Origin of the sequence: Anaerococcus sp. NML200574 (assembly GCF_026131665.1) — a bacterium.
Taxonomy (GTDB): domain Bacteria; phylum Bacillota; class Clostridia; order Tissierellales; family Peptoniphilaceae; genus Anaerococcus; species Anaerococcus kampingae.
This window is the reverse complement of sequence record NZ_JAMXSM010000012.1, coordinates 1-50,379: the sequence shown is the minus strand read 5'-3', so window position 1 is coordinate 50,379 and position 50,379 is coordinate 1. Positions and strand designations below refer to the sequence as shown.

The following is a 50,379-nucleotide window of genomic DNA, read 5'->3' as shown; positions in this document are numbered from 1 at the left end:
CAATTAACATTTTTGCTATTTTGCTTCTTTTTGTTTCTGTTCTTTTTCTTGGCATTAAAAATCCTCCTGATTAGTTTTTTCTTACCCTAATCAGGAGGTCTCTATACACAAAATTTTACACAGTCTCAAATAATTATTAAAAATTAACTTACTAACAATATATTGATAATTATAGGTTTACTATTATAGAGTTTATTAAATACTAAAATGGAGGTATTAGTAAAAATGATAAGTAAATTAATAGAAGAACTAAAAAAATTAGAATGGGTTGATTTAACTCACAGTTTTGATGAAAATAGCCCTAGATGGAAAGGGTTTAAACCCTTAAAAAAAGAAGTAATATTGGATTTTAACGAGTATCCAGTAAAAGCACATGAATATACTTTCCCTGGTCAATATGGCACCCATATTGATGTACCAGCTCATGCAGATCCTGATGGTATGACGCTAGATAAAATAGAATTAAAAAGATGTTTAAATCCTTTATGTGTAATTGATTGTAGTAAGCAAGTACGATTAAATAATGACTATGCACTAAATATAAAAGATATTTTGGATTATGAAGAAAAATATGGGAAAATTCCAGAAGGTGCTTTTGTTGCAATGCGATCTGACTGGTATTTAAGATGGAATGAAAATGAAGCATTTTTAAATTATGACGAAATGGGAAATCCTAGATACCCAGGATGGGATATAGAAGCACTAAAATTTTTAATTGAGGAAAGGAAAATAAATTGCATAGGTCATGAAACTATAGACACAGATCCACCACAGAAAGAAGACCAAAAATATTTTAAAGGAGAGTGCTATGTTTTAAAAAAACAGTTATTTCAGATTGAAGTTATGGCTAATTTAGACAAAGTGCCACCCTGTGGAGCAATTATTATGAGCTTTTTTCCAAAACAAAAAGGCGCTACAGGCTTTCCGGTTAGATGTTTTGCAATGTTTTAGATAAATTAAGTGTACATGATACATTATAATAATATTTGAAGGAGGTTTTTAATGAAAAGATTTGGATTGATTGGTGGAATGAGCTGGGAAAGCACTAAAGAATATTATAGGTTAATTAATGAAAGGATAAGATATCTAAAAGGAAAGCACTATTCTGCAGATTGTGTATTGTGTAGCATAAATTTCAATGAGATTGAGTCAACTATAAAAAAAGGAGAATGGGAACGTTCTAATGAACTACTATTAGAAGCAGCTACTATTCTAAAAAATTCAAAAGCTGAGTTTATTGCAATTTGTTCAAATACCATGCATAAATGTATTCCATTCATAGAGGAAAAAATTAATATACCTATAGTTCATATAGTTGATTCAACTTCGAACGAAATTAAAAGAAAAGGCATAAGAAAAGCCTTACTTTTAGGAACGAAATTTACTATGAATGAAGATTTCAATAAAAAAAGATTTGAAATGAATGGTATTAACATAATAATACCTAATGAAAAAGAACAAGAAATTATAGATGCTGTTATTTTTGATGAATTATGTAAGGGTATAATAAATGAAGAATCAAAAAAAAGGTATTTAGATATAATTATGAAATATTGTGATTTAAACACAGGAGTGATTTTAGGCTGTACAGAAATAGGTCTATTAATAAAAAAAACAGATATTAATATTCCAGTATTTGATACTACAGAGATTCACGCTAAAGAGATAGCTGAACGAGGAATATTATAATGCATTATAATAATGAATTTAAGCCATATAGAGTTGTAGTTCTAGGTGGGAATGGGACTATTGGATCTCTTGTATGTGAGAAAATACTTTTATGTAAGGACATTGTTTTATCAATTGGATTTAGAAGAACAAGTGATTGTCTAAAATATTTTACAAATAATAAAGATATAAATAAGTTTACCTATGATTTCACGAATATTAATTTAATAAATGAAATTGTTATGAATAATGATGTTGTAGTCAATTGTACAGGAATTGCGGACAACAATTTGATTGAGCAATGTAATTTAAAAAATACGCACTATATAGATCCCTCATCATCAAAAGGAATAAAAAAGATTATAAATAACAACTCAATAAATTCTAATTCAAATTTATTAATCCATTCTAGTGGATGTAACCCTGGATTAACGGAGATGGTTCTTAAATACATTTATGAAAAGTATAACCCAGATAAAGTATCCATTTATTTTTTTGGAAATGGCTCAATGTCTCATTCTTCCATTAGAGAATTATTAGAAAGCTCAAAAAAAAATAATAGTTACTCTTTATCATATATTAATTATAAAAAAATTGATAATTTATCAAAATTTGAAATAAATAAAGAATTGCCAGAACCCATAGGAAAGGTTTTATGTGTGCCTACAATAAGTAATAGTATTTTTGATGTTGTTAAAAATATGAATATTAAACAATGTTTTTTCTATAATACTTTTAAGGATGAAAAGATGCTAATTACTTTATTAAATGCTTTAGGAAATGAAAGTGAAAATGGATGTGAATTATCTAAAATAGAAGAAATCAAAAAGGTCTATGAAAAAAGATTTAAATCAGAAAAGGAAAAGTACACTATTTATTATTGTGAAATTAAAATAAAGAAAAAATCTAAATCTATTATATTTAATTATAGTTGTGATTGGAATGAGTTAACTGCCATAACAATCGTCAATGTTATAAATTTAATAAAAAAAGGTAAATATAAAAAGAATTGTGAAGGAGTAATTTGGGATTTATTTAATCCAAGTGAATTTCTTTTTAAGGCTTCAAACAAGCTGAATTATGACATTGAAGTTTGAAGTTAAAAATAAATATTCATATCTTACTTTGTAATATTTTGTGTATCTTGTATTCTTGATTAGCGTAAAGATAGAAAGGTTATAATATATAAGTATGTTAGAACTTTGTTAGACTCATATGTAAAAATTTAATCTTATAAATTTCTTAGGATTGAAATTGAATGAGAATCTAGAGTTATTAATACTTTCAATAGAATTTTTAGATATTAAGCAAAATGAATGTAGCCATATCTAATTTTAGAGAGATATATAGGTTCAATGGAGGTAGATATTTCAATGGAAATAAATCTAAATATAAATAAGATAATAATACCTACTTATTTTAATGAAATATTTATTTCTAAAGATTTTGCATAGACAACAAAGACAGACATATAAACAAGCAGGAATAAGCACAGGATGCTTGTATAACTATTAAAAAATAAGAATTATATTTTATCTGAATTGATTTTTGAAAGATTTAGTCTTATAAATTTTCTAGAATTGACATTGAATGAGGTAGATAGAGTTTTTAATACAAACATTAGAAAAAAATTATAGATAAGATGTTCAAATGTCATGAATTTAGGTTTATATATGCCATATTTTTAGTTGAATCTGAAGCTAATCAAAATTGAATAAACAAATAAAACTAAGGTTTATAGATTATTTTAACAAGAAAAACTTGGATAAGTTCATATGCTTGGAAGGAAATAAATTTTATGAGAATCTAGAGCTATTAACACTTTCTATAGAATTTTTAGATATGAAGCAGAATTAATGCAAATATATCTACTTTTAGTGATATATATAAATGTGATGGAGGTAGATATATCAATGAATAAAACTATAAATAAAACCACGATAAGAATACCTATCTATTTTAATATCATGTTTATGTTAACTTTTTAGGTTTAACAGAAAACAGTTTTTAGTTTTAAAACTCCTATTTTTCAGAGGACTCGACATGCCTAAATGCCGTAGTCCTCCTTTTTTATGCTCAAAAATCGAAAAACGAGTAAAAAAAGGAGGACCAAAGGATGTCAGATAATTATAAAGAAAAATACATTTATGTTAAGGGTAAAAAAATATATGTACCTGATGAAGTGTATAGAGCATATAAAAAAGAGATTAATCATGAAGCTCATTTGAAGCGACTGGATATAAAGCACGGTGTATTTCATTTTGGAGATTTTAATACAAGTGTTGTAGATATTGCGGATAAGAGTATTGATGTTGAAAAGATTATTGAAACTAAAATGCTAATAGAAGATCTGCATTGTGCATTAAACAATTTAAATGAGGAAGAAAGAAACCTAATCAAATTACTATATTTTGATGATAAAACTCTCATAGAAGTTGCAAAACAAAGAAACACAAATCCAATGAAAATTAGTAGATTAAGAAATAAGATTTTAGAGAAACTGAGAAAACTTTTGGATAGGTAAATCAAGTAGGGGACAGAGAAAAATATCTCTGTCCTCTATTTTTTTAAAATTTTTCAAAAAAATATTCAAAAAAGTGTTAAAAGTTGTCCTGAAAGTAAGGCTTATATATAGAGGGACTTTTATACCTCGTTATATATAGATTTGAACCTTGACAACTGAATAGACCAAGACAGGACATTAACCATTTGTGGAGCTTTATAATTTCTTCGCCAAGACTTTTCTGCTGATAAGGATTTCGGCTTAAATAAATACTCTAGTTAAAAGAAGGATAAAAGAAAACGAGCGACAAAAAGAAATTATATATTCAGCCTAGGAAACTGATGCATTGAAGCAAATGGGGATAATGATACTTCTACAGTTGTTGCCGGCTCATCTTGAAAAGGGGCGGTGGTGAAATTCCAATGTCGTGGCCTACACGCCTGTTAATGTCAAAAAACTTAAAAATATTGAAGATAAGGAGAAGATATTATGTGTGATGAACATAATATAAATACAGAAATGAAAACAGATAAAAAAGATAAACAGATGATAAATCAAATTGATGGTTGGAATATAGAAGTTAAATTTAATGAAAATGGATTTAGCTTAGAAAATTTAGTAGAGGAATACATCAAAGAAAAATTTTCTGTCTATTAGGGGCTGACAGAAAATATAAGGAGCGTTATAATATTTTTGTGGAAGCCTAGCCTTGGTTCGATTTATTGTATGTAAATTGAATTAAAGGAGGCTTTTTTATGTTTAAAAACAATTTAGCAAAAGAAAATTTGGCAGTTATGTATTTAAGATTATCAAAAGAAGATGGCGAAAAAACAGAAAGTAACTCTATATCCAATCAAAGAGAAATTATAAACTCTTATGCAAGAAAAAATCAAATTACAATTGTCAAAGAGTATGTGGATGATGGGTATTCAGGTGCAAATTTTGATCGTCCCAATTTTAAAGAAATGATAAAGGCTGCCTATGATAGAAAGTTCAATACAATTATTGTAAAGGACTTATCAAGATTCGGAAGAGATTATATAGAAGCTGGAAAATATATTCAAAGAATATTTCCGGAAAACGGTATAAGATTTATATCAGTAAATGACAATTACGATAGTAAAAGTGCAGATATAAACGATACACACCTTATACTTCCTATAAAAAACTTCATCAATGACAGTTATTGCCGAGATATTTCCAATAAGGTAAAAAGCTCTCAAAAGATAAAAAGAGAAAAAGGAGACTTTATCAGTGCTTTTGCACCTTATGGATATAAAAAGTCTGAGGAGAATAAAAACAAGTTAGTGATTGATAAAGAGATATCAGATATTATCAAAAATATATTTGATATGAAACTCTTGGGATATTCCTCAAAGGCAATTGCAGATGAACTAAATCATTTAGGAGTTTTAACTCCAAGAAAATATAAAGAAAGTCAAGGATTTAAGTGTAATGGATTTCAAAACACAAAAGGTGGAACCTGGTCAGCAAAGACAGTAAATAGAATTATAGAAAATGAAGTATATATTGGAAATACCTTACAAGGAAAGAGTGTTACTTTAAGTTACAAAAATAAAAAGCAGATAGAAAAAGAGAAAGAAGAATGGATAAGAGTAGAAAATACCCATGAAGCAATTATAAGTAAAGAAGTTTTTACTATTGCAAATACTATGTTAAAAAGAGATTTGAATAATTCTCGTGGAAAGGACAAAATTGATATTTTTACAGGAATGCTTTTTTGTAAAGAATGTGGAAGTTCTTTGATTAGAAGGACTGTAAAGTATAAAAAAAGAGAAGAGATATTCTATATCTGTTCAAAGTACAACAAGGAAAAATCTTGCACAAGACACAGCATAAAAGAAGAAACCTTGATAAAAGCAGTATCTAAAATAATGAAGTCCTACATTGAATTTAATGAAAATCTATATTCTAAAGTTCAGCGTATAGATATAAATAAAAATTTGAAAGACAATCAAATTCCTATACTAAAACGAGAAAAAGCGATGACAGAAGAACTCTTATCTTCTCTATACCTTGACCTAAAAGAAGATGTTATTAGTAAAGAAGAATATCAACTTTTTAGAAAAAACTATACAGAGAAATTGACTAAATTAGATGAAAGTATCGAGTATAGATTAAAAAAACAGGAAGATACTAAGGAGAAGATTGATAAAAATAAGAGTTGGATCATCGACATTAACAAGTATAAAAATTTATCTGAAATAGATAGATTGTCTGTTGTGATGCTTATTGATAAAATTTTTATTTCTGAAGATAAGACGATAGATGTTAGGTTTAATCATACTGAAGAATTGTCTTTACTTGAAGAAATGACAAAAATGGATAAGTCTGACATTAAAGCCAACACTATAAAAAAGAAAAGTATCGATAAAAGCAGGAAGTCAAAAACTATACCCACTGTTATGAATAAAAGTCTTGTAAGCGCTGAAAGTGAGGTATGCTGTGGCTAGAACAAAAAATAGGCATATATCACAATCAGGAACAGAAGTTGGAAAAGTGATTGAAAAAATATACATTGCCGGTATTTATGCTAGATTATCACAGGAAAGAAAGGAAGCTTACAGGGATAAAAGTAATTCACTTGAAATGCAGGAAGAACTCTGTATAAATGCTGCAAAAGAAAAAGATATAAAGATTTTAAGAGTATACAAGGACTATGAGTATTCTGGAACAAATTTTAAAAGACCTGCATTTATTGAAATGATGGAAGATATCCGAACAGGTAGGATAAATTGTATCATAGTAAAAGATATGTCAAGGTTTGGTAGAGAGTATTTAGAAATCGCAAACTATATCGAAAAAGTATTTCCATTTTTGGGAGTTCGATTTATTTCCGTAAATGATAATCTTGATACTAAAGACGGTATAAAATCAGATCAGAGTTATGAAATAGCAATAAAAAATATCTTCAATGATTTATACGCAAAAGATATTTCAAAGAAAATAAAAGCATCTAAAGAAATAAAAATGAAACAAGGGTCTTTTATAGGAGCGATGGCTCCGTATGGCTATAAGGTTGATAAAATTGATGGAAAAAGAGTTCTGGTGATGGACGAAAAGGCAGCAGATGTAGTAAGACTTATCTTTTATATGGCAAGTCAAGGTAAATCCAATATGCAAATAGCAAGAGAATTGACTAAAACATATACGACACCTGATGAATATAAAAGAACAGGTAAAATTTTTAAGGATAAAGAAGATACAAAACAATGGGATATTTCTTATATATCAAAAATGCTTTCTGATGAAGTATATATTGGGAATTTGATTCAAAGAGTATACTCAAATAGACATGATCCAAGTAGGAAAAGTAAGTTTCGTGATAAAGAAGAGTGGATTATAACAGAGAACACCCACGAAGGTTTAATAGACAAAACTACATTTGAAAATATCAGAGAGATAAAGGAGAAAAAACAAAACTATCTACCTTACCATTCACTGAAAAACATAATAAAAGACGGAAAAGAAAATGTTGGAGTAAAAATTCAAAGAGATCATAAAAAAGAAGGAAAGTATGACGACCTCATACAGTGCAGTGTTTGTGGCAGATATTTGAAAAAACAATATGGACCACGAGGACTGAAATATCATGATGAGATTTGCTATTGTTATTATTGTAAAGGTGGAGATAGATTAAACTTAGAAAAATCTCATGTAAGAATATACGAAACAGACCTAGATAAAATTTTAGTAGATACCTTAAAAAGACTGGTTTCAAGCTTTTATAAAAAGGATAAAAGATTACGACTAAAAATATATTTAGAAAATATAAGTACTGAAAAGATAAATCAAGTTTCTCTAAAAACAGATGTAAATAATAAAAAGATTGCTTCTCTTAGTATCAATCTACAAGAACAATATGAAAACTATGTTAAAGGAGATGTTCTTTTAAGTGATTTTAAAATAGAAAGTAAAAAAATAAATAATCAAATAAAAACCTTGAAAAATGAATTAAAAGTTTTTGATGAAAGAATAAGAAATATAAAAAAGAAAAAAAGAGAAATTATAGAATTTATAGATGTACTATTTTGCTGCTTGGATGCTAAAAGCATAGAAGTTGATAAAGAATTGGTCGATACATTAATTAGCCATATAGAAATATCAGAGTATAAGCAGGTTACCATATATTTTAAGTTTAAACTTGATAAAGATGTGGGAAAGCAGTTGGAGGTAGAGCATGAATAAGATAGCTATATATTTAAGACTTTCTGAAGAAGATTATCACAAAGTAGATGAAAGTGAAAGTATAGCAAATCAAAGAGATTATATAAAAAGCTACATTGAAAATGAAACATCTTTAAAAAGTTGTGAAATAGAAGAATATGTAGATGATGGATATTCTGCTACTAATACAAATAGACCTTCCTTTTTAAGGCTTATTGAGGATATAAAGAGTGGTAAAGTAGGAACTATAATTGTAAAAGATATGTCTAGGTTTTCAAGAGATTATATTTTACTTGGGGATTACTTAAGCAATATATTACCATTTCTAAAAATACGATTTATTGCTATTAATGACAACTATGATTCTTTAAAAGAACAAGGTAATGGCTTAGATACAGATACACAGTTTAAGACATTGTATTATGATTTGTTCAGTAAGGAATTATCTGAAAAGGTAAGAAGTTCTATTAGGCAAATTAAATCGCAGGGGAAAAATATAAATTGGGCAGCACCTTTTGGATATATTAAAGATCCTATAGATAAACATAGTATCATCATTGATGAAAAAACAGCTTTTATAGTTAAAGAAGCTTTTGATTTATTGCTAAAAGGATATTCGTGTATTCAAGTGGCTAATATATTTAATGAAAAAGGTTATATTACACGCTCTGAACGAAAAGAAGAACTGAAACTTTCTGATTATACTGGAAATTTAATTACTGGAAGTGAGGTAAAGAAAAGAGTTTGGACAAACGCAGCTATCTCACAGATTACAAGGAACGAACTATATACAGGAGATTATGTATATAATAAATTCAAAGAAACAAAAATAGGTGGAAGAAAAAGAATTTTACTTCCTGAAGAGGAGTGGAAAATACTTCCAAATACCCATGAAGCTATTATTTCCAGAGAAGTGTTTGATAAGGTTAAGAAAATAAAAGAAAAACGAAGTTTTGGGGGATATACAGGAAACAAAAATCGTTCTATTTTTTCTGATAAGATTTTTTGTAAAGAATGTGGTAGACATATGAGTTTACGATGTGACAGTAGACAAAAGAAGAATTCAGATAAAATATACAAGTATAAAAGTTATTATTGTAATTTATGTAAAGCTGAGAAAACACCAAACAATATCAAAGAGAAAGATATTATTGAACTTATAAAACCAAAATTAAAAGATTTTAAGATTCAAAATACATTAAATGAAGAGAAAGTTATAGAACACAAGAATGTAAAAGAAGAGAATCTAAAGGAAATATCCATATTAAACAGCAATTTACAAATCATCTATGAAAACTACAAAAAGAAAATTATTTCAAAAGAGGCGTATCTAAAGGAAAAATCTCTTATACAAGATAAAAAGATATTATTGGAGAGTAAATTGGAAGAATTGAAGTCAGAGAAGATTGATCCAAGGAAAGAAACGGATATTACAGTCTTAGACGAAGAAAGTTTATTGAAGGCTTATTTAGACAATAAAATTGATAAGATAATTGTATCAAGAAGTGGAGAAATAGAAATTGTAGAAATATAGATGGATAGTATTAAAAGTAACTCATAATCTCGCCAACTTTAATTTTAATACGCCAAAATGTAAATAATGACGAGAAAATTTGCGGAAATAAATAGTACTGTTTACTATGAGTTGATAGGGTAAATATTTAGGAACAAACAAAAAAATGATATAATTATAGTTAAAATGAGATATTGTGAGGTGATTTTTGTGTCTAAAATAAATGTGGAAGGATCAGAAATTAGCATTATTGCCATAGATAATAGAGATTATATTTCTTTAACCGACATGGTTAGAAATGTTGAAAATGGTGTGGCACTGATAGAAAAATGGCTAAGGAATAAAAATACAATTGAATTTTTAGGAATATGGGAAGAAATGTATAATGCGAATTTTAATTCCACCGAATTCGAGGGAATTAAAAATGAAGCAGGTTTTAATCGTTTTATTTTATCGGTTAAACAATGGGTCAATAAGACGAATTCTATCGGAATTATTGCCAAAGCAGGAAGATATGGTGGAACATATGCACATAAAGACATAGCTTTTGAATTTGCGTCGTGGGTATCACCTTATTTTAAGCTCTATCTTATTAAAGAGTTTGAGCGCTTAAAAGAAGAAGAACAAAAACAATTAGGTTGGGATATCAAGAGGAATTTAGCTAAGATAAATTACAAAATTCATACAGATGCAATTAAGAATAATCTTGTCCCTGAAAAATTATCAAAGGAAAGAATAAACTATATCTATGCAAGTGAAGCAGATATATTAAATGTAGCTTTGTTTGGAATGACAGCAAAAGAATGGCGTGAAAGTAATCCGGAGTTAAAAGGAAATATGAGAGACTATGCTGATATATCACAATTAGTGTGTTTATCAAATCTTGAGAACTTAAATGCTGTTTTTATAAATGAGGGAATGGATGCAACTGAAAGGATAGAAAAATTAAATGCAATTGCTATTGAACAAATGAGGATTCTAACAGAAAGTGAACGTATAAAAAAGTTAAAATAAAAGTTTTGTATATAAATTAGGCGATAGAAATATCGTCTAATTTTATGTAACAATTGCTTGACATTGTAGGGTAAGTCTACAATTTTTAAACTTATTACCAAAGAACTTAGCCAAAATTCTGGAGATATTTTCATTATGGATAAGAATATAATGAACCTAAGTCGTGAGGAAATATACGAGAAAATCTCCATTGTGGCTCAAAAACCGATGATATTTAGGGATACTATCCTAGCCAATATTGTTCTTTTTGAAAATGAAGATGAGATTGATCACGAAAAGCTTGATCAAGCCATCAAGAAGTCAGGACTTGAGCCTCTTATAAATAATCTTGAAAAAGGCTATATGACAATTATAAAAGATGCAGGATCTAACCTCTCAGGAGGGGAGATGCAAAGAATTGAAATAGCTAGGGCTCTTTATAAGGACAGCCCAATTATCTTGATAGATGAAGCAACATCTGCCCTTGACCTAAAAATGGCAAGTGAGATTGAAGAAATTTTTGCAAGGTTAGATAAGACTTTAATTTCAATATCTCATAGGAGAGATATTGACTATAGCAAGTATTACGATAAGATTATTGAAATTAAGGATAAAAAAACTATAGAAAGGTCTGTAAATAAAATATAAGAAATTACCACAGTTAAGGTAGGATTTTACTTTAAAACTGTGGTATTTTTTTATTTTCCTATTTTTGATATAATATTTATAGACTTATAAATAGATAAAATGCAATTTTACAATACTTATGTATAATAGAAGGTAGTAGTTAGGAGATAGATATGGCACTTAATATAAATTGGTTTCCTGGTCATATGAAAAAGACCAAGGAAGAAATAGAGAAAAATCTGAAGCTTGTCGATATAGTTCTTGAAATAATTGATGCGAGGATTCCTGAATCATCTAGAAATCCTATGCTTGATGATATACTTGCACTCAAGCCTAGACTTATGGTAATGAATAAGGCTGATTTGGCAGACCCTGTTGAAAATCAAAAGTGGATTAGGCATTTTCATGACCAGGGGATTGAGGCTATCTTGCTTAATTCTAAGGAGAAAATCAATACTAAGAGAATTTATGACCATGCAAGAGTAGTCTTGAAGGATAAGTTTGACAAGCATAAGGAAAAAAACATTGACAACCCCCTAATTAGGATGATGATTGTAGGAATTCCTAATTCTGGCAAGTCTACCTTTATAAATAATGTATCAAGGAAAAAGGGGGCAAGGGTTGGCAACCGTCCAGGTGTTACTCAAACTAAGCAATGGATAAGGACTGATGCTAATATCCAGCTTTTAGATACTCCTGGGGTTTTGTGGCCAAAATTTGACGATAGGACAGGCCTTCACTTATCTTTTACTAATGCTATTAAGGATGAAATCCTAAATATCGAAGACTTGACCCTATATTTCCTAGATGAGATGAAGGACCTATATCCAGAAAATCTTGTAGAAAGATATGGGATAGATCCAAAGGCTAAGGCCATTGAAATATATGAAGCAATTGCCAAAAAGCGTAGAGCCCTCATAGCCGGTGGAGATTTCGACTATACAAGGACTGCGACAATTATCCTAAATGATTTTAGAACTGGCAAGCTTGGAAGAATTACACTTGAAAAGATATGAAATATTCAGACTATAACGACCAAATAAAAAAAGAAATATATGAAAAATATGACTACCTGGCAGGCATAGATGAGGTGGGCAGGGGACCCTTGGCAGGTCCAGTTGTAACCTGTGCTGTGATTATGAAAAAGGATTCCCACATAGAGGGGGTCACCGATTCTAAAAAATTAAGCCGCAAGAAAATGCTAGATTTAAAGGAGAAAATCCTCAAAGACTGTCTAGCATATTCCTACGGCTATGCCAATAATCATAAGATTGACCAGCTAAATATAAAACGAGCGACCCATAGGGCCATGGAAGATGCTCTAAATGGCCTTGAAATTGTCCCAGATATAGTCTTAATCGATGCTGAAAGGATTAATACCCCTATTCCCCAATTAAACATTGTAAAGGGAGATCTAAACGAATATGCCATCTCCTGTGCCTCAATTTTAGCCAAGATAAGAAGGGATGATATCATGATTAATTTTGCAAAAATTTATCCGGGCTACCATTTTGAGACAAATTTTGGCTACGGAACAAAGGCCCACTATGAAGGCCTAGAAAGGCTTGGAGAAACACCCATCCACAGGCAGACCTTCCTAAGGAAATTTCACGAAAGGCAGTTATCTTTCATATGACACTTAAGAGAAATATTGGAGATTTTGGAGAAAATCTCACTGAAAAATATTTGCTAGAAAATGGCTATAGGATCCTTGCTAGGAATTTTTCCAAGACCTTTGGGGAAATTGATATAATTGCCTTCAAGGACCAAACCCTTTCCTTTGTTGAGGTTAAGACTAGAAAGAGTGATAACTTCGCCTATGCAGCAGAGGCTGTGGATTTTTATAAGCAACAGAGAATTATCAAGGCAAGCCAGGCCTTTTTAGCGGAAAATAAGATGTTTGACTTTATCAGTCGCTATGATGTGTGCGAAGTTTACCTTGATACAAGAAAGATAAATTATATAGAAAATGCGTTTTGATAAGAGAGAAATTTTATTATATTTAAATTTTATATACATAAATAATATGACCATCCTTGATTTATATGAGGAAAATCTACTTGAGGATTTTTTCGAAAAGGATAGGCCATATTTTTCTAATTTATCCGATAAGCTTTATGAAAAGATTTTTGACTCCAAAAACCTCGCGGCCTTTGAAAAATATTATGAAAGAATCCAGAGGCTTGGAATAAATTATGTTACAATCCTTGATGATGACTATCCAGAAAACCTCAGATATATAGACGATCGACCAGCCATCCTTTATTATAAGGGAAGGCTTGATCAGGAAAATGATAGTAAGTCTATTGCCTTTGTTGGGGCTAGAAAGTGTACGGACTATGGCAAGTGGGCCTGCAAAAACCTAGCTAGTCAGGTGTCAGCAGCAGGATTAACCACAGTATCAGGCCTTGCTTATGGGATAGATGCCATGTGCCATAAGGCAACACTTGATGTGGGAGGCAGGACAATCGGGGTGATTGGCTGTGGGATTGATGAGATTTACCCCAAGGCCAATAAGTTTTTGTACGAAAAAATTGCTGAAGAAGGCTTAATTCTTTCAGAATTTCCCCTAGGAACTCAGCCTTTAGCCTACAATTTTCCGAGGAGAAATAGGATAATATCAGGGATTTCTCTGGCAACTGTTGTTATAGAAGCTAAGGAGAAGTCAGGAACAATGATTACAACTAGGTGTGCCCTAGAACAAGGCAAGGAAGTTTTTGCCGTTCCTGGCAATATCAATTCCATTTATTCAAAGGGCACAAATATGCTAATACAGGAAGGATCAAAACTTATAACAAATGCCGATGATATCCTTGAAGAGCTTGATTATCTTTTAGATAGGAAGGCCACAAAAAGACAAATAGATTATTCTGCCCTTGATAAGGATGAAGAGGCTGTAGTAAGATATATTGAGAATAACCCAAACTCAAATCCAGATGACCTATCATTAAATTTGGATTTAGAAATAGATGTAATAAACTTTTTGCTTACGAGTTTGGAGCTTAAAGATATAATCGAAAATATTGGAAATAACGAATTTACCATAAAGGAGTGAGAATTTGGCAAAAAATCTAGTAATAGTTGAGTCGCCAACCAAGGCTAGGTCAATTTCAAAAATGCTAGGCAGAAATTATAAGGTAAAGGCCACAGTAGGCCACCTAAGAGATTTGCCTAAGTCTAAATTTGGAGTTGATATAGAAAATAACTTTGAACCTGAATACATAAAAGTAAGGGGCAGGGCGAAAACTATTAATGAATTAAAAAAAGAAGCTGATAATGCTGATAATATTTATCTGGCGACAGACCCTGATAGGGAAGGCGAGGCCATAAGCTGGCACTTGCAATTTCTTTTAGGTCTAGATCCAGAGGCGAAAAATAGGGTAGAATTTCATGAAATAACTAAAAATAACGTCCTAAATGCTATCAAAAACCCAAGGAAAATCGACAAGAACCTTGTAGATGCCCAACAGGCAAGAAGGGTCATGGATAGGATAGTAGGTTATGAAATAAGTCCAATCCTTTGGAAGAGAGTCAAGGCAGGCCTATCAGCAGGTCGTGTTCAATCCATTGCCCTAAAGCTAGTAGTAGATAGGCAAGATGAGATAGATAAATTTATCCCAGAAGAATATTGGACCATCAAGGCTAAACATAAATATGAAAATATAGACTTTGAATCTGAGTTTTATGGATCAAAGAGTAAAAAAATGAAGGTGTCAAACGAATCCGGAGCTGATAAGGTCTTAAATAAGATTGACAAGGATAGATTTGAAGTTATTAATGTAACAAAAACAAAGAAAAGACGTAAGGCTCAGGCCCCATACACAACCTCAACCCTCCAACAAGATGCATCCAATAAGCTTGGTTTTTCAACCAAATTTACCATGCAATTAGCTCAACAGCTCTACGAGGGTATAGACATTGGACATGAGGGAACTGTAGGTCTAATCTCCTACATGAGAACAGATGCCACAAGGATTTCAAGCGAGATAGTAGGCGAATCCCTCAAATATATCAAGGAAAAGTATGGAGAAAAGTATGCCTCTAAGGGTAAGACCTATGGAGCAAAGAAAAAGGGAAGCCAAGATGCCCACGAGGCTATAAGACCAACGTCTATCTACAGGGACCCAATAAGCCTAAAAGCATATCTGTCAGACCAACAATACAAGCTCTACAAGCTAATTTGGAACAGGGTAGTAGCAAGCCAGATGGCAGATTACGAATATCTATCAACACAAATTAGCTTTGATAATAATGGTTTAATCTTCAGATCAAATGGTAAAATTACAATCTTTGACGGTTTTAATAAATTGTCAGGAAATCTTGATAATGAAAACATTTTGCCAGACTTAAATGAAAGGGATGTCATAAGTGCTACAAAGATTGAAAAAGACCAGCACTTTACAAATCCACCTGCAAGATATACAGAAGCATCGTTAGTAAAGACCCTAGAAGAATTTGGAATCGGTAGGCCATCAACCTATTCAGCAACAATCAACCAAATTATGTCAAGAAATTACGTCGAGCTAGATGGTAGGTCAATATATCCTACAAAGTTAGGAAAAACTGTAAATGACTTCCTCCAAGAAAATTTTGACGATGTAATAAATGTAGAATTTACAGCTGAAATGGAAAGTCAATTGGATAAGATAGCAGAAAATGAAGTTTTCTGGAAGGATGTCCTAGGAGCTTTTTATAAGGATTTCAGCAAGGATATGGAAAATGTCAAGAAAGACACTACAGATTATAAGGTAAAAGATAAGGTCCTTGATGAAAAATGTCCAAAATGCGGCAAGCCTTTGGCCATAAAGCACGGACGCAATGGTAAATTTATTGGATGCACTGGTTTTCCAGATTGTGACTTTACCAAGTCAATAATAAAAACAACTGGAGTCAAATGTCCAAAATGTAAGGATGGAGAGATAATAGAGAAGGTATCAAAGAGGGGTAAGAGATTTTATGGTTGCAATAATTTCCCAGATTGTGACTACGCCCTATGGGATCCACCAACAGGTGAAAAATGCCCAGAATGCGGCAATCTCCTAATCCATAAGAAAAATAGAAAGACAGACGAGATAAAATGCTCAGCCTGTGACTATGTAAAAGAGAAGAAAAGATAGAAAAAGTCCCGACTTAGAAAACTAAGATCGGGACTTTTAAATTATTCTAATTCGTTTGAATAGTTTTCAAGCTTAGATGTACAGTGTGGACATCTACTAGCCTTGATATCAATTTCACTTTGGCAGTAAGGACAATCTTTTGTAGTCACTTCTTTCTCTTCTTTTTTGTGTAGAGAATTTATGGCTTTAACTATCAAGAACATTACAAAGGCAATGATTAAAAATGAAATAATAGCATTTATAAAGTTGCCGATTTTAAGGCTAGCCCCACCAATATTTATTACAAGATCTTCATAATTAACACCAGCAGTTAGGCCGGCTATAATTGGCATTAGTAAGTCATCAACCATACTCTTTACAATAGCTGTAAAGGCAGAACCCATGATGATACCTATAGCCATATCAATCACATTTCCACGTGATATAAATTCTTTAAATTCTTTAAACATAAAATCTCCTTTCATGACAATTTATTATACTATTAAACTTGACTTTATCACTCAATTTATATATGATTTTATTAGAGGTTTATATGAAATATTTAAAAGTAGATGATGACTTTTATGAAAAATTATCTTTTTATGCAGTCTTCATTCCTATAATAGAAGTAAATGGCAAAGACCATATACTATTTGAAAAAAGAAGCAAACTAGTTAGACAGCCTGGCGAGGTATCATTTCCGGGTGGTGGTCTTGAAGAAGGTGAAAATTTTAAGGATGCAGCCATAAGAGAGACTATGGAAGAACTCCTCTTAGATGAGGATGATATTGAGTATTTGGGATATTCATCGACAATTCTAACATCTTCCAATAGTTATATCAAGAGTTTTTATGGAAGAATTAATAAAAATTTCGATGAAATAAAGTATAATAAAGAAGTAGAAACGATATTTACAGTTGATATTGATTTTCTAAAATCCAACCCGCCTGTAACCTATGTTTGTCCATATAGATTAAATTTTCCACAAGGCTTTCCCTTTGAGAAAATACCAAATGGTATAGACTATAAATTTGTGGCAGGTGTAAGTGAGCTTTCCTTTTATGACACAGAGCCTGTCATATGGGGACTTACTGCAAGGTTATTAAAACGCTTTATAGAAAGTTGGTGTGAAGATGAGAAATGATATTTCACAAAGAATAAAAGATTATGCCAATAAAAATGAGTCGATAGAATCTATTTTTTATGTCAAAAGATATAACAATGATGAATTTTATCACATTTATACTGTAGTTAACAATGTAATAATAGGCAAACTTGAAGAGGAATTTGAAAGTCTATTTGAAGATATGATCTTTAGCAAAAGAAGCAAAGATATAGCAGAAATCGACAAAAATAAGTTTACCTATACAACTATAGACTTATACAAAGAAGATGATATCAAGATATCAGAATCAATTATATCAAGCGATATAGCAGAATCCTTTATAAAAACCCTTCCAAATGATATAGAATTTTTATATAACAAACCAGGAAGCGAAAGGCTAGCTGCCAATGATGACTATAGTTTAAGCTCGATAAAAGAATATGAATTTGAAAAGACAGTCAAAAACTTTTTTGCCTACGCAATAGAAGTATCCCTTTATCTTAAAGAAAACAATTATCTAGCTGCATCAATAAAGATGAATGAGCTAAGAAATGAGCTAATAAATATGCTTAGGATTCATGTCATAAACAAATTTAATGGCAAACGTGATATAGGAAAAGATGGCAGAGAATTTACCCATACCTTAGTTAAAGAATATAAGGATGACTTGGAAGATACCTTCCACGACATCAATCCATTAAATATCTACAATTCCCTCTTTAAGGCCTGTATATTGTTTAGAAAAATCGGTATGCAAGAGGCAGATGTCTTGGGATTTAGCTATGATAGGGCAATAGATGTAAAAACTCTTAAACTTTTGAGGGATAATTATAAAAAGTTAGAATCTTTTCTAAACTAGGAGGAGTAGTGAAGAGTAAATTAAAAATACTAAGCCTAATTGCGGCAATATTTATAGGTTTAATGCCAACAAGCATGGCTGCTAGCCAAAATAAGATAGTAGGGCTAGATGATAATGTAAAAGCCTATCTAATTGCCAATCAGGAAACAGGCGACGTCTATTATGAAAAAAATGCTGATGAGTCAATGCCAATGGCATCTCTTAGCAAACTTATGACTTTTTTATTAGTAGAAGAAGCCATAGATGAAGGAAAAATTAGCCTAGATACAAAGGTTGTAGCAGATAGCGAAAGCGAAAAGCTAACTAGCTGGGAATATTCAGCTCTAGGTGTAAAAGATGGTATGACCTATACTGTCAAAGAATTAATAGAAGGTCTTATAGCCGTAAGTGGAAATGACTGTGCCTATCTTCTTGCTAATACCCTAGAAGTATCAGAGGCAGCCTTTGCTAGAAAAATGAATGAAAAGGCCAAAGAGTTAGGCCTTGAAAGCCAAGTATACTACAATGCTAGCGGTATAGAAACAGAAGATGGTCTTCAAAATTCATCATCTGCAAGGGATTTATTTAAGTTAAGTGCTCATATAATCAAAACTTACCCACAAATCCTTGACTATACAGCTATCAGAGAGATAAAAAATCCTGCCAAGGACATAGATAAAAAATCAACCATTCCTTTAATGGATGAAATCGAAGGGGTCGATGGTTTAAAGACAGGAACAACAGATGCGGCTGGCTTCTGCTTAGTTACAACTTGTGATATGAGCAAGCTTGATAGCAAAGATACCTTCAGGACTATCGGTGTAGTTATGGGAGCAGATCAAAAAGATACACGTAACCTTGTAATGAGTGATTTAATCTATTATGTAAGCAAATATTATTCACAAAGGACAGTTCTTGATACAAATGTAGCAGCAACTACAAAAAAAGATCCGACCGTAAAACAAGGATATATAGAGCTTTTTCCTAAAGAAGATATAAAAATGATAGTAAAAGAAGGCGAAAATCCAAAAGTGGTGTATAATATAAAAGACGGTATCAAGGCACCTATTAAAGAAGGTGAAGACCTAGGTGAAGTCGAGGTATCATACAAAGATGAACATGAAAAAGTTGGTCTTTATTCTAAAAAAGCTTTAGATAGGGCGACACTTTTCTCAAGAATAATCAGAACTATCAAAGATAGCTCAGATTTTCTACTAAAAACACTGATAGCAAGATAAAAGCAAATTTATTTTGCTTTTTATGTACCGGTAGCTCAGCTGGATAGAGCACTGCCCTCCTAAGGCAGGTGTCGGAGGTTCGAATCCTCTTCGGTACACCAAAGGAAATTTTATATGCAAGATATATTTAATGAAAAAGATAAATTTTTTATGAATGAGGCCCTCTATGAGGCCAAACTTGCAAAAGCAATAGACGAGGTCCCAATAGGGGCCGTTGTTGTTTTTGAGGATAAAATTGTAGGCAGGGGCCACAATTTCACCTACAAGGGCAAATCTGCCTTAAATCACGCAGAAATCTATGCCTTAAGACAAGCAGGCGAGAAAATTGGAGATTTTAGACTTGAAGAATGCACAATCTATACGACTTTAGAACCTTGCATAATGTGTGCGGGAGCTATAATGCATTCAAGGATAAAAAGACTTGTAGTTGGCCAAACAGATCCCAAAAGAGGAGGCTTTTCAACCAATTTCATTAACCAAGACAGTCCTCACCTAAATGTGCCAGAAATTTCTTATGGACTCATGGCAGAAGAATCGCTTGAAATCTTGCAAAGTTTTTTTAAGAAATTAAGAGAAAAAAATAAGACCGTAAAGTCTAAATCATAGGCTTTGGGTCTTTTTTAGTCTTTAATATCAGCAATAAACTGCCAGCTTATTTGGTATTTGTCGATAAGGGTTGTAAATAATTTGTTGTTAAATTTCTGGGGCTCAAAAGTAACATTAGAGTCCTTTCTAAAATTCATATAGGCCCTGAAAAGATTATCAGAACTTGTTTCTATTACGATTCTTACGTTATTACCCTTCTGTAATACGTCATCATTGGTTACATCATAAAAATATATCCTGTTATCATAAATATCTAGATATGAGCTATAAATCCTATCTTTTAAATCAGCTGGTAAATTATATTTTTGAAAATCACTATATCTGATTATATTTGCAGGAAAATCCAAGTCAAAAACTTCACAATAATATTTTAGGGCATCTACGCAAAGCCCTTTGTCAAATGCTATTCCTACCGCCATACTTATTCCTTTCTATTGTTATTAACAATTTATCGCAAGAGGATGATTTTTTCAAGTCAGTAAATAGCTTTTCATAATATAATTACTTCTTTATTTGCAAATAGAGTATAATAAATGCAAGAGATTTTTTAAAGAAACGATAAGGAGCATATTAATGAAAATTAGTCTTATAGATCCATTAGAAGTTAAAGAATCATACATTTTAGAGCAAAAAGAAAAAATAGAGGCCCTTGGTCATGAATTTGAATATTTTAATGAGAGTGCTAAGGATGAGGATGAAAAAATAGATAGACTCAAAGATACTGATATAGCCATAATTACAAACAAGCCAGTAAGTGGAAAGGTAATTGAGGCGACTAATCTTAAGCTTATAGATGTAGCCTTTACTGGTGTAGACCATGTAGACCTTGATGCTTGCAAGGAAAAAGGCATAAAGGTTCTAAATGCTTCAGGTTATTCTGATGATTCTGTAGCAGAGCTTGTTATAGGACTTACAATTGGTGTCTTAAGAAAATTCAACGAAAATAAGGCAAATATCTTTGAGGGCACAAACAATTACCTTTTAGGCTCCCTAATTAAGGGCAAGACCTTTGGTGTAATCGGTACAGGAAATATAGGCAAAAAACTTATCGAAATCTTACAAGTATTTGGCTGCAAGATAATAGCTTATTCTAGAACAGAAAAAGAAGAAATCAAGGCACTTGGCGTAGAATACGTTGACCTAAATACCCTATTAAAGGAAGCTGACATAGTTTCTCTTCATATACCAAATAATAAAGAAACCAAACATTTTCTTGGTAAAGAAGAGCTTGACCTAATGAAAGATAAGGCTGTACTAATAAATTGTGCAAGGGGAGCTGTTGTAGACAACGACTACCTAGCCAAGTTATTAAATGAAGATAAGCTCCGCGCAGGTATAGATGTTTTTGATATGGAACCACCACTTCCAAAAGACTACCCACTTAGAAATGCAAAAAATGTCCTTTTGACAAATCATGTTGCCTTCTATACCCAAGAAGCCATGCAAATAAGGGCGGAAATTGTCTTTGACAACTTATATTCATACCTAGAAGGGACAATCAAAAACGAGATTAAACTATGATTAAACCTAAAATCTTAGCTGTTGCAGGAGGCTCTGCTAGTGGTAAATCTTCGATAGTAAAGCTTCTAGCCAAAGAATTTGAAAGTGATCTTGTAGTAATTGGCCATGATAATTATTATAAGGCCCATGATGACTTGGCTTTTGAAGATAGGGTTGGCCTAAATTACGACCACCCTAAGGCTTTTGACAATGATTTATTTTATGATGATTTAAATAAATTATTAGAAGGAAATGACATCGAAATGCCTCTTTATGACTACACTATCCACACAAGAAGCAAGGAAACAAAAAAGATCAGCCCTAAAAAGATTATATTAATTGAAGGTATTCTGGTTCTTTATGATAAAAAAATTAGGGAAATTACAGACACTAAGGTCTTTGTGGATGCTGACAGTGATGTTAGGCTAAAAAGAAGGATTTTAAGAGATACCAAGGAGAGGGGCAGGTCTATAGAGTCGTGCCTAACCCAGTATATAGAGCAAGTAAAACCGATGCATGAAAAATATGTTGAGCCGAGCAAAAAATATGCTGACATAATTATTCCAAGAGGAGCGAAAAACACCAAGGGAATCGAGATATTATCCAAGCATATAGAAAATTTAATAGGAAATACTCATGAAAGTTAATATATTATCGACAGACTATGACAAAATAAAAGATTATATTGATGGTAACTCAAGTATTGGCCATAAGATTTGGGGACCAATCAAAAAGGGTGATGGTTACGAATTTAGGGTCTATGCACCAAATGCCGATAAGGTATATATCAAGGGGGACTTCACAGCTTGGGATATAAGAGAGCTTAGCAAAAATGCCCAATACGGATATTTCTTTGGATATTTTGATGCAAAAGTAAATGACTATTACAAATATGTTGTAGTAAAAGATGGCAATTGGGTAGAAAAGACAGATCCCTTTGCCCATGCTATGGATGGTGAGGGAGATTTTGCCTCAAAAATCGTAGAAGATGACTATGTTTTTAATGATGCGGAATACCTAAAAACTAGGGATAAGAGATATGACAAGCCACTAAATATCTACGAGCTACACGTATCATCTTTTTTGAGATTTTCAAACCAAGTAAATTTCTTAGACATAGTTGATAGGCTTATTGCCTATATCAAAGAGATGAATTATACCCATGTAGAGATAATGCCAGTTACGGAATATCCATTTTATCCATCTTGGGGCTACCAATCAACAGGATTTTTTGCAATTAGTCACAGGTATGGAAGCGTAAGAGACTTTAAAAAATTCGTAGACCTTTTACATCAAAATAATATTGGGGTAATATTAGATGTTGTAGCTGTTCATTATGCATCAGATTATTATGGTCTAGATCATTTTGATGGTACAGCCATGTATGAATCAGAATATATGGATTTAAAATATTCTGAGTGGGGATCAAATAACTTCGACTATTCAAAGGGACATGTCAGAAGTTTTATGAAATCATCCATGACCTATCTTATAGAAGAATTTCACCTAGATGGGATAAGGATAGATGCTGTATCTTATATGGTATTTTATAATGGCAATTCTGACAGAGGAGTCCACGAGGATAATATATTCTTTATTAAGAATCTAAACGAAACCTTAGAAAAAACACATCCAGATGTAATGAGAATTGCAGAAGATTCCTCAAATTATCCAAAGGTAACCCATCCTGTAAGCGAAGGTGGTCTTGGATTTGATTATAAGTGGGATATGGGCTGGATGAATGACACCCTTAGATATTTTAAGGTCGACTCATATAATCGTAGGGACTATCAAGGAAATATCACATTTTCTATGTATTATTTCCCAAATGAGAGGTTCCTCTTGCCACTTAGCCATGATGAGGTAGTTCACCTAAAAAAATCTATGGTTGATAAGATGGCAGGCTCTTATGAAGATAAGTTTAAGCAATTAAAAGTCCTTATGGCTTATCAAATGACCCATCCTGGTAAATTTTTAAACTTCATGGGCAATGAAATTGCAACTTTTGAAGAGTGGAATGAAAATGTAGGGATTAGATGGGAATATCTAGACTATCCAATACACAGAGATTATCACAATTTTATAAAGGATTTAAACAAACTTTACCTAGATGAGAAGGCCTTTTATAAATATGATTATGAAGAAGAAGGCTTTATGTGGAAGGTAGTAGATGATAATACCAACTCTGTATTTGCCTATGAGAGAAGGGCAGATGAGGATAGGTTCTTAGTTGTCCTAAATATGACAGGTGTCTATCACGGAGGATATGAAATACCTTATGATGAAGACTTGATATTTGAGGAAGTTTTAAATTCTAGATCAAGTAAATATGGCGACTACAGATACGAACAAAGAAAGATAGAAGTTAAGAAAGGAAACAATCTTAAAATAGAGCTTTGGGAATATGAAGTAGCTATTTTTAAGATAAGAGAAGTATGAAAAATAGAAAACCAATCAACCTATCTTGGTTAGTAGAAAAATGGACCTTGATAGATGAAGACTCATATCTAAAAAATATGTGGTTAAACACAGAATCTCTTGATTTTATTAGGATAAATCAAGAAATTCAAACAAGAGAGGATATAGTAAAATCCTATATTGACATAGACGATGATGTAGAGCATTATATATTAATGCCAGGCAAGGATGAAATAGATGGATCAGACATAAGAGATGCTTTTATTTCAAGCCTAGGCAAAAGAGATAGGGATGCCTTCATAGATAATGCAGAATTTATTGCACCAGCAGCTGAGTTTTTGGATACAGTATATGAATTAGGTCTAGAATCAGAATGGAATGATTTTAGAGATAAGGTAGCAGCTGATGTTCTCTTAAATTGGGCTGAAGAAGAAGGACTATCAATAAATAAAGACATGGAGACAATTAACATAAATAAAATACTATGAGAAAATATGTAGCACTATTAGCACTGGCGCTGACACTAACAGCTTGTGCTAACAATAAAGAAAATACAGAAGAAACCAAGCCAAAACTTACAGCTGTAGAAGATGATTCTACAAATGATGAAAATTCTACAAACCAGGAAGACGTAGGCCAAGAAGAGAATAAGGAAGAAAGTAAAGAAGAAACTAAGGAAACATCTATCGATGGAAAACTTGTAAAAAATCAGATAAATATATATGATTATTTTGACACAATTACAAGTTTCATAGCCTATACAGAAAATGATGAAGAATTTGATAGATTAGTAGGAATTCTAGAAGAAGAGTTAAGTATATATCACAAGCTTTATAACTCTTACGATGAATTTGAAGGGGTAAACAACTTCCAAACAATAAACCAAAATGCTGGTATAAAGCCAGTTAAGGTCGATAAAGTAATTATAGACTTAGTAAAATATTCTAAAGAAATGTATAAGCTTACAGATGGCAAGATAGATATAGCCATGGGATCTCTTTTAGGTTTGTGGCATGATTTTAGAGAAATGTCAATCAATAATCCTGACAAGGCAGCAATCCCAGCAGAAGAAGACCTGGTAAAGGCAAGCAAGCATAAGGATATAGATGCTATAGAAATTGATGAGGAAAACTCTACAGTATATATAAATGATAAGGATGTTAAAATAGATATCGGAGCCATTGGTAAGGGTTATGCCACAAAAATCATTGGTGAAAAACTAAAGGAATCCGGCCTAAAACATGGTATCTTATCAGTAGGTGGGGATGATATGCTAATTGGAGATAATCCAGGAGCTGAAAATTCTTATTATAAGATAGCTATCCAAAACCCGGACCTAGAAGATAAGGATAATCCTTACTCTGCAGTAGTTAGCCTTAAAAATACATCTGTAGTAACAAGTGGTGATTATCAAAGATATTTTGTAGTAGATGGTAAAAGATACCACCATATCATAGATCCATCTACCTTGTATCCATCTACAAATTGGACCTCAGTATCAGTAATTTTAGATGATATAGCTCTTGCAGATACCATATCCACATATCTTTTCATACTTGATTATGAAAATGGTTTAAAATTTGCAAAAGAGAATAATTGTGAGGTAATGTGGATTGACCATGAAGGAAATCAATTTAAGACAGAAGGATGGCCTGAAAGCTAAGCTAGACCTAGACAATTTTAGATTTTGAAGTTTAATATTGAGAGATTTCAAAATTTGAGGATAAAAGTGAAAAAAATTAATGAAGATTTAATATATCAAAAACTGAATAATAAAAAAATCAGCCTATTTTTCAAAAGGCTCTTTGATATTTTAATTTCACTACTAGTGATAATTCTAATCTTGATACCGGTGGGAATAATTGCCCTGGCTATCAAGTTAGATTCTAAAGGCCCTGTATTTTATAGGCAGGAAAGACTTGGCAAGGACAAAAAGCCATTTTACATTATCAAATTTAGGACCATGATGGTTGGTGCAGACAAAAATCTTGACAACCTCACAGTCAAAAATGACCCGCGTATCACAAGGGTGGGTGGATTCTTAAGAAAATGGAAGATAGATGAATTGCCACAGTTTTTTAATGTACTAGCAGGAGATATGTCCTTAGTTGGACCAAGGCCTGAGACACCAAAGATGGTAGGTCTCTACGATAATTATTATGATGTAATCTTTGCCGTAAGACCTGGAATTACAGACTACGCCTCTATAGAATTTAGAAACGAAAGTGATTACTATAATTCCATAGAAGCTAGCGAGAAAATTTATTTAGAAAAGATTTTGCCTATAAAAATTGACCTAAAATTAAAATATATAGAAAATCTTTCAATCAAAAATGATATCCTAATCTTGCTAAACACTGCAAAAACAATAATAACAGAATAGGGCGTAAAATTTTTACGTCTTATTTTTTTTTGAGAAAAACTTGGTATAATCATTAAGTAATAAATGGAGGTAAGGATGAAATTAGCTTTTGATAACGATAAATATATAAAAGAACAATCAGAAAAAATTCTTGAAAGAATCAGCCACTTTGACAAGCTCTACCTAGAATTTGGAGGCAAGCTCTTTGATGATGCTCATGCTTCTAGGGTATTGCCAGGATTTTTGCCTGATAGTAAACTACGAATGCTTCTAAATATTAAAGATAAGACAGAAATAATCATAACAATAAATGCCAAAGACATAGAAAGCTCAAAGATTAGGGGAGATAACGGTATCTCTTATGATACAGAGGCAATAAGGCTTAAAAGTGCCCTCGAAGATTTTGGATTTTTGGTATCTGCCATTGTGATTACCCAATATGAAGAACAAGAAAAGGCCAAGAAATACATTAAATACCTTGATAACTTAGGTATTAAAAATTATAAAACTTATGATATAAAAGGCTATCCAAATGATTTGGCCACAATTATATCAGAAGATGGTTTTGGTAAAAATGACCATGTCGAAACCAAAAGACCCCTAGTAGTAGTTACTGGTCCTGGTCCTGGTTCAGGAAAGATGGCAACCTGCTTATCACAAATGTATCTTGACCATGAAAAGGGAGTAAATGCTGCCTATGCCAAATTTGAGACCTTCCCAATCTGGAATTTACCTTTAAAACATCCAGTTAATATGGCCTACGAAGCAGCAACAGCAGACCTTGATGATATAAATATGATAGATCCTTACCATCTTGAGGCCTATGGCATATCAGCCGTATCCTACAATAGGGATGTAGAGGCTTTCCCAATCTTAAAAAAGATGTTTGAAAAGATAATGGGATCATCACCATACAAATCTCCAACAGATATGGGAGTAAATAGGGTAGGCTTTTGCATAGTAGATGAAAATGAGGCAAGTGAGGCTTCTAAGGCAGAAATTATCAGAAGATACTACAATACCCTGGTTGATTACAGACTAGCCAAGGTCCCTGTCCATACTTTAGAAAAGATTCAAATGTTAATGAGCCAGATGGAGATAGGTCCAGATGATAGGGAAGTAGCCCTAGCCGCAAGAGACAGAGCTAAAAGAGCAGGAAGTGATGCTTTTGCTATTGAACTAGAAGATGGCAATATAATCACAGGCAAGAAATCAAACCTTCTTTCAGCTCCAGCAGCATGCATCTTAAATGCCCTTAAGAAGCTTGGAGGCCTTGATGATGAAATTTTACTTATCTCTCCTCATATAATAGAGCCAGTATCAAGTCTAAAGACAAAAGAGCTAGGTAGTGATGAGACAAGTCTTTCTGTAAATGAAATGCTAATAGCTCTTTCAATCTCAGCGACAACTAATCCTTTAACTCACATGGCAATTAAGCAAATTGGTAAACTTAAGGGACTAGATGCCCATTCAACAGTCATTCTAAATGATTCACAAAAATCTATGCTTAGAAAACTAGGCCTAAATTTCACCCAAGATCCTGATTTTTCAGAAGAAGATTACAGATAAAAATAGCTCCTAAGCTAAGCTTAGGAGTCTTTTTTTGTCTCAAAATCATCGTATTCTATATAGTTGAAATAATAATCTACATCATTATCTTGATCATTTTGGTATATCTTTGCCATATCCTCACTCATTTCACCAATCATATCAGTGATAAATTTACGGAGAGATCTTTGGCCAAACATCATATCACTTACATCCATCTTGACCTTCCTTATAGAATGGGAGTGGGCAATTTTTTTGGCAAGGTCTACACCATTTATGTGTGCTTTTTTTGTGATAAATCTTGAGAAGAAATCTAGGAAATCTCTTAGATTATTAACCTTTGACCTCATGTGTTTATAAAAAATATTGGATGTGATTCCTTCAGTTTGGATTAGAGTATCGTAGAATTTATCCTTAGATCCATCAATCTCAAAAACTATATGGCTTGTAACATAGTCAAAGGCTTCGTTTATCTCATCTGCCGCATAATCAATTAGTTCATTGATAATATTGTAAAACTTATCATTAAGCCTAGCTATCATGGCATCCACATAGTCAGGCCTATCATTATTTGTAGAACGATATTGGTAGATGTAGTTGGCAAAATCATAGAAGGTGTGGCCCTTGCTATCTATAGGCATTTTAAATTCTTTTGTTAAGATTTTTTCTATAAAATAAATAAGAAGGGGTGGATAGAGGATTTTCTTATCTATCTGTTTAAAAATCTCATCTAGGGCTAGTTCTATATTATCAGATTTTATGTGAATCCTATTGCCAATGGCCTTTATTAAAATTTTGTGCTTGCCATTTTTTTCTATTAGTTCGATTTTGCCCACAAAAGGCTTTCTCATTGGGAAAAAGCGGCTTATTTTTGGAAAAACATAGGCATCCATATAATTATTATAAGGAAGCTTGGTATCCATATTGGAATTTATTTGCTTGATTATTTCCTTTTTTATATCTAGGTCCTCAAGCTTTGGATTGTTGGCCTGGATTCTTATATAATTTGATATTACTTCCTTTAGGGACAATTGATTTTCGAGAGTGTAGATTGTGGCATCATCTACAAATTTTTTCTCATTCTTTTCATCTACAAAGGAAAAGTCCCTAATTAGTTCGGTCTTTACAGAAATTTCAAAACCATGGCTTTCACCAGTTTTGTTTACTATCTTTAGGTGTCTGATTGGTAGGGGATAGGTTATGGTTGATCCTGTTTGTATATTGTAGATAAGCTTTCCTTCTTCTGTGGTAAACTTAGCTGTACCATTTTCGTGTAAGTGGCCGGTGAAGATGAATTTTATACCATTATCAGCTAAGACTTCTATAGGAGTTTTATTATTTAATCTAGGGTCTCTATCTTCTATCTTAGTCTTGTATTCTTTGATTATAAATGGAGAAAATACTAGCTCTTGGTTTCTAAAATTAGGGATAAAGGCGTGGTGGCTTACAGCTATAACCATATCCTTGCGGGCCTTGGCCTCGTCAATCTTATCAGCAATCCATCTGAGCTGTTCTTTTGAAATAGAGCCTACTACATTGCAGGTCCCATCCCTGTGTTTTTGTTCCTTATCTGCTGCATAAATTGAGCTATCAATCATGATGATAGTTAGGCCATTTTCGTATTTAAAATTTTTTTTAACCCTTGCAACGTATGAGAGATAGCCATTTGCATAGTAGGAATATTTTTCATCCCTCTTATATTTTTCATTGACATCTGCCAGATAGGCTTTAAAAATTTCACTATCTTTATAGAATTCTAATATAGAATCATCTTCATAGATGGATTTGTAGATTTCTTCAAAGTCTCTTGGGCTTGTTATTTGGGCTGGCTTATCATTTTTATAATCATAGGCCTTTTTGGAATAAATATCGTGGTTGCCTGGAATAATAAAGGCTTTGCGACTTTTATCTTTATTTTTCCATTCATCAATAAGACTAGCAGCCTTCTTGTGGCTTAGGTATTCTCCTTCCTTGGTCAAATCTCCAGAAAGGATTAAAAATTTACTGGCAACCTTATCCACCATTTCCAAGGATTTTTTAAATAAGTACTCGCTCTCAACTACAAGTTTTCTTTCTATTTTTAATTCTTTTCTTAAATTTTCAGTATCTGCAATCAAACTTTGATCTAGAACGTGAGGATCAGAAATGATTGATAGATCATAGTCTTTCATATTTGAATTTAGCATCCTTTACACCTCTTATTGTTCCTTTATTATACCTGTTTAGGCCTAGAATAAAATGTATTTTAGCTTTATAAAAAACTTTCTTGTATATTGTAACAAAATAGTTTATAATAATATTAAGAAGTATTATTTGAAATTATGAAAGGAGCCCATATGTTTAAGAAAATTGCAAAGGTTTTTATAGCCTCAGGCCTTCTGCTTGCCCTTAGTGCATGTTCACAAGATAAAGAAATAAAAACAGCAGAAGATTACAAAGATACATATCCAGGCGTTTTTGCCACATATAAGGCCAATGCAGATATGAGCGAAACAAAATTTGGTGGTTCTGTCCAAGTTGACTATCTAGAAGCTCATCCTAATCTTAGAGAATTTTATGATGGTTATGACTTTGCCAAACAATACGACAGGGCAAGGGGCCATACATATGCTCTAGAAGATGCCATAAATACCGAAAGACCTAAGCCAGGTGCATCTTGTCTTGCTTGTAAGAGTGCTGACTTTGTAGCTGCCCTTGAAAAAGATGGCATAGATGTAAATAGCATGGATTTTGATCAGTTTGTTAAGGACCATCCAGGTATGCAGACTATTTCTTGCTATGATTGCCATATGGATGATATCGGTACAGTCCAGGTAACAAGAGAACACTTTAGAAAACAAATTGATGAAGGTAGGGTCAATTCTAACAATGCCAAGGTTGATAGCCTATCTTGTGCCCAATGTCACGTAGAGTATTATCTAGATCCAGAAACTAAAGAGGTAATCTTACCTTATAAGTACGGTTTTGAAACTGATGATATGCTAAAATATTACGATGAAATTGACTTTAAGGATTGGGAACACCCAGCTACAGGCACAGGACTACTTAAGGCCCAACACCCTGAGTTTGAAACCTTTATGGGATCAGTCCACGATGCTGCAGGACTTTCTTGTATAGATTGTCACATGCCAATAGTAGAAGATGAAAAGGGCAATAAATTTAAATCTCACCACTGGACAAGTCCACTTAAATCCAAAGAGACAATCAAGAATTCTTGCCTATCTTGCCACGCTGGTAAGAGTGAAGATGATATGATTGCTTGGGTTGAAGAAGTTCAGCAAGGTGTATATGATAGGACAAATGAAGTAAGCGATAAGCTTAAAAAATTCATTGACCTATTTGCAAGCCATGTCGAAAAAGGCGACTTATCAAAAGAAGATAAGGATAAACTACACGAGATTCACAGACACGCTCAGTTTAAATGGGATTTTGTTTGGGTAGAAAATGGTGAAGGCTTCCATAACTCAAATAAAGCTCATAAAAACTTAGATGAAGCCGAAGCTCTAGTAGACCAAGGCATGGAAATTTTAAGTAAATATGAATAAAAGTAATGGACTCCCACAGAGTCCTTTTACTTTGAGGATAAAAAATGAAAAAAATTATAAAAAAAATTATAAAAAGTTTCTATTCCATGAGGACTGGGATTATTTTACTAATAATAATAGCCCTGACATCTATTATTGGGACCCTAATTCCTCAAGGAAATGATCCAAAATTCTACCTTGAAGCCTATCCATCTTTTGGGAAAATCATCTTATTATGTGATTTTGACAAGGTCTACTCGTCTTGGTGGTATATTTTATTAACCCTTCTTTTGCTGGTAAATTTATTATTTTGTAGCATAAATCGTTTTAAGATAATTTTTGAAAAATCCTTTAAAGATCCAGATATAAAAGAAAGGCTAAAGAATTATCAGAAGTTTGAAAAGATAAAAAAAGATTCTGATATTTTTGAAATCTTAAAGGTCAAAAGCCCGAAAGAAACTGAAATCGATGGGAAAAAAGTTTATTATAAGTTTGATGGCAAGATCGGACATTTGGGCTCATGGCTTACCCACCTATCTATAATCGTGATTATTCTAGCCTTCGCCTTTGGTCGTTATAAGGGCTTTGATGAATTTGTACACGGAGTGCCTGGAAGTGTCCTAGATCTTCAAAATTCTGATAAAAAGATTAAAATTAATCAATACGATGTTTTATTTAGAGAAGACTATACAGTTGACCAATATATAACAAGTTTAGAAGTCCTTGATAAGGATAATAAAAAACTTGATGAGGGACTCACCATGGTCAATAAGCCTTTTAGGTTTGATGGATTCAATATCTACCAAAATTCAACAGGCTGGGCCTATGAGGCTAAATTATTTAAGGATAAAAAGTTTTTTGAAGAAAAACTTATGTATAAGGGTGACTTCTTTATAGCTGATAATAAAAAAATCGCCCTACAATTTGTAGATTTTTATCCAGACTTTGATGAAACTAGCATGATGAAACCTAGGACCAAGTCACCATTTTTACATCATCCTGTAGCTCTATATGCTCTTTTCTATGATGGAGAAAGGGTAGATATGGGCCTTAATCACCCAGGAGAGCCTATCAAATGGGAAGAGTATAGCTTTGTGATTGATAACCCTCAGATGTTTACCCTCTTGCAAGTGGCCCATGACCCAGGTAAAAATATTGCACTCATAGGAGCAGGCTTACTAATGGTTGGACTCTTCCTATCCTTCTACATCAATCCAAGGGATTTTATCCTGGTAGAAGATGACGACTTTTCTTATCTATTTGTAAGATATGCCAAAAAAGATAAGATATCTAAGGAAAAATTAGAAAAAATTATTGGAGAAGAAAGATATGATTAATTTATTAAATGTAGAAAATTTACTTTTCTACCTAGCCTTGTTTGGCTATTTGATTGCCATGTTTCTATTTATAATATTATTTGTAAATAAGACAGAAAAATGGGGGATAATAGGCAAAAACATCATGATGGTCGCCTTTATATCCCACACCCTTGCTATAATTGCAAGAACTATAAATGCTGGAAGGCTCCCACTTTCAAACCAATACGAATTTGCAAGCGCCTTTGCCTGGGGAATAGCCCTTTGCTATTTAATTTTTGAAAAGAAGTATAAACTTCTAGCTATGGGTACCTTTGTTAGTCCGATTCTATTTTTAATAATCGGCTATGCAGCTATGAGAGATAAGACAATCAGACCTCTAATGCCAGCCCTTGATAGCAAGTGGCTTGCAATCCATGTTACTCTTGCAATTCTTTCCTACGGTGCCTTTGCTGTTGCAGCTGGTATTTCTGCTATGTATCTTTTAAGAGATAAATTCTCAGATAATGCCTTTAATAAAGGCATAGCTGAAAAAGAAAAACTAGATGAGATTGCCTATAGGATTATTGCCTTTGGTTTTATCTTTTTGAGTATGGTTATGATTACTGGTGCCATCTGGGCAGAATCAGCCTGGGGTAGGTATTGGGCTTGGGATCCTAAGGAAACTTGGTCCTTCATCACATGGATAATCTATGCCATCTATCTACATCTAAGAAGGTCAAGAGGCTGGCAAGGAAAAAGAGCAGCTATCTTTGCTATAGTTGGCTTTATATGTGTAGTTTTCACTTATATTGGCGTAAATACCTTTATTCCATCCCTACATTCCTACGCTTAGAAAAAAATAAATAACTTTAAAAATCGGCTAGACTTTGTCAATATTTTTAATATATATTGGCAAGTCTAGCCTTTATAAATATTGTTAAAATAGGAATTTAAAGTACAGTATAATAGTAAAAATTGCTAAATTTTTATATGGAGATTTTATGACATTAACAGAAAGCGTAAATAAGATTACAGGAGCTATATTTATTGCTTGCCTGAGCCTTATCAGTCTGTACTTATCTAGATATAGCCTGATATTTATGGCTTTAATTCCAGTGGTACTTGCCCTTACATCCTTTAGGGATGGCTTCTTATCCGCCTTAGTAAAGGTGGTGTTTACTTATATAAGTGCCTTGGTATTTTTAAATATAGAGCAAATAAATACTAGCTATATCCCCTTAGTTTTGGTAGGGCTAATATTTGTAATCTTAATTAGCTTAAAGATACCAGACAAATATCAAATATTTTTGGCCTTTGTCCTTATAAGCTTGGTTTTTATTTTTCTATTTAAGATAGAAATGATAGAAAATAAGCTTACTATTGATAAGATGGCATTAGATTTTAAACAAATGGTCGAAAGTTCTTATTCATATAGGTTTGACCTTGATATTTACAAGAAGGCCGTAGCCCTATATCCTTCTCTAATTTCGATGATAGTCATGGTTTATTCAGTCCTTTCTATCAAACTTATTAGAAATTACTTATCCTTTATGGATAAGGGGATAGAAGATATAAAAGAACTTGACCAAATTAGGGTAGAGTTTAAGGATTTGTTAGGACTTACTCTTATCTTTGTAATCATATATTTTCTTGCTAGCTTTATGAATATAGAGAGAACTTATATATTTTCAAACCTCATATTTATTAGCATGATAATACTTGTAGCAAACGGCCTAAGTCTTTTTGACTACATGCTTAAAAAATCTAGTCTGCCTTTGACAAGAGCCTTTCAATGGTTTTTTATGATAATTTTATTTCAAGTTATCTTCATTCCACTATTATTTTTTGGTTTTGCAGATATATTTATAGATTTTAGATCAAGGAGGAAAAATGCGAAATAATGAAAAATTTATTAGTAGATCTAATTTAATCTTGATTTTGGCCTTTCCTCTAATTGCATCCCTAATAGTTTTTTACTATAATAAGACCTTAGGTGCTGTAGGAATACTTGTTTGTATTATTTTGTTTTTCTTTTTGAAAAACATAAATTCTACAAGGGATAAGGAATTGCAGAAGTATGTTGATAATATCAGCTTTTCATTTGATTCTATTACCAAAAATGTAGTATTTGAAATGCCATTTCCAATAGCTATTTTAGAAGAAAATAGAAAAATAAAATGGCATAATTCATTTTTTAGGGACTTATTTCCAGACAATAAGCTAATTGGTGAGAGCATCGATTCAATCATACCTGACTTTGCGGAAATAGAATTTGATAATGAGGAAATTAAACAATCACAAAATGTTAATATAGCTGATAAGATTATTCAATTTTATTATTCTACAATTTTTAATGAGGGTGATGATAGTAATCAAACCTTCTTATATGGAATAGATAATACTTATGATGAGTCAATCAAAAAACTTTTTAAGGCAAAAAGATTAGTTTTTTATTCTGTTTTTATAGATAATTATGATGACCTAAGAAATTCTGCCCAATCTGACCAAAGAGCTCAGGTATTAGGTGAAATAGATAGGGTGATTAATGAATATTTTAAAGTTTATGATTGCCTAATTAGGAAATATGAAAATGACAGGTTCATGATTATAAGTGAGTATCAGGATTATAAAGAAATTCGTGATGATAAATTTTCGATTTTGGATAAGGTCAGGGATATAAGCAAGGGCAATTCCATTCCGCCAACCCTTTCAATAGGTGTTGGCCTTGCTGGAGAAAAGCCATCTGACATATATTCTGATTCAAGAGATGCTATAAATATTGCCCTATCTCGTGGAGGAGACCAAACTGTAGTCAAACTTGAAGATAATTATGAGTACTATGGTGGAAAAACTAAGGCAATTGAAAAAACCTCTAAAGTTAGATCAAGGGTTATTTCCCAATCTCTAAAGAGAATGATGGAATCAAGCCCTGATATTTATGTTATGGGACACAATAATCCTGATATGGATTCATTTGGGTCAGCACTTGGTGTTTATGAAGGTGCAAGGTCAATAAATAAGAGGGTTTATATTATCTTAAATGAAGTCACAAAGCCTATAGAAAATATGTATGCGAGGGTTATAGATGAGCTTAGCGAGCTAAAGGATAATATTCTAACTGAAGATGAAGCTTTAAGAAGAATATCTTCCCAGTCCCTTATAATAGTTACAGATAACCATAGAAAAAATTCTACAGAAGGCCCAAAACTTCTGGATATGACTGATAATATATTTATAATAGACCACCACAGAAGGGGTAAAGATTATATCAAAAATGCCACCGTCTCTTATATAGAGCCTTACGCATCATCAGCATCAGAGCTTGTTACAGAGATTTTATCTTATCTAGATGAAAACTTTAAGGCAAGAACTGCTGTAGCAGAATCCCTACTTGCAGGTATAACAGTCGATACCAAAAACTTTGTCTACCAAACAGGTGTAAGAACCTTTGAGGCAGCCTCAATCCTAAAAAGATGGGGTGCTGACTCAGTATATATAAAAAGAATGTTTAAAGATGACTTTGAAATTGTAAAATATAAGTCAGAGGTAATAGCAGATTCCTTCATAGTTGAGGATTTTATAGCTATTGCCCACTTTAATAGAGAAATAGATGGTTCTACTCTTATTGCAAGCCAGGCTGCAGATGATCTTCTTAATATAAAGGGAGTACTCGCAAGCTTTGTACTTACAAGGGCTAACAATAAAATTCACATATCAGGTAGAAGCTTAGGCGATATATCGGTACAATTAATACTAGAGCGCATTGGGGGTGGCGGACACTTAACAGCCGCAGCCACCCAATTAGAGATGAGCATGGAAAATGCTGAAAAAATGTTAAGAAAAGCAATAAAAGAATATTTAAGAGAGGAAGAAGAAAATGAAAGTAATACTAACAGATAATATTGTAAGAGTTGGAGTAAAGGGAGACCTAGTAGATGTAAAGCCAGGATATTTTAGAAACTATCTTGATCCACAAGGCCTAGCTGTAAAGGCAACAAAAGATAATATGGCTGAACTTGAAAAAATGAGAGAACAACTTAAGGCAGAAGAAGCTGAAAATAGAAAAGAAGCTGAAGCACTTAAGGAAAAAATCGAAGCTCTAACAATCGAACAAAAGGTAAGAGTAGGAGAAGATGGAAAGCTATTTGGTTCTGTAACAAACAAAGACCTTGCTGAAGCTCTAGCAAAAGAAGGAATCGAAATAGATAGAAAGAGAATCGAAGAAATCGAAAAAATCGATGGAGTAGGTGAATTCGTACTAAACGCTAGACTTTATGAAGGAGTAAATGCAGACCTTAAGGTAAACGTGGTAGCTGAGGCAGAATAATGACAGATGGCTTAAGGCCACTACCTTATGACTTCTTATCAGAACAGGCTATCATAGGCTGTATTTTAAAGAAAAATGAAAGCTTTGATAGTGCAAATCAAATAATAAAACCTGTAGACTTTTACGATTCAAGGACACAGAGGATATATAAGACTATAGTCACCATGTTTGAAAAAGACATCAAGGTAGACGTAGTATCCCTTATATCTCAATTGTCCAACGAAAATATATTACAAGAAGTTGGAGGGGAGGAGTTTATCACTGAGATTACCCTCTCCTCATTTTATACTCCAAATATTGACACTTATTGTAAAACAGTCAAGGCCAAATCCTTATTAAGAAGTCTAATCGGGGCTAGTGAAGATATAATAGAAAAATCCTACAGGCAAAGCGATGATGTATCTGACATCCTAGCTAGTGCCGAAAATAGGATATTTGAGATATCACAAGATAACCACTCCCAAGGTCTAGTAAGGGTAGCAGACACCATGGATGATACCCTACGACAAATCAACGAACTAACCCTGGCAGATGGGAGAATAACAGGAGTTGCTACAGGACTTGAAGCTATAGATAACAAACTTTCGGGACTACAAAGTTCCCAACTAATATTACTAGCTGCAAGACCAGCTATGGGTAAGACCGCCCTTGGACTAACCATGGCGTGGAATGCTGCTAAGGCAGGCAAATCTGTAGCCTTCTTCTCTCTAGAGATGTCAATCTATCAGCTAAATCAAAGGCTCTTATCAATGGTAAGCCTAGTAGGCCTAGAATCAATCATCAATGGATCCATAAGAGATGATGATTGGACACTTCTAATAGATGCTACCAAAAAAATAGTAGAAACAGACCTCTATGTAGATGAAACCCCAGGCATAAGATTATCAGAAATGAAATCAAAACTAAAAAGGCTAAAGGCAGAAAAGGGACTTGATTTAGTAGTAATAGACTATCTCCAGCTAATGCAAGCTGATGGTAGACAAGAAAATAGGCAAAATGAAATAGCATCCATATCAAGGGGCCTAAAATCCTTATCCAAGGAACTAAATTGTCCTATACTTTCCCTTGCCCAATTATCAAGAGAGGCAGATAAGAGATCAGACCATAAGCCAATCCTATCAGACCTGAGAGAATCAGGCGCCATCGAGCAGGATGCCGATGTTGTAATGCTCCTATATAGAGAAGATTATTATGATGAAGAGGTGGAACCAAACATAGCCAAGCTAATCTTTGCAAAACACAGAAACGGAGCTACTGGTACAGTTGATTTATATTTCAACAAGCCATGCACCACCTTCATCAACTTAAGCCACAGGGATGAAAATGCCTAGAATATATTTAGATAAAATAGATAGAGAAAGTGCCTTAGAACTTAAAAATTGGGGCAATTTTTCTGACCCAAGACTTATAGGATACAATTATGGAAACCTCACAGACTTTGAGCTAAGGCTTTGGTATGGCAATATAAACATGCCAAATAAGAGATACTTTGCAGTTAGAAGAAAAGAAGATGACAGATTTATAGGCTTTATCGGCCTTAAAAATATAAATCCAATCCTAAAAAGAGCCAAACTAGGCATAGTCTTTGATGCAAATTACGTATCCCGCGGCTATGGATACGAATCCATAAGAGAAATCTTTGTAGTATTTTTTGAAGAAATGAGATATAGGACCCTCTATTTAGATGTCAACCTCTTTAATGAAAGGGCGATAAAGGCCTACGAGAAGGCTGGTTTTAAAAAGACCTCCTACACGAGAGAAGTCTTTGAAAACCAAGCCATAGACTTAGATGAGAGATATTTTGAGATGTCCAAGGGCTTAATCTATTCAAAGATAATGAATATGAAAATAAGTAAGGATGAATATAATGAACTTTGAAATGCAAGAACTAAAACTGGATATGGGCACAACACCCTTTGAGAATATGTTTTTAAATACATATCTTCAGATGGCAGATGGCGATGCTATCAAGGTTTATCTCCTAATTTATAAGGATATATATAATGATGGCACAGTCGATGTTGCAAAGATTAAAAGACAGCTAAGCTTTGATGATGAAAGATTTGAAAAAGCCGTTAATTTTTGGATAAATATGGGCATCTTTAGAGAAAAAAAGGCCTCAGATGGGACAAATTTTATAGAAATAATATCCCTAAGGCAGATGTACTTTGGAGAAAGCGAGCCTACAAATGACAATGAACTAAACTTTGACAAGGCTCAAAGAAAGTCAATCATGTTTGAAAATATCGAAAGAATAATAGATAGGCAGCTCACTCCAGCAGACATAACAAGGATTCACGAGACATTGGGAGAATATGACCAAGACCCAGAGCTTGTAACAGAAGCCTTTAGACAGGCAAGAGAAGCAAATAACGTAGATGTAAAATATGTAATGGGCTATCTAAAAACCTGGAGAGACCAAGGCATAAATAGCCTAAATGAACTTAGGATGAGGGAAGAACGCAACAAGCTTAAAAAATCCAGAACAGTAAGAACCTATAGGAAAAAATCTGATTCAAATATAGGAAATGATAACGACAATCTTGCCCAAACAGCAAGGGCTAGAAGGCTAGAGAGATTGAGAAATCAGAGGGACTAATATGAAGGCTAGTGAAAAAGCAAGTCTAATCTTGCAAGAAAGACGTAGAGAAAATAAAAGACGCCAAGAAGAGGCTATAAACGAAGTCTATGACAAAATCCCAAAGATAAGGGCTCTAGATAAGCTAATCAAGCAAGTAGGTTTTGATAGTATAAGACTAGCTGCAGAAGGCCTAGACACAAAGGCAAATGAAGATAAGCTTAAAAATCTAATAGGAGAAAAACACAAAGAGCTCCTTAAGGCAGGCTTCCCTGTAGATTACATGGAGGAAAAATATTTCCATCCACTCTGTAAGGACACAGGCTTTGTGGGCAATGAAATTTGCTCATGCAGGTCTCAAATCATAATAGATGAGAATTATAAAAGATCTGGCATAAGACAAGTCATAAATAGGGAAAATTTTAAGACCTTTAATATCAATTTATTTTCCAAAAATCCTTATCCAGAATATGCAAACATAAGTCCCTATGAAAATATGCAGATGATCCTAGCTGATTTAAGGAAATATATAGACAATTTTGATAGACAAAGCGGAAATATTTATATCCAAGGGAAAGTAGGCAGAGGCAAGACTTTCCTGATAAATTCCATAGCCAAAGAGCTATTGGATAGGAATTATTCAGTAGTCTACATGACATCAACCAAGCTTTTTAAATTTTTAAATGATTACTATTGGGCCTTTGAAGATAGAAGGGGAAATTTGGAAAACCAATACGACCTAATCTTTGAATGTGACCTTCTAATAATAGATGACCTAGGCGCTGAAACCCATAGGTCAACCGACCAATCAAACCTATTTGATGTTGTAAATGAGAGGATGAATAAGAATCTACCAATAATTCTATCATCCAATCTCGATGAAGCCTTAATAGAAGAGATTTATGGACCTAGAATATTTTCTAGAATATTGGGTAATAATTCAAAGACCTATGAAATATTTGGGGAAGATCTTAGACTAAAGGGGACAGATTATGATTTTAGTTGATAAAGAAAAAATGCGAGCAATCGACTCTTATGCTATAAATGTGCTAAAAGTACCAGCCCTAAGCCTTGTAGAAAGGGCAAGTCTAGCTGTACTTAAGCACATTAATCTAAACAAATTTGGTTACTTTGCAATAGTTGTCGGAGTAGGAAATAACGGGGCAGATGGCCTAGCCCTAGCAAGAAATCTCCTAGCTAGGTACAAGGATGTAGAAATATATATACTTGGCGATGTAGAAAAGGCAAGCGAAGAATTCCGCCTAAATCTAGAATCTTGCCAGATGCTTTGCGAAGAGATATTTTATGTTCAAAGCATAGAAGATTTAGAAGAGATGGAAAGACGCCTAAATAATGTCAATCTAATTGTAGATGCCATCTTTGGTACGGGCTTAAATAGGCCAGTCACAGGAATTTACGCCACAGTAGTATCCATCATCAACAATGTAATGAAATATAAAATTTCAATAGATATACCATCAGGCCTTGATGCAAGTACCGGCCAGAACCTAGGCGAAGTAGTCGATAGCGACCTAATAGTAACTATGCAGCTGATGAAAAAGGGCATCTATGAAAGAGAAATCTATAAGAAAAAATGCGTAATAGAAGACATAGGTATCCCACAAAAGGCCATAGATTCAGTTTTGTATGGTCTAGTTGATTAAATTATTTATTTTCATCTTCCTTTGCAATCGTTTGCCACGCTAGTATAGTAAAAGAAAAAGGGGGATGATCCTATGAAAAAGAATTTCTTACTAATATTGATATGTCTTTTTGCCCTCATATCTTGTGCTAGCCAGAAGCCAGATAATAGTGAAGCAGACCTTGCAAATGAATATGCAGACGAGGCAAGACGAGAAATTGATGATCCTAGATATGCTGATATGGCAAAAGATGAGGCCATAGATGATGGAGAAGGGTCAGACCTATCAGATGATTCAAATGATTATATAGAAAGATTTGTAAATATTGACCTAGAAACTATATCCTATGATAAGGACCTAGAGTCTATAAAAAAATCAGTAGCAAAGCTAGAAGGTTTTGTAGAAATTGAATCAACATATTTTAATAGGACCAATGAAGATAGGGACTTAAGAAATACTGAACTTACCATAAAAATTCCAAAAGAAAGTGCTGAAAAATTTGACCAGACCCTAGAAGGCCTGGGTAAAACCATAAATGTTTCCAAAAATTCTAACAACCTAGAAAAGTCATTTAGGGATGCAGATAAGGATTTAGAAATAAAGGAAAAACAGCTGGAAAAATTCAATGAGCTTTTGGAAAATTCTAATAACATCGAAGACACCCTTGTTATTAATGCCAAGATTATAGAAACTCAAGGGGAAATAGATAATCTTAAAAAAGCAAAGGCTGACCTAAAAGATAGGGTGACCTACGATACCTATAATGTAGGCATAAATGAAGTGTATTCTTATAATAGAAATTCCAACAATCCTGACCTAGGCTCTAGGATAAAGGAAGCAATGGGAGAGTCTATTGGACTTGTCAAGGAATTTTTCTCTCAAGTCATAGTAGGATTTTTCCTATATTGGCCATTTATCCTTATTATCTTAGCTCTTGGATTTAGTGCTTATAAACTAAGGGGAAGATTAAAGAAGAAGTAGGGGCTGCTAATCAGCCCTTATTTAATTATATTTGACATCTCTATCATTACTTGATATGATAGAGTGGCATGGGGAGTTAGCTCAGCTGGAAGAGCGCCACGTTGACATCGTGGAGGTCGCTGGTTCAAGCCCAGTACTTCCCACCATAAGAGATATTGACCACCTTGGCTTGGCCAAGGGTATTTTTTTATTTACTATCTCTTAAATAAAACTTAAGGAGTAGCTTATGATGGATTTTATGAAAAAAATTCCTGGCGGTTTGTTGCTTGTTCCAATGCTAATTTCAGCTATTATTTATACTCTGGCACCCAATCTATTTATGATAGGAGGTATGACCCAGGCCTTGCTTACAAAAGATGGGCTTACTTATATTATAGCCTTCACCTGCTTTTGCTCAGGAGCTGTAATTGATTTAAAAACACTTGGCCAAGTTTTTAAAAGAACAGGCCTTCTAGCCCTAGTTAAAACAGCTATAGTTGTGGGATTTGGATTTTTATATTTTAAATTTTTTGGATTAGATGGAATCTTGGGTCTATCTACCCTTGCTATAATTGTAGGCCTTGCCTCAACTAATCCTTCTCTATATTTAGCACTCGAGGGAGAATATGGATCAGCCGTAGATCAGGCTGGTTTTGGCATCCTTGCAATAATGTGTACACCAGCTTATCCGCTATTGCTCTTTGGCTTAATTCAATCCTCACCTATTAACTGGATGAATATAATTTCAACACTCATCCCCCTAGTTTTGGGACTTATTTTAGGTAATATTGATAAGAAGTTTGGAGAATTTATGAAACCTGGCTTGGCCTTAAGTCTTCCACTTATGGGATGGTCATTTGGTTATGGTATTAATATTATAGAAGCAGCCAAGTCTGGTTTTACAGGTATTTTGCTTGCTATGGTTTTTTATATAGTTTTATTACCTATATCCTTTATTTTCGAGCGAAAAGTATTAAAACTTAGCGGTAAAAACTCTATTGCTATGAACTCAATTGCTGGTATGAGTGTATCTATTCCATCTATAATTGCAGCAACTAATCCAAGCCTTGAAATATATAAAGCAAATTCCACTGCAGCAATTGCTTTTGGTGTTGTTATTACATCTATTGTTACACCAATTTTAGTTAAAAAAGTATATGAAATGAACAATAAAAAATAGGCCTAGTGCAAAATATGAATGAAAAACGCCGTCATTAAATGATGGTTTTTTTCATACTGCACTAGGCCTTTTATTATGGTCTTACTTTATTTTCGTTTAAAATTTTTCTAATAACTAGGTCTGCATAAGCCTGGCTGCCTTCTACATTCGGATGGGTCCTATCCACAGCTAAGAGCTCTGGTCTATCCTTTACATAAGACCTCCAGTCGATTAGGTGGGCTTTTGGATTGTCATTCACAAAAGCTTCCAAGTCGCTATTTACCTTGTCCATATAGGATTGAAGGTGGCTGGTATTTACAAAATACACATCCCTGCCATCAGCTATATCCATTATAGCCTGCATATCATTGTGGTTGGCAGAACCATTGGATCCTAGAGAAATTAGGACAATATCGCCAAGACCGACATTATTCTTTATTGCCTGCAAGATGCCAGGTCCTTCAGGCATGTCACGTCCAACCTTGCCATCTAGGTAGAGGTTAGGCATGTAGTTTCTTAGGTACTTATCAATATTGATCAAAACCGAATCGCCCACAGCACTCACACTGATATCCTTCATATAGGCTAGCTCATTTTCGGTAAAATCAAAATCATCATAGGACTTTTCCTTGAAATCTTTGCTAGAATCAGCCTTCTTGCTTTCTTTTTTATCTTTGCTTACTTCCTTATCTTTTTCATCTTCTTTAGGAAGAACTTTAGAATCTTTTTCGGTATTTTTCTTCTTTTGAAGCTCGTTATGCTTTTTAATCTCCTCCTGACTTTGCTCAAATCTCGCCTTAAGCTCAGCCATTTCTTGTTCTTTCTTATTGCCTATAGCAAGTGAAATTATATTAAAGATAATAAGGCTTACAAAAGGGATGATAACTAGGTATTTGTTAAGCTTTTTCCTAGAAAATATTGCATGAGATATTTCTCCTAAGAAAATTATCCAGGCAATTTGTAGGCCGTAATAAATAATCTTATTATCAAAAATATTTATAAGGAAGTAGGAGAAGAAAACCTGGATTATATATTGCAAAATATAATAATGTAGGCTCCTAGATCCTATAAAGACCAAAATAGATCCGCCCCAACCAAGCTTTCTTTCTCTCTTATCTAGGCTATTTTCTAGCTTAAAGATAAAAAATATCAAAAGGTTAAAAGCTAGGGTATAGATTAGGAAAAATGTCTTGTAGATATTTATATTCTCACCATTTATAAAAAACATCGGTACAAATAACAAAATCCCAAGCACGCCAACAATTATTTTTAGGCTTAGCTTTGAAATCTCCATATATCTTCCATAATTTTTATAAAGTAGATAGAAAATCATCCCCAAGAAAAACGCATAGATCCTGGTATCAGTTCCATAATAAATTCTAATAATCGGTACATCCTTATTAGCCAAATAATAAGAAAGCCCAATAGATCCGATGGTAAGTAGACTAAGCAAGATAAGCTTAATCGTATCAGAATTTATCTTTCTGCCAATAAATTTTAGTAGGTAAAATATAAGGATAAATTGGACATAAATCGATATGTACCATAGATGGATAAAAAGGTTAAAATTACCATTTCTGTCAAAATATGAAGCCCCTGCAATGATTTGCCTGATATTTTCAAAGCAAAAGGTCGTAGCAAGGCTCGATTTTGCAGAATCATCAAAGATTTCCCTGGCAAAAATCAAACTAATAAGCAAACTTATAGCCATCACAAAAATGATTGGCGGCAAAATCTTTTTTATTCTATTTTTAATACTTGCCAAGATATCCTCAAGGCTTAGATACCTATCATTAGTCATCTCCATCAGAAAACCCGACATGGACAAAAATCCAATCACAGCCAGAAATCCTCCAGGGAAGGCGTGGGCAAAAAGGTGATAGGTAGACACTGCTATAAGAGCAAAAGCTCTTAAGATACTTAAATAATAATATTTTCTTCTTCGTTTAGTTAATTCTTTCACATTCATTCTCCATAGTAAGATTATTATACCCTTATATATTTATAAAATTGTGAATTCTTTATTAATTTTATATAAAGAGGATTTTTAAAATCCTTATCATCTTGCATTTTTTAAATTATAATGTATATTATTAGTAATTGAATATTGCGATGAAAAGAAGTAGTAGGTATGGAGTGCACCTAGAGAGGAGATGGTTGGTGGAAATCTCTTGCATGAATTATTGAATCCGTCTTTGAGCAAATATAAATTAAGGCAAGCTATGCTTGTGTAATTTGGGTGGCACCACGAGACCTTCGTCCCAATTGGGGGAGGCTTTTTTTATGCTTTATTTTAAGGAGTAGAAATGATAGATATTAAATTATTAAGAGAAAATCCAGAACTTGTAAAAGAAAACATCAAGAAAAAATTCCAGGATGAAAAATTAGTCCTAGTAGACGAAGTCCTAGAGTTAGACGAAAAACTTCGTTCCTATAAGACCGAAGGTGATAGACTAAGAAGTGAAAGAAACAAAACATCTAAGGAAATAGGCGCACTTATGGGCCAAGGCAAAAAAGAAGAAGCCGAAAGAACCAAGGCTCGTGTAGTAGAAATAAATGAAGAACTAGTACATATTGAGGAAGAAACAGCCAAACTCAATGAAGAAGTCAAAAAAAGAATGCAAATCATCCCACAAATAATCGATGAAACAGTGCCACTAGGCAAGGATGATACAGAAAATGTAGAAATCGAAAGATTTGGAGACCCAGTAGTTCCTGACTTTGAAGTCCCATACCACATCGACATCATGGAATCCTTTGAAGGAATAGACCTTGATGCATCCAGAAATACATCAGGTGCAGGCTTCTATTACCTAAGAGGAGACATAGCTAGACTTCACTCAGCAATCCTATCTTATGCAAGAGACTTCATGATAGATAGGGGCTATACCTACTACATCCCACCATTTATGATAAGATCAGATGTAGTAACAGGAGTAATGAGCTTTTCTGAAATGGAAGATATGATGTATAAGATAGAAGGCGAAGACCTCTACCTAATCGGAACAAGCGAACACTCAATGATAGGTAAATTTATAAACACAATAACAGAAGAAGAAAAAATGCCACTAAAGATGACCTCTTACTCTCCATGCTTTAGAAAAGAAGTAGGAGCCCACGGCATCGAAGAACGTGGTGTATACCGTATCCACCAATTCGAAAAACAAGAAATGGTAATAATCTGTAAGCCAGAAGACTCAAAAACCTTCTATGATGAACTATGGAAAAACACAGTAGACTTCTTCAGAAGCCTAGAAATCCCAGTAAGGACACTCGAATGCTGTTCAGGTGACCTAGCAGACCTAAAAGTAAAATCATGCGACGTTGAGGCATGGAGCCCACGCCAAGAAAAATACTTTGAAGTAGGATCATGCTCAAACCTAGGCGATGCCCAAGCCAGAAGACTAGGCATCAGACTAAGGGGAGAAGATGGCAACTACTTTGCCCACACCCTAAACAACACAGTAGTAGCCCCACCTAGAATGCTAATAGCCTTCCTAGAAAATCTACTACAAGCAGACGGAAGCGTAAAAATCCCAGCCCCACTACAAATGTACATGGGCGGCAAAGACAAAATCGAACCAACAGTTAAATAAACTTTTGCAATATAAAAGCACCCTTCGCCTGGGTGCTTTTAACTTTAGAAAAACATGAGCAAAATATATCAAAAAAATCTTAAACATGATAAGAAAAAAACCTCTTCAACTCTGTAAAAATCAAAGACCATAGCTTGCCAAAAAGCTATAAAAAGGTAAGATAAAATCAAGAATGTGTGCATAATATGTATTTAAAAAGAAAGGTAAAAAAGTATTATGAAAAAATATCAAAAGGCCAAAATCCTCCTAGAAAACAAGGCCCGAAACGTAAATAAAAAACCAATATACGCCACCAGGAAACTATCCATAGGTCTAGTATCTTGTATGCTAGGACTAGTAATGGCAATGCCTGTGGCTCACGCAGAAGATTTTGACATTAGTCAAGTAGATTCAAACTTATCAGCTATTGAAGATGAGGCTAGCGAAGAGGTGTTAGATAGCGATGAGACCTCTGATAAACCACTACCATTAGTTGATGATGAGGCAAATAAAACAGAGCTTGATGGCCTAGAAATCCAAGACGCTGATAAACTTGAACTAGGTCCTGAAGCTGTATTAGAACCAGTTCAACAATCTACAGTATCAGCTCCAACAATTAGCAAGGTCTTTTATGACTCCACAACAATTTCTGGAGGCAATGTACACAGAGGTAGAATTGGCGGCAATCAAGCAAGAGGAACAATCCATGTAACATTAAAAGATAGTAGTGGAAATGAAAAAGCCAGTGTTTCTGTTACACCTAAAAGTGGAACAACATGGACAGTAAGCCTACCTGCAGGAGTTACAGTTGCAGAAGGAGATAGGGTTACTGCTTATCAAGAATTTGATGGACAACAATCTACAGAGACAACTGCAATTGCAGAGCCATCGCTAGCTTATAATCATAAAAATGATTTAAAAATGCCAAGTGGAGATTTTTACCTAGAACAGTTTGTTGCCAATATAGTTAACGCTGATGAAAAAGCTGAAGCTTTACAAAGATTAAAAGATGCAAATCAATCTTTTGCTAATGATATTGATTCTGTAAAATTCGAAATTCGTGGTATAGAGAAAAATAAAGTTGCTTATTATACAGTAACCTATACAGACGGTTCAAAATCAGAAGAAATATTAGCTACAGATTTAAAAATAATACCAGTAACAGAATATTCAAGGAATGCTAAACTTAATGAAATTACAATTGTAGACAATGAAATTAAGGGAAAATTAGAAGGTGATGGACCTTTTGATGGTATGAAGGTTCAATTAGTTCTTAACGTTAATAAGGGGAAATCAGGTGACTTTTGTACTGACAAAGGGTGTAAAATTGACAAAGACTCATCTGACCCTATAGAGGCAACTGTACAAAGCGATGGAACTTTTTCCTATACTTTACCAGAAGGAACAAGTTTAGATCTCGACCAAATAGTTGGAGTTTTTGTAAAAGAATCCCATAAATTTGTATCTTGCTCTAAAACTACAGTAGTAGGACCAAAACTAGAGAAAACCGATGTTAAAGACCCTGGAAAATTAACACCTGAAGATAAAAAAGCAATTGAGGCTGCAATAAGAAAAGCATATACAGTAAATGGCGAATCTAAACTACCAAACGGAACTGGAGATTGGGATGGAGTACCGGCAGTTATACAATTTGATGACAACGGCAATGTTAAGATATTTAGCGGTAATGATGTAGCAGGTGATTGGGACCCAAACAATGATTATAAATTTGTTCCAGAAACAAATGCAGACGGTTCAGTCAAGGTAAAAGATGGAGCTGAACCAAAAATAACAATCCCGGCAAAAGACCTTGTAAAAAATATCAAACCGGACGCACCTAAAGTTGAGTTAAGTGAAGATAAGAAAAACATCACAATAACTCCAAATCTTAAAGTAGATACAGATGCACATATTATTACTGTTTCTTATAAAGATAAAGACGGTAAAGATCAAACAACCACAGCAACAAAAGCTGATGATGGAACTTGGTCTATTGTTGGCGAAGGAACAGTAGTAGATGGAGTTATAAGTCTCCCTAAAGACAATGTAAAAGGCGGAACAGATGTAACAGCTAAAGTAACAGATAAGGGTGGAGTAGCAGATGACGATACAACACCACTTACATCAGATCCTGGAACTTTAACTATAGAAGAAACAAAAGCTGAAAAAGTTAAAGCCCTAGGCGGACTTGACCCAGTAGCTATTAAAAAATGGGTCGGAGATGAAGTTGACTGGAAGAAAGGCGTAAAAGTTAAAGACTCCGCAACAGAAGAAAATAAAGGTAAAATAAATAATCTTTTAGAAGAAAGTGGAACAACATTTACTGATGTTACTGAAACAACTAGAACAACAGAAAAATCAGGTGATTTCACAGGTAAAGTTAAAGTAACCTTTGATGATGGTTCTGAAATCATAGTAGAAAAACAAATGCTATACGTAAGCGACCCTGTTAGCCCATCTGATAAGGAAAACCTACCTGAAGATGCCTTAAATGTTGAATTGAAGCTAGGCGAAGGTGTAAAAGCAGGTGAAATAGAAGGTAATAAGGAAACTCCTGTCACTGCAAAAACCTATAAAGTTAAACCGGGAACTGATTTATCTAAAGAAAAAGTCTCAAAAACTGAAAAAACATCCTTTGAAGATGTAGGAGCTGAACCAAAAGATGATACCTATGTTGACCTAGTATGGAATGACAAGGATAAAGGAACAAATTTCAAAGCTACTTCTAATAATCATGTATTCACAGCAACAGCAACAAAAACATTTAAGGTTACTGTTCAACCAAATGGCGGCACAGGAGACGACAAGGTAGAAACTAAGAAATCAGGCGAAAAATATACCTTACCAAAAGGAGATACCTTCACTCCACCAAAAAACCAAGAATTTGCAGGATGGTTGGTTGGTGATGCTACAACAACTACAGAACCTGGTACAGAAATACCTATTACTGGCGATACTGTAATAAAAGCATCATGGAAACCAATAATGGTAGATGTAAGCTTCGACAAAGGCGAAGGCAGTGGAAGCAAAGATAAAGTATCCGTAGCCAAAGGCAGCGAATACACCTTACCAAACAGCGAAGGCTTTACTCCACCAGAAAACCAAGAATTTG

General features: G+C 33.4%; 44 protein-coding genes, 2 tRNA genes and 1 pseudogene. 43 read left to right on the top strand and 4 right to left on the bottom strand.

Features of this window, described 5'->3' with window-relative positions; genetic code table 11:
* The first annotated feature begins 225 nt into the window (after window positions 1-225).
* The 15 genes from NH286_RS06525 to topA all read left to right on the top strand — a co-directional run bounded on the left by NH286_RS06525 (window position 226) and on the right by topA (window position 16,609).
* The gene (locus NH286_RS06525) at window positions 226-951 is read left to right on the top strand and encodes a cyclase family protein (protein ID WP_156849663.1); all 726 of its coding nucleotides are present in this window, start codon (window positions 226-228) and stop codon (window positions 949-951) included.
* 51 nt (window positions 952-1,002) lie between these two features.
* The gene (locus NH286_RS06520) at window positions 1,003-1,689 is read left to right on the top strand and encodes an aspartate/glutamate racemase family protein (RefSeq protein ID WP_156849664.1); all 687 of its coding nucleotides are present in this window, start codon (window positions 1,003-1,005) and stop codon (window positions 1,687-1,689) included.
* Window positions 1,689-2,765, top strand: coding sequence for a saccharopine dehydrogenase NADP-binding domain-containing protein (locus tag NH286_RS06515; RefSeq protein ID WP_265237721.1), 1,077 nt, complete (start codon window positions 1,689-1,691; stop codon window positions 2,763-2,765). The genes NH286_RS06520 and NH286_RS06515 overlap by 1 nt, the downstream gene beginning before the upstream one ends.
* Window positions 2,766-3,784: 1,019 nt before the next feature.
* Window positions 3,785-4,192 (top strand): sigma-70 family RNA polymerase sigma factor, encoded by a 408-nt coding sequence (locus NH286_RS06510; protein WP_106460509.1) that lies wholly within the window; start codon window positions 3,785-3,787, stop codon window positions 4,190-4,192.
* A gap of 468 nt (window positions 4,193-4,660) precedes the next feature.
* Window positions 4,661-4,828 carry a hypothetical protein gene (locus NH286_RS06505; RefSeq protein ID WP_000332792.1) on the top strand — a complete coding sequence of 56 codons (168 nt, stop codon included), beginning with the start codon at window positions 4,661-4,663 and terminating at the stop codon, window positions 4,826-4,828.
* A 98-nt stretch (window positions 4,829-4,926) separates the two neighbouring features.
* A complete protein-coding gene (locus NH286_RS06500) occupies window positions 4,927-6,645 on the top strand; it encodes a recombinase family protein (protein WP_022620608.1) in 1,719 nt (572 codons plus the stop codon).
* A complete protein-coding gene (locus NH286_RS06495; RefSeq protein WP_265237717.1) occupies window positions 6,638-8,380 on the top strand; it encodes a recombinase family protein in 1,743 nt (580 codons plus the stop codon). Before NH286_RS06500 ends, NH286_RS06495 begins: the two co-directional genes overlap by 8 nt.
* Window positions 8,373-9,893: a recombinase family protein gene (locus tag NH286_RS06490; protein ID WP_265237715.1), complete on the top strand. Its 1,521-nt coding sequence runs from the start codon at window positions 8,373-8,375 to the stop codon at window positions 9,891-9,893. Before NH286_RS06495 ends, NH286_RS06490 begins: the two co-directional genes overlap by 8 nt.
* A 189-nt stretch (window positions 9,894-10,082) precedes the next feature.
* Window positions 10,083-10,886, top strand: a complete 804-nt coding sequence (locus NH286_RS06485; RefSeq protein ID WP_022620611.1) for a KilA-N domain-containing protein — start codon at window positions 10,083-10,085, stop codon at window positions 10,884-10,886.
* A gap of 81 nt (window positions 10,887-10,967) precedes the next feature.
* On the top strand, window positions 10,968-11,513 hold the full coding sequence (locus tag NH286_RS06480; protein WP_265237726.1) for an ABC transporter ATP-binding protein: 546 nt from the start codon (window positions 10,968-10,970) through the stop codon (window positions 11,511-11,513).
* A gap of 152 nt (window positions 11,514-11,665) precedes the next feature.
* Complete coding sequence (gene ylqF / locus NH286_RS06475) at window positions 11,666-12,508, top strand: ribosome biogenesis GTPase YlqF (protein WP_265237711.1); 843 nt, start codon at window positions 11,666-11,668, stop codon at window positions 12,506-12,508.
* The gene (locus tag NH286_RS06470) at window positions 12,505-13,128 is read left to right on the top strand and encodes a ribonuclease HII (protein ID WP_265237709.1); all 624 of its coding nucleotides are present in this window, start codon (window positions 12,505-12,507) and stop codon (window positions 13,126-13,128) included. Before ylqF ends, NH286_RS06470 begins: the two co-directional genes overlap by 4 nt.
* The gene (locus tag NH286_RS06465) at window positions 13,125-13,472 is read left to right on the top strand and encodes a YraN family protein (protein WP_265237707.1); all 348 of its coding nucleotides are present in this window, start codon (window positions 13,125-13,127) and stop codon (window positions 13,470-13,472) included. Before NH286_RS06470 ends, NH286_RS06465 begins: the two co-directional genes overlap by 4 nt.
* The gene (dprA, locus tag NH286_RS06460; RefSeq protein WP_265237705.1) at window positions 13,462-14,547 is read left to right on the top strand and encodes a DNA-processing protein DprA; all 1,086 of its coding nucleotides are present in this window, start codon (window positions 13,462-13,464) and stop codon (window positions 14,545-14,547) included. The genes NH286_RS06465 and dprA overlap by 11 nt, the downstream gene beginning before the upstream one ends.
* A gap of 4 nt (window positions 14,548-14,551) precedes the next feature.
* Window positions 14,552-16,609, top strand: a complete 2,058-nt coding sequence (gene topA / locus NH286_RS06455; RefSeq protein ID WP_265237703.1) for a type I DNA topoisomerase — start codon at window positions 14,552-14,554, stop codon at window positions 16,607-16,609.
* 41 nt (window positions 16,610-16,650) lie between these two features.
* Here the strand turns inward: topA and mscL are convergent, their stop codons facing one another.
* A complete protein-coding gene (mscL, locus tag NH286_RS06450; RefSeq protein WP_106460737.1) occupies window positions 16,651-17,058 on the bottom strand; it encodes a large conductance mechanosensitive channel protein MscL in 408 nt (135 codons plus the stop codon).
* Window positions 17,059-17,141: 83 nt separating this feature from the next.
* Between mscL and NH286_RS06445 the strand changes: the two genes are divergently transcribed.
* From NH286_RS06445 to NH286_RS06425, 5 genes are all read left to right on the top strand, one after another.
* Window positions 17,142-17,732, top strand: a complete 591-nt coding sequence (locus NH286_RS06445; RefSeq protein ID WP_265237701.1) for an NUDIX hydrolase — start codon at window positions 17,142-17,144, stop codon at window positions 17,730-17,732.
* The gene (locus NH286_RS06440) at window positions 17,722-18,552 is read left to right on the top strand and encodes an aminoglycoside 6-adenylyltransferase (protein WP_265237699.1); all 831 of its coding nucleotides are present in this window, start codon (window positions 17,722-17,724) and stop codon (window positions 18,550-18,552) included. Before NH286_RS06445 ends, NH286_RS06440 begins: the two co-directional genes overlap by 11 nt.
* Window positions 18,553-18,560: 8 nt before the next feature.
* Entirely contained in the window at window positions 18,561-19,769 is a 1,209-nt protein-coding gene (locus tag NH286_RS06435) for a D-alanyl-D-alanine carboxypeptidase family protein (protein ID WP_265237697.1), read from the top strand.
* 24 nt (window positions 19,770-19,793) lie between these two features.
* Window positions 19,794-19,870, top strand: a tRNA-Arg gene (locus NH286_RS06430).
* A 13-nt stretch (window positions 19,871-19,883) separates the two neighbouring features.
* The gene (locus tag NH286_RS06425) at window positions 19,884-20,375 is read left to right on the top strand and encodes a nucleoside deaminase (RefSeq protein WP_265237695.1); all 492 of its coding nucleotides are present in this window, start codon (window positions 19,884-19,886) and stop codon (window positions 20,373-20,375) included.
* 14 nt (window positions 20,376-20,389) lie between these two features.
* Here NH286_RS06425 and NH286_RS06420 read toward each other — a convergent pair whose 3' ends face one another.
* Entirely contained in the window at window positions 20,390-20,794 is a 405-nt protein-coding gene (locus NH286_RS06420; RefSeq protein WP_106460732.1) for a hypothetical protein, read from the bottom strand.
* A 154-nt stretch (window positions 20,795-20,948) separates the two neighbouring features.
* Between NH286_RS06420 and NH286_RS06415 the strand changes: the two genes are divergently transcribed.
* The 7 genes from NH286_RS06415 to NH286_RS06385 all read left to right on the top strand — a co-directional run bounded on the left by NH286_RS06415 (window position 20,949) and on the right by NH286_RS06385 (window position 28,224).
* Window positions 20,949-21,896: an NAD(P)-dependent oxidoreductase gene (locus NH286_RS06415; protein WP_265237693.1), complete on the top strand. Its 948-nt coding sequence runs from the start codon at window positions 20,949-20,951 to the stop codon at window positions 21,894-21,896.
* Window positions 21,893-22,522, top strand: coding sequence for a uridine kinase (gene udk / locus NH286_RS06410; protein ID WP_265237691.1), 630 nt, complete (start codon window positions 21,893-21,895; stop codon window positions 22,520-22,522). Before NH286_RS06415 ends, udk begins: the two co-directional genes overlap by 4 nt.
* Window positions 22,512-24,314, top strand: coding sequence for a 1,4-alpha-glucan branching protein GlgB (gene glgB, locus NH286_RS06405; RefSeq protein ID WP_265237689.1), 1,803 nt, complete (start codon window positions 22,512-22,514; stop codon window positions 24,312-24,314). The genes udk and glgB overlap by 11 nt, the downstream gene beginning before the upstream one ends.
* The gene (locus NH286_RS06400; protein ID WP_265237687.1) at window positions 24,311-24,781 is read left to right on the top strand and encodes an acyl carrier protein; all 471 of its coding nucleotides are present in this window, start codon (window positions 24,311-24,313) and stop codon (window positions 24,779-24,781) included. Before glgB ends, NH286_RS06400 begins: the two co-directional genes overlap by 4 nt.
* A complete protein-coding gene (locus NH286_RS06395) occupies window positions 24,778-25,956 on the top strand; it encodes an FAD:protein FMN transferase (protein WP_265237685.1) in 1,179 nt (392 codons plus the stop codon). Before NH286_RS06400 ends, NH286_RS06395 begins: the two co-directional genes overlap by 4 nt.
* A 66-nt stretch (window positions 25,957-26,022) precedes the next feature.
* Window positions 26,023-26,676, top strand: coding sequence for a sugar transferase (locus NH286_RS06390; RefSeq protein ID WP_106460727.1), 654 nt, complete (start codon window positions 26,023-26,025; stop codon window positions 26,674-26,676).
* 75 nt (window positions 26,677-26,751) lie between these two features.
* A complete protein-coding gene (locus NH286_RS06385) occupies window positions 26,752-28,224 on the top strand; it encodes a DUF1846 domain-containing protein (RefSeq protein ID WP_106460726.1) in 1,473 nt (490 codons plus the stop codon).
* 20 nt (window positions 28,225-28,244) lie between these two features.
* Here NH286_RS06385 and NH286_RS06380 read toward each other — a convergent pair whose 3' ends face one another.
* The gene (locus NH286_RS06380; RefSeq protein WP_265237683.1) at window positions 28,245-30,389 is read right to left on the bottom strand and encodes a metallophosphoesterase family protein; all 2,145 of its coding nucleotides are present in this window, start codon (window positions 30,387-30,389) and stop codon (window positions 28,245-28,247) included.
* Window positions 30,390-30,539: 150 nt separating this feature from the next.
* Between NH286_RS06380 and NH286_RS06375 the strand changes: the two genes are divergently transcribed.
* The 14 genes from NH286_RS06375 to NH286_RS06310 all read left to right on the top strand — a co-directional run bounded on the left by NH286_RS06375 (window position 30,540) and on the right by NH286_RS06310 (window position 43,713).
* Window positions 30,540-31,748: an ammonia-forming cytochrome c nitrite reductase subunit c552 gene (locus NH286_RS06375; RefSeq protein WP_265212900.1), complete on the top strand. Its 1,209-nt coding sequence runs from the start codon at window positions 30,540-30,542 to the stop codon at window positions 31,746-31,748.
* Between the two features lie 44 nt (window positions 31,749-31,792).
* Window positions 31,793-33,064 (top strand): cytochrome c biogenesis protein ResB, encoded by a 1,272-nt coding sequence (locus NH286_RS06370; protein ID WP_265237682.1) that lies wholly within the window; start codon window positions 31,793-31,795, stop codon window positions 33,062-33,064.
* On the top strand, window positions 33,057-33,878 hold the full coding sequence (gene ccsB, locus NH286_RS06365) for a c-type cytochrome biogenesis protein CcsB (RefSeq protein ID WP_265212898.1): 822 nt from the start codon (window positions 33,057-33,059) through the stop codon (window positions 33,876-33,878). Before NH286_RS06370 ends, ccsB begins: the two co-directional genes overlap by 8 nt.
* A gap of 148 nt (window positions 33,879-34,026) precedes the next feature.
* The gene (locus tag NH286_RS06360) at window positions 34,027-34,926 is read left to right on the top strand and encodes a DUF2232 domain-containing protein (RefSeq protein ID WP_265237680.1); all 900 of its coding nucleotides are present in this window, start codon (window positions 34,027-34,029) and stop codon (window positions 34,924-34,926) included.
* The gene (locus NH286_RS06355) at window positions 34,916-36,925 is read left to right on the top strand and encodes a DHH family phosphoesterase (RefSeq protein WP_265237678.1); all 2,010 of its coding nucleotides are present in this window, start codon (window positions 34,916-34,918) and stop codon (window positions 36,923-36,925) included. Before NH286_RS06360 ends, NH286_RS06355 begins: the two co-directional genes overlap by 11 nt.
* On the top strand, window positions 36,903-37,352 hold the full coding sequence (gene rplI / locus NH286_RS06350; RefSeq protein WP_106460720.1) for a 50S ribosomal protein L9: 450 nt from the start codon (window positions 36,903-36,905) through the stop codon (window positions 37,350-37,352). The genes NH286_RS06355 and rplI overlap by 23 nt, the downstream gene beginning before the upstream one ends.
* Window positions 37,352-38,683, top strand: a complete 1,332-nt coding sequence (gene dnaB, locus NH286_RS06345) for a replicative DNA helicase (protein WP_265237676.1) — start codon at window positions 37,352-37,354, stop codon at window positions 38,681-38,683. Before rplI ends, dnaB begins: the two co-directional genes overlap by 1 nt.
* The gene (locus NH286_RS06340) at window positions 38,676-39,230 is read left to right on the top strand and encodes a GNAT family N-acetyltransferase (RefSeq protein WP_265237674.1); all 555 of its coding nucleotides are present in this window, start codon (window positions 38,676-38,678) and stop codon (window positions 39,228-39,230) included. Before dnaB ends, NH286_RS06340 begins: the two co-directional genes overlap by 8 nt.
* Entirely contained in the window at window positions 39,211-39,951 is a 741-nt protein-coding gene (locus NH286_RS06335; RefSeq protein ID WP_265212891.1) for a DnaD domain-containing protein, read from the top strand. Before NH286_RS06340 ends, NH286_RS06335 begins: the two co-directional genes overlap by 20 nt.
* 1 nt (window position 39,952) lies before the next feature.
* On the top strand, window positions 39,953-40,936 hold the full coding sequence (locus NH286_RS06330; protein ID WP_106460716.1) for an ATP-binding protein: 984 nt from the start codon (window positions 39,953-39,955) through the stop codon (window positions 40,934-40,936).
* On the top strand, window positions 40,923-41,594 hold the full coding sequence (locus NH286_RS06325; protein ID WP_265237672.1) for an NAD(P)H-hydrate epimerase: 672 nt from the start codon (window positions 40,923-40,925) through the stop codon (window positions 41,592-41,594). The genes NH286_RS06330 and NH286_RS06325 overlap by 14 nt, the downstream gene beginning before the upstream one ends.
* A gap of 72 nt (window positions 41,595-41,666) precedes the next feature.
* On the top strand, window positions 41,667-42,554 hold the full coding sequence (locus NH286_RS06320) for a DUF4349 domain-containing protein (RefSeq protein ID WP_265237670.1): 888 nt from the start codon (window positions 41,667-41,669) through the stop codon (window positions 42,552-42,554).
* Window positions 42,555-42,624: 70 nt separating this feature from the next.
* A tRNA-Val gene (locus tag NH286_RS06315) sits at window positions 42,625-42,700 on the top strand.
* An 80-nt stretch (window positions 42,701-42,780) separates the two neighbouring features.
* Window positions 42,781-43,713, top strand: a complete 933-nt coding sequence (locus tag NH286_RS06310; protein WP_265237668.1) for a 2-keto-3-deoxygluconate permease — start codon at window positions 42,781-42,783, stop codon at window positions 43,711-43,713.
* Window positions 43,714-43,786: 73 nt separating this feature from the next.
* Here the strand turns inward: NH286_RS06310 and NH286_RS06305 are convergent, their stop codons facing one another.
* Window positions 43,787-45,661 (bottom strand): acyltransferase family protein, encoded by a 1,875-nt coding sequence (locus NH286_RS06305; protein WP_265237666.1) that lies wholly within the window; start codon window positions 45,659-45,661, stop codon window positions 43,787-43,789.
* 337 nt (window positions 45,662-45,998) lie between these two features.
* On the opposite strand from NH286_RS06305, the gene serS reads away from it, so the two are divergent.
* Entirely contained in the window at window positions 45,999-47,288 is a 1,290-nt protein-coding gene (serS, locus tag NH286_RS06300) for a serine--tRNA ligase (RefSeq protein WP_265237664.1), read from the top strand.
* Between the two features lie 216 nt (window positions 47,289-47,504).
* Window positions 47,505-50,379: pseudogene (locus NH286_RS06295) on the top strand (hypothetical protein); the annotation flags it as partial.

Bases quoted from the DNA above. Each gene is read 5' to 3' on its own strand.
- mscL (WP_106460737.1), bottom strand. From the start codon at position 17,058: ATGTTTAAAGAATTTAAAGAATTTATATCACGTGGAAATGTGATTGAT.
- NH286_RS06360 (WP_265237680.1), top strand. From the start codon at position 34,027: ATGACATTAACAGAAAGCGTAAATAAGATTACAGGAGCTATATTTATT.
- serS (WP_265237664.1), top strand. From the start codon at position 45,999: ATGATAGATATTAAATTATTAAGAGAAAATCCAGAACTTGTAAAAGAA.
- NH286_RS06355 (WP_265237678.1), top strand. From the start codon at position 34,916: ATGCGAAATAATGAAAAATTTATTAGTAGATCTAATTTAATCTTGATT.
- NH286_RS06330 (WP_106460716.1), top strand. From the start codon at position 39,953: ATGAAGGCTAGTGAAAAAGCAAGTCTAATCTTGCAAGAAAGACGTAGA.
- ccsB (WP_265212898.1), top strand. From the start codon at position 33,057: ATGATTAATTTATTAAATGTAGAAAATTTACTTTTCTACCTAGCCTTG.
- NH286_RS06375 (WP_265212900.1), top strand. From the start codon at position 30,540: ATGTTTAAGAAAATTGCAAAGGTTTTTATAGCCTCAGGCCTTCTGCTT.
- NH286_RS06425 (WP_265237695.1), top strand. From the start codon at position 19,884: ATGCAAGATATATTTAATGAAAAAGATAAATTTTTTATGAATGAGGCC.
- NH286_RS06510 (WP_106460509.1), top strand. From the start codon at position 3,785: ATGTCAGATAATTATAAAGAAAAATACATTTATGTTAAGGGTAAAAAA.
- NH286_RS06465 (WP_265237707.1), top strand. From the start codon at position 13,125: ATGACACTTAAGAGAAATATTGGAGATTTTGGAGAAAATCTCACTGAA.
- NH286_RS06525 (WP_156849663.1), top strand. From the start codon at position 226: ATGATAAGTAAATTAATAGAAGAACTAAAAAAATTAGAATGGGTTGAT.
- NH286_RS06445 (WP_265237701.1), top strand. From the start codon at position 17,142: ATGAAATATTTAAAAGTAGATGATGACTTTTATGAAAAATTATCTTTT.
- ylqF (WP_265237711.1), top strand. From the start codon at position 11,666: ATGGCACTTAATATAAATTGGTTTCCTGGTCATATGAAAAAGACCAAG.
- NH286_RS06420 (WP_106460732.1), bottom strand. From the start codon at position 20,794: ATGGCGGTAGGAATAGCATTTGACAAAGGGCTTTGCGTAGATGCCCTA.
- NH286_RS06440 (WP_265237699.1), top strand. From the start codon at position 17,722: ATGAGAAATGATATTTCACAAAGAATAAAAGATTATGCCAATAAAAAT.
- NH286_RS06385 (WP_106460726.1), top strand. From the start codon at position 26,752: ATGAAATTAGCTTTTGATAACGATAAATATATAAAAGAACAATCAGAA.
- NH286_RS06505 (WP_000332792.1), top strand. From the start codon at position 4,661: ATGTGTGATGAACATAATATAAATACAGAAATGAAAACAGATAAAAAA.
- glgB (WP_265237689.1), top strand. From the start codon at position 22,512: ATGAAAGTTAATATATTATCGACAGACTATGACAAAATAAAAGATTAT.
- NH286_RS06325 (WP_265237672.1), top strand. From the start codon at position 40,923: ATGATTTTAGTTGATAAAGAAAAAATGCGAGCAATCGACTCTTATGCT.
- NH286_RS06490 (WP_265237715.1), top strand. From the start codon at position 8,373: ATGAATAAGATAGCTATATATTTAAGACTTTCTGAAGAAGATTATCAC.
- udk (WP_265237691.1), top strand. From the start codon at position 21,893: ATGATTAAACCTAAAATCTTAGCTGTTGCAGGAGGCTCTGCTAGTGGT.
- NH286_RS06340 (WP_265237674.1), top strand. From the start codon at position 38,676: ATGCCTAGAATATATTTAGATAAAATAGATAGAGAAAGTGCCTTAGAA.
- NH286_RS06400 (WP_265237687.1), top strand. From the start codon at position 24,311: ATGAAAAATAGAAAACCAATCAACCTATCTTGGTTAGTAGAAAAATGG.
- NH286_RS06515 (WP_265237721.1), top strand. From the start codon at position 1,689: ATGCATTATAATAATGAATTTAAGCCATATAGAGTTGTAGTTCTAGGT.
- NH286_RS06320 (WP_265237670.1), top strand. From the start codon at position 41,667: ATGAAAAAGAATTTCTTACTAATATTGATATGTCTTTTTGCCCTCATA.
- NH286_RS06310 (WP_265237668.1), top strand. From the start codon at position 42,781: ATGATGGATTTTATGAAAAAAATTCCTGGCGGTTTGTTGCTTGTTCCA.
- NH286_RS06520 (WP_156849664.1), top strand. From the start codon at position 1,003: ATGAAAAGATTTGGATTGATTGGTGGAATGAGCTGGGAAAGCACTAAA.
- dnaB (WP_265237676.1), top strand. From the start codon at position 37,352: ATGACAGATGGCTTAAGGCCACTACCTTATGACTTCTTATCAGAACAG.
- NH286_RS06395 (WP_265237685.1), top strand. From the start codon at position 24,778: ATGAGAAAATATGTAGCACTATTAGCACTGGCGCTGACACTAACAGCT.
- dprA (WP_265237705.1), top strand. From the start codon at position 13,462: ATGCGTTTTGATAAGAGAGAAATTTTATTATATTTAAATTTTATATAC.
- NH286_RS06380 (WP_265237683.1), bottom strand. From the start codon at position 30,389: ATGCTAAATTCAAATATGAAAGACTATGATCTATCAATCATTTCTGAT.
- NH286_RS06305 (WP_265237666.1), bottom strand. From the start codon at position 45,661: ATGAATGTGAAAGAATTAACTAAACGAAGAAGAAAATATTATTATTTA.
- NH286_RS06470 (WP_265237709.1), top strand. From the start codon at position 12,505: ATGAAATATTCAGACTATAACGACCAAATAAAAAAAGAAATATATGAA.
- NH286_RS06415 (WP_265237693.1), top strand. From the start codon at position 20,949: ATGAAAATTAGTCTTATAGATCCATTAGAAGTTAAAGAATCATACATT.
- NH286_RS06370 (WP_265237682.1), top strand. From the start codon at position 31,793: ATGAAAAAAATTATAAAAAAAATTATAAAAAGTTTCTATTCCATGAGG.
- NH286_RS06335 (WP_265212891.1), top strand. From the start codon at position 39,211: ATGAATATAATGAACTTTGAAATGCAAGAACTAAAACTGGATATGGGC.
- NH286_RS06500 (WP_022620608.1), top strand. From the start codon at position 4,927: ATGTTTAAAAACAATTTAGCAAAAGAAAATTTGGCAGTTATGTATTTA.
- rplI (WP_106460720.1), top strand. From the start codon at position 36,903: ATGAAAGTAATACTAACAGATAATATTGTAAGAGTTGGAGTAAAGGGA.